This is a genomic window from Bdellovibrio sp., from assembly GCF_047637665.1.
Classification (GTDB): domain Bacteria; phylum Bdellovibrionota; class Bdellovibrionia; order Bdellovibrionales; family Bdellovibrionaceae; genus Bdellovibrio.
In genome coordinates this window covers 226,965-272,222 of record NZ_JBLJBT010000019.1, presented here as the reverse complement: position 1 = coordinate 272,222, position 45,258 = coordinate 226,965, and the positions used below count along the sequence as shown (strand labels likewise).

Genomic DNA, 45,258 nt, shown 5'->3' with positions numbered 1-45,258 from the left:
CTAAACTCAGGGTATTCCCTTTTATTTAAAAGTCCACTTTTTGGGGTACAGATCACGAAGCCTCTTTTTATATCTTTAAAAGTATTAGTAATTGGAACTCGGTTTACGAATCTTTTCCACTGTGCTGGTCTTTTCAGCGACGGGATTGTTGGGCGGTGTTTTTAGACAGAGCGGGCTCAAGTTGTAAGTCGCTGGGGGATCATAGGTCTTGTCGTTATAAGCATCAACGCCCATTCCGATGATTCCACCGAAGACGACATTTCCCAGGATGCCCGCAACTGCGTCGTATTTAGTTTGAATGACTCCATCGCGTGTTTCTTGATTACAGGTCACGGTGATAGGAATGTCCTCTTTCGAGCGTGAGACGAGAATCGTAGTTTGACCGTTCTTGAGATTGTATTGTCCATCAGGCAGATTGATATGGGTGTCTCCCTCTTGCAGGCCACCGACAAATCGAACGGGAATCTTTTCTGACTTTACGATCGTAGCACAGGCTCCCAGTGTCAGTGAGGAAAGGATCAGTAGAACGATTCGATAGTTTTTCACGCAGTCTCCTTAAACAAATATTGAGTTATATCTATTTCGGCGACCCTGATGTAAACTTAATTGTCTTTATTTGATAAATTGAATATTGTTTTTATATTTCAGCAGGTTAGGGCGGTACTTTTTTTAAATATATGATCCGAGTGGGGTCGTTTAATAATGCGGCGGCTTCTCGTTCGCCGCGCCCTCAACGCCAGTGAGGTTCTTCAGTTGATCTGTAACGACTTTAAGCGCCTTCTCAAGCTTTTCAATAGCCAGGTATTGGTTGTGCACCGTCTGCTGTAACTCTTCGATAGCCGCTTCTTGGTGGGAAAACTTAATTTCGAGGTCGATCAGTCTTGATTCATTCATAGTCATTTAAATCCCAAAATGTTGATTTGGAACCTAGTCGCTATTCAGGGGAAAATCAATATATGACAAAAAAATTACGGCACGGAAGAGCTGAACCTTATTCGCGTGCCGCCAAATTCATTATAGAGCTTAGAAGATGCCTGCGATACTTTGAGCAAGAGCTCGTTGCAGTTCGGGAGCCGCTTCCGTGAACTCCAAATTCACCTTATTTGCAGAACTCAAAATTCGAGTTTGATAAGTTTTCCAATTTGTTTTCTCTGAATATCTCGAAATGGTGCCGCTTGTTCCGGATTGATTAAAGTGCAACTCGGTGTTTTGCACTGTTGTTTTGTTTTCGACACGTTCTTTGATTTGCACGTCTGTGATAATGCTAAAGTGAACGTCTTTAACCAGAGAATCCGCAACAACGGCGGCAATTCCACCAAGAATGCCAGCGGCCACCATCGTTTTATCGCTGGCTCCTGCGACATAAGCCGTCCCCGCGCCGAGGGCCACCCCGTCGGTGCCGTAACCCTTGTAGATAGCTGCTTCGGCCGCATTGGGATCCATTTTTCCGACCTGCAGAACGTTAACATGAAGAACAAATTTGGCTTGATTTAAGTTGGAAACAATTTTGAATCCTTTAGAGCGAAGAGCGTTTTCTAAGTCTTGAGAAATTCGAAAGTCGGGTTTATCCGAAGAGTTTTTTGTCTGAATATAGATTCTTTTGGATTGTTCATTTTCAACGGGATCCAGGAAAAGACTGGAGCTCATTTTAGTCTGAACATCGAGCTTTCTTTTTGAAATGGCGACCTGAGTCGCCGCACAGCCCGAAAGAAGGGTTAGGGACATAATAATGGATACAGATTTAAATAAATTAAGACGCATAATGGACCTCCATAAGTGTGCCTATGGTATTTCAAACCTCAGGCCACTTGATTCGGTCTTAAAACGGCCCCTGCTTCTTTAAGAAGGCGGATTGTTTCCGTTTTGAGTATGAAGTCTAAGAATTGAGAATTATGAAGAAGCCCTCAGTGGTTATGGAAAATCAATAAGATGTTTTGCGATCAGGGCGGACGCGTTTTTGTAATGGGCGACCATCTTTTGTTCAAGATCGGTACAGTCATCTAACTTGGTAGTGCAGTCGATGACGGTGTCTTGTTGGGAGTCGTAAATAACGAAATATAAGTTAATGGACGGGACTCTTCCTGAGATGTACGTCGCCATCATGGGGGGGTAGGTATCTCTGATAAGAATAAATCTATTGGTGTCTTTTATATCACTTGAAAATATATATTTATTAATATCTCGGATGAGTCCTCTGAGGTTTGCCGTATGCCCGCTGTCCATTTCAAAAGCAGTTAATCTTTTTTGATAGGCGTCCATGGCTTCCTTTTGCAGATGGGTTGCTCCTCTTGGAAAGAGATCAATGAGGGTCATGGGGTGTGCTCCTTGTGTAAACAAATATTAAAGTACCCCTGATGACAGTAGGCAAGTTTTAATTGATTTCTGAGTGGAACCGTGGGGCCAAGACCTGAAATGAAAAGAAGATAAAAATTGGCGGAGAGAGTATTAAGGGTCCTAATGCCAAAATTTCCAATTGTTTGTCGATTGGAAAGCTACGATCTACGATAGACTCCGGTCAATCAAGGTGTCTCAAAATAGAACTCCTCAACCATGGTGGCAAAATTCCGATATGTTTAGTGGTATAGGAGCTTTAAGTGTCTACTTTCAAATGCTACTACCTAAATGCGTCGAAAATATTTTCCCTACGGACTCGTCCTGCCACACCAGGCAGACCTAACTTTTTCAATGTAGAATTTAAGATAGCGGAGAATGTAACCAAGCATTTGGACCCAAGGGGATCTGGAATATATGCAATTTTCTTTGATGAGATGTTGATATACGTAGGCAGCTTTCTTGGACAAGCTTCTGATAATGGTGGGGGAAACATTATTAAAACTCGCTGGGATAAACATCTGGGCACTATTTCTATGAGAGGTCACAAGGTAAGTATAGGTCCCAGAGCTTTTGAGAAACTTGAAAAGTCACGTCTAGAAAGTGAACTGTTGCATTCTCTTTCGAAGTATTCTTCTGACTCATTGGCATTACACCGTGGTTGTGTATCAAGTGTAAATCGCGTTTCTTTTGCAGCTGATAATTGGGCGACTTTCGAATCGTTTAACAATAGTACTTTGGAGCGGTTCTCATTCCTGTATGTTCGATGCATGAATCTACCAGTTAAATCATCTGAGTTTAAAAAGCGGATTTTAGAAGTGGAGAAAGGCGCAATTGCGTGGCTCAAACCTAGATGCAACAAGGAAATTCCTTCAGGTTTGCATTTATCTAAAGTTACCGTAAAGACCGCTAAGGAAAAGATATTGACTGATTTGATGGACGATCTCGATGTCAGCTTTAGGAAAGCAGCTTAGAAAGTGGTAGAAAAAATGACTTCGGTTAAGGGATAGAGCTGAGCAGAAGAATTAAAAGGCGCTGGCTTAAAAATCGCGCCTTTATTTTTTCGCTCTTGGAAAATCTTAAGAAGTACGCTGTTCTTTCAACACCACAAGTGATCCGACTTCACTTCCAATCAATCGCAAAGATCTCAACCTCAGCGCCTACGAGCATTAGCTCATGGAACTTTCATCCGTCGTTAATTGAGGGGGCTATCGCGGCTATTGAGATTTCCAAGTCTCAGAGAGCACAATCAAGGCTCGTGTCGAATATGCGATAGATATCTCAGCGAGGCGCCAAAGGAAAAACATCTTGAGCTATTTGAGAATGTTCTGCAGTTCGCAGCGATTCATCCCTCTAAGATTAAAATTGGTATTTATTGAGGTCACCCTATCGAGGTTTCGACTACTATCAAAAATGGCGGATTTGATGGGTGTCGAATGATTTCCGCAGGCGCATAGACGAATCTGCCGACGAATAGATAATCTCGCACTGAACAACCATTTTTCCTCCTTGGCACAAATCATTGTTGTCTAAACTTTAGTAGAGAGGCTTTAAGCCGACGAATAGCATATAGCTATCTGGAGGGATGCTCAGAATTTCAGGATTATTTATCGCGAGTAATTGTGGAGCGTTGGTGATGCCAACATTGAGTCCAGCCCTTATCAAGGTTGAATATATGGGATCGCCTTCAGCGTCCTTTGTAGATAGAGATGGTAATTTTGCCAGAGGGGGAGCAAACAAGATCAGCCCTTGAGAGGGTCCAAAGTTCGAATTCCCGTTAAGGCGAATCCAGCTGGCCCTGCCCCCATTGCCTTCGATAGCACCCAGTATTTTCTGAGCAAACTGTTCTGACTCTGGGTTATTCTCAAAGAGATAAGCTATTTGAAATTTTCCTCTCAGGGTGGCGAGTATTCTCTCTTCCTCTGGCGTCAAAGACCTCGGAGCTTGTTTCTTTCTGTCCTCTCCGATCTGAAATTCGAGTTGTGCGGTTTTCATTCGGGCTTCAGCGGCTTCCGCATTTAATCTGGCAATCTCTGATTTACGGTAACTAGAAAGGCTAGATTGAGTAGGACTTGAGACTAAGTGCCCTCCAACTTCTAAAAAAATTCCGATTAATACTATCGCTCCTCCAAGAGTTTGAACACTTTCCCAGAAATTGACCTTCCGTTCAGCATTTTGAGCGGCAACTTCGTTCATTATAGGACCTTCATTTCTAGCTTCCCAAAAGTAGTAGCCAAGTAGCATAAGAATGCATACTAGGATCGTGGACAATATCTGAGGCCTCGAGAGAGCTTTTGGCATATATATCTTAACTATTTAGCGCCATTTTGCATGAAAAACATCTGTGAATTGATTGACGCCATCAAAACTAAAGGAAGACCGTCGTATTTAAGCATTTATGTTAAATGCAACTTGGGTATTGGGACAAATGCCATCAGTAAAATCGGTCACTAACGCCAACTTCACGAGCCCTAAAACAAATCGACCGATTAGATTCATAAGAACCTCCGTTATGTGTGAGGCTCTTTCGACAAGAACAAGTGGGTGTGAACGCTCTTAAGAGACTGCGATTGACTAAGACCTCAGTAAGATTTTAGTAAGATCATGACCGAGATTATCTGTGATTGTCACTTTGACTTGACCTTGCTAACTCGTTGAAACCTTTGATTCGTGATTTTCATTCCTTAGGTTCTGACTGACGAACCCTAAAGACTTTAAATTGGCGGAGAGAGAGGGATTCGAACCCTCGTTAGGCTTTTGACCTAAACACGCTTTCCAAGCGTGCGCCTTCAGCCACTCGGCCATCTCTCCGCAAGCAGGAACGTAAAGAGAAGCCAAGATAGCATATCGCGTCGCGCCAAAGCAAGGACGGAGCTGAAAATTTAGGACCTATTCGCCGAAGTATTCATAAAGATCTTCCTGCTGAATGCGTGCGTAGGCTGCAGCCTGCTTGGCTTTCCGGGCGCGTGTTTCGACAAAGTTCCAGTAGACAATTTGATAGACCAAAAAAACGAAGATGCCCCCAGCGACCGCTAAAAAAAGCGGACGACTGTCCTCCCACTCCAGCATGGCCGAAAATAGCATGAGGGGATGGATGACAAAGAGAACCGCATGTAGCCACATTTCTGTGCCTGTGCAGAATTTGCGGTGAACCCACTCATCTTTGGTCACACATAAGGAGGAGGCGATGGCCATCGCAATATAGATTTTTTCGGTGGTGGGATTTCTCTCCATAAAGGTCAAGAAAAGGAGGCAGGCTAACACCGTCATGGTGTCGATGGGATGGCCGATCCTTTCCCAGCGAGGCAGACCCCGCTGACGATGAAAAAAGAATTCGTCAAATAATATGGCGGCCCCTTGTAGTCCTGAGATGATTAAAAACGTGCTCATAACTTCTCCATCAAACCCCCGCAGAGGGTCAGTCCCGGGCCAAAGGCATAACTCACAATCAACGTGCCCGACGGAATTGTGTCATCATTAAGAATTCGTTCCCACAGGTGAGGCAACGTCGCTGACGACATATTGCCGCGTTCTTTTAGCAGAAGCCGACTGCCCTGCACCTGTTCTTCTTTTAGCTCTAATTGTTGGGCCACCTGATCGATGATTTTGGGGCCCCCGGGATGAACAGCAAAGACGGCGTTTTTTATAATGTCGCTGATATCAAAATCTCGAGAGCTCAACCATTTTGTCGTGAAGTCTCTGATTTTTTTTCCTATCAGTGCAGGCACGTCTTTGGAAAGAGTCATCTTCATGCTCCAGTCCGCCACCATCCATTCCATAGCCTCGGAAGTGTTGGGAACCAGCTCCTCATAAAGTGAAATCAGACGAAATCCTTTAGCGGGCTCTTCTCGTGTCATTGAATAAGCAATCACTCCGTCGGCGAAAAGACTTTGAATCACCATTTGTTCCAAGCTGGGGTCTTGCGGGTTGAGGTGCAAACTGCAAAGTTCAGTATGGACAAGATCCACTGACTTCTTTTTTCCTAAGATTTCCGAGCCGCTTAGAAAGCCGGAGGCCATGCGCAAGGCCGGAAAGGCTCCATAACAGCCCATGTGATAGGAGTGAGTGACTGTGATGTTCTTCGGAGCATTCACGGCAATCATTTGGGCGGCACTTGGCGAAATATAGCCTGTGCAACTGACATGAATAATATCGTCCGGAAAGGGGCGGTTTTCATAAATTTTTTGAAAGGACTCAAGGGCCGTTTTGTGAAAAAACTCATGACGACGCTCCATCGTGGCGCCGCGAGAGCTGCGAGTGATTGGATAGATCGAGTGATCTTCCCAATGAGTGCTTTGAGTGTCAGGGATAAAGAAGCGACGTGTTTCTATTTGCGATTCGGGGCAAGCGACTCTCTGTAAAAGTTTATTGTATTCTTCTTCCGAGTAGGCTTGCCCTTGTTGTGCGGCCTTGTAGGCAGAGGCCAACCAGGTCAGGCCCTCAGCTTGTTTTTTTATGTAAGGTGGTTGGATAGAGAAAAAGTTATGAAGATACATGCTCTCAAGGCTAAGCGTCTCCAGAAATCTTGAATAGATCCAGTGTTACTATACAGAGCTCTTAGGTTGGGAGCGCCACTCCTTATCAACGATCAAGCGGGCACCTCGTTTTAGAGTCAGATAGGCATAGGCCCATTGCCAGATAACGAAGAATTTATTTTTAAAGCCAATCAAATAATAAACGTGAATGAAGAGCCACAAAATCCAGGCGAAAAACCCACTGAATTTAAGATTGTGAATCTGTGCGATGGCTTTTTTGCGCCCAATCGTAGCCATCTGTCCCTTATCCAAATAACGAAAGGGTCGTCGCGGTTGGCCCTTCACGTCCCGCAAGATTTGGTTTGCCGCATGCACTCCTTGTTGCATGGCTACGGAGGCAAGTCCAGGCAGGGGTGTGCCGTCCTCACCCATCAAACAAGCTTGATCGCCTAAGACAAAAACCTCTGGGTGGTCCTTCAAGCAGAGCTCCTTCTCAATAATCACACGCCCCGCTCGATCCAAAGGAGTGCCCAGAATTTTATTGAGACTGGAGGGCTGCACGCCTGCCGCCCATAAGATGGTGGATGCTTTGACGATCTCTTCCCCGAGAACGACAGAGGTGTTTTTTACATCAGTGACTCGGGTGTTAGTCCATATTTGTACGCCCAGATCTTCAAGGTCGCGAGCGGCTTTGCGCGAGAGTTCTGAATCAAACGCGGCTAAGATGCGCGGTCCGGCTTCGATCAAAAGGACGCGTGTGCGAGAGGGGTCAATACGTCGAAAGTTTTTCATCAAGGTATGGCGACTGATCTCAGCAATCGCTCCGGCCAATTCAACGCCGGTGGGGCCCGCGCCCACAATCACGAAGGTTAAATGCTGCTTTTGTTTTTCGGTGTCGCTTTCTTTCTCTGCCAATTCAAAGGCCATCAAAAGGCGACGACGAATTTCTGTGGCCTGTTCTAGAGTTTTTAAGCCGGGAGCATTTTCTTCCCACTCGGGATGATTAAAATAGCTGTGCTTGGCTCCACACGCCAAAATTAAATAGTCATAATCCAGAGACTGTCCTGGGACTTGCAGTTTTTTATTTTTTAAATCGACGGATTCAACATTGTCGAGGAAGACAGAAACATTTTTATATTGAGAAAGAATTCCCCGGATGGGTCCCGAGATCTCGGCGGGTGAAAGTCCCGCCGTGGCCACTTGATAAAGCAAAGGTTGGAAAAGGTGATAGTTACGACGATCAATCAGAGTGACGACGATGTCGCTCTTGTTCCCTAAGGCGCGAGCGGCCTTAAGACCTGCAAACCCTCCACCGACGATGATGACTTTCTTTGCTGGCATAAAAAAACCTCTTTGCCTTTTACCTTAGCACTCAGTGCGAAAGAGGAAAGATCAAAGAGGTCTTGTTGGCGTCGCGAAATACCGAGGGCCCCTTATTTGTTGAGGCACATTGCAGATATCTAAACAGTTTCTGCAGTTTGGTATTTTCTCATTCCAATTAACATAAAGAGTCCGGGAATTGCGATGAGGGCACAAACATAGAAGAAGGGGCCCCATCCCAAACTCTTCACCATGTCGCCTGTAAATCCTGAGAAAAAGTTTCTGCCCAGGGTCGCAATACTGGAAAGAATTGCGTATTGAGTGGCCGTATACTTTTTGTTGCTCAAAGCTCCAAGAAAGGCCACAAAAGCCGCTGAACCCATTCCCGAGCTGACATCTTCGAATACAACCACTGTGGCTAAGGCCCAAGCTTGAGGGCCTGTATGCGTAAGAAGGGCGAAGGCCGCTGTCGAAAGTCCTTGAAGAACTCCAAAAATCCACAGCGATCGGTAGATGCCGATATAATAAATAACCAAACCACCGAAGAAAAGACCGACCAGGCTCGACATCAAACCGAAAGTTTTAGCGATCAAACCAATGTCGGCATTGCTGAAGCCCATCTCTACATAGAATGGATTTAAAAGGGCGCCGGAAAGAGCATCCCCCAGCTTAAACATAAAAACGAAAAGAAGAATGAACCACGCACCCGGTCTTCTTAAAAATTCAGAGAAGGGATCGACGATGGCTTCCATGAGTGTACGTGGCGGAGGAGAATCGACCTTCGGCTCAGGAGCAAAGAGGGTTGTCAGTACACCGACGATCATACATCCAGCCATGATGTAATAAAGTTGTCCCCATGTGATCGGCCAGATCTCTGAACCGACCAGCCCGATGCCGGCACCACCGGACAAAAGCAAAGCGATACGATACCCGTAGATCCCTAGAGACGACCCCAGCCCCAGCTCTTCATTAGAAAGAAGTTCGCGGCGATAGGCATCAATGGCAATGTCTTGGGTCGCACTAAAGAAAGCAATCAACACAGCCATCGCGGCCATGGTTGTGAGATTTTGCAGGGGATTCAGTGTTCCCAAATAGTAGATGGAGGCCATGAGAAGAGCTTGAGTGACCAGCATCCAACTGCGACGACGTCCAATCTTGAAAAGCGTAAAGCGATCCAAAAGGGGAGACCACAAAAACTTCAGAGAATAAGCCATACCCACCCAGCTAAAGTAGCCGATGGTGCTGATGTCCACATGCTCACGCGCTAGCCAAGTCTTTAAGGTGCCTCCAGTTAAAAGTAGCGGGAGGCCGCTGGCAAAACCCAATAAAAAAACGATGAGCATTTGTTTGCTAAAAAGGTCCTTTAGAATATTTCTTTTTTCTGTCATTTCGTCGTTGTCTTTCTAAGCTGCTTTCGCATCTTCCACAGAAGATGACTGATGTATGGTCTGCGAGTTTCTCCGGTCGTCACCATCAAGAGTTTGGTGATCTTCAGGTTGACGGCGTCAGTATATAATAAAATAAGCATTTCGTAGATGAAATTGGTGTTCAGAGTGACATGGTTGTCGGTGCCCACTCCCAGTTGCACGCCCTTCTTTTCCCACCACGAAAAGGGGTGGTCCTTATAGTCTTCAAACTTTCCGGTCAATTTGTTGTTCGAAGAGGGGAGTGATACCAGTGTCACGCCTTTTTGAATCATACGATTTAAAACATCGTGCTGATAGTGTTCCACTTCGCGCGCGGTGTGGAACTTGGCTTTGACGAATAAAACATCTTCCTCAGGGCTGAGTTTTTGTCCTTGAAGAATTTTTTCAAGGACATGCCGATTGAAACCCCAATCCAGTTCGACCAGCTCGCGGTAAAGAGGATCTTTGTCGCTGATGGCGACCCCTTTTTGGTTTTTGGCATGGATGTCTTGGTAAATGCGATGAAAGTATTTATTGGGATTGATGCCCAGACTGATGCCGTGCTCAAGGGTGTCGATGTGCCAAATGTTCATGGCATTGTCGACGGCTTGAATTCCTTTTTTTAAGGTGTGCCAAGTTTCTCCGTGGTGAGAACGAATTTTGAAGCCGCGATATTGCAGTTTGCGGAAGCCCGCCTGCATTTCGTTGAAGTGCTCTTTGCGATAAAGTTCGCGTTCGTCACCCACGGTGTCCACGTCGGTCAGGTGGCGAACCAGAAAAGGATACTTGTCCAACATTCTGACGATCTCGTTGATCTGCTCCATGAAATGGGCTTGTCGATTTGGATACTTTTCGGCGTCAAAGTGATTGGCTTCTTTGCGGAACGAAGGCGATAAGATGAAATCAAAATGAGGATTTTCAACTTGAAACTTTCGAAAGCCATCATAAAGACCCAAGACGACGTCCTCGGAGGTGACATCGTCAATGCCGGGAATTTGTTCCGAAGAGCTGGCGGTGGATCGTGACAAAGAAAACTTAAGTCGGACGGTGCCCACGTTGTATTTGAAATAAAGTTCATGAGCCAAATGATAGGCCGCCTCTTCGTGGGCTTCGCGTGAAATAAAAATCAACTTGGGAAGATAAAGAATCTTCAGGTAGCGCGAGAAACCTTCATTTTCCTGAAGGCGGATCAGACGATCCACATCCTCGACAGTGCGAATCGGCAGGGCTTTTTCTCCGTAAACCTCTTTGATCTTCTCTTCATAGATTTCTTTGTGAGGCCCCTCGAGCAGTTTTTTTAGACGGGGAAAAATAAAGTCTGCGGTGATGGCTCCTGTCAGATGGATATGTTCTTCTTTGTATTTAAGGGGAAAGTTTTTGAAGAACTCAGCCAGGGCTTTTGAAAGAGGATGTTTAAGTAAAACACTGATGGTGATCTGATTAATCTGAAAACGATTCAGAAGTTCGCGAAACTCCGCCACTTGACTGTAGGCCTCGGGGGAGTTCTGTTGAAGATCAGAAGACAATAGCAAATCAATAGTGTCAGAAAGCGAGATGCCGTTGGTCTCGCTAATGATGGTGGTCAAGGCTGTGGTGAGTTGATTGTGAATGTCCGTATTCACTCGATCCTCCTCCCGAGAGGTTATCGAGGAATGAGGTGCTTGTACATGACTTTATGGGGCCCAATGTCTTTCATCTCAAAGAGAGGGCCATGATAAAGAAAACCAAGTTTTTCATAGAAGGGAAAAGCCTTAATCCGTGCATTGAACCAAATCAGATCGCATCGCTTTTGGCGAAGATGTTCAATGCCATGGCGTAAAAGTTTTTGTCCAAGACCCTGGCCCTGGTAAGAAACATCGGTTGCCATGCCTCGCAAACGATAGGGGAGGCCCGCCGCGAAATCAGGATGGGATTCTAATAAAAAAGTAGCGACAGAAACAAGCTTTCCATCGTGAAAAAGTCCAAAGTGGTGAGTGGTGATGAGGTCGTCGCCCGGGTTCACGCACTGATCTTCGCGCAGAAAAGGTTTTAAGACTCTTTGGCGAAGACTCAGAGTTTCTTGGGTGGTGATTTCGTGAATTTCGTCGCGCAAAACTTATCCCGTGTTCAATCGTAAGTAAGGACTCCAGTCTGGTGGTACATGGTCTTCACCAATTTCTAACTCGAGTGTTGGCAGCCATGATGGAGCGCGCGGTTCATTCAGTAAAGGCATATTTGCAGTGCGCGGAGTGCGGTTGGCTTTTTTCTGATTGCACTCTCGACAGGCGGAGACAACATTGGTCCAGTTTTTAGGTCCGTTATGAGAAGCCGGGATGACATGATCGAGAGTGAGCAGTTTAGCGGGGAGCTTGGTCGCGCAGTATTGGCAGGTGTAGTTATCGCGGATATAGACGTTTTCTCGGCAAAACCTGACGGCGTTGTGGGCCCTGGGTTTCACATAAGTTTTCAGCCGTAAGACACTTGGAAGCTGAAACCTTCGTTGTACCGATCGAGCAAACGCAGAGTGATATTCCAGTATCTCTACTTTACCCTGAAACCACAAAACCAAGGCCTTTTGCCAACTTACAACCCGCATGGGTTCGTAACTTGAGTTGAGCAATAAGGACCTCAGCGAGGACATGTGCATCATGCGTTCCCCCTCAGGTGCGATCCTAAACTTAATTATATCGAAATCTGTATGCAGATTTCAAGCCCCCTCTTAAATATTCGAAAGAACAGGGTGTTTTCGGTTGAAAAAGGCTAGTAATAATGGGATACCCGCCACCAAAGCCAATAAGGAGGCATTGAGATGAAAAGAGTTTTGGCGTTTAACTACGTTTTAAAAGGACCTGATGGAAATATTTTGGATGCCTCTGAAAAAGGACAACCACTTCCGTTCTTGGAAGGTGCAGGTCAAATCATTCCTAAACTTGAAGAAGAAATCAAAGACCTCAAAGAGGGCGACAAGAAAATTGTAAAGCTCGCGGCAGCAGATGCCTATGGCGAGATGAAAGAAAATATGTTCATGGATGTTCCCAAAGAGGAACTGGCTCATCTTCCGCAATTGGAAATCGGTAGCCACCTTCGTTTGGAGCTGGGTCAAGGCGCTCACATCGTGCGTGTTTCAAAAATCACAGACACCCATGTAACATTGGATGGAAATCATCCTTTGGCGGGGCAGGATTTGGAATTTAGTATTGAGATGGTTTTGATTCGCGATGCGACCACTGAAGAAGTTCTGCACGGGCATCCTCATGGATTGCACGGGAACGCCGGTCACTAGTCGGTTGTCAGGCTTTTTTGATCAACCTTGAGTTATAGGGAGCTTTTTTTAATGCCTTCTTTTGATATTGTTTCTGAGATTGATCTTCAGGAAGTTGATAATGCTATTAATCAGGCGCGCAAAGAAGTTGAAGGGCGCTATGATTTTAAAGGGAGCAAAGCTGAAATCCAATGGGACAAAAAAGAAGTCACTTTGCTGGCGGAAGACGATTACAAAATTGAAGCTATGGGGAGCATTCTGCAAACCAAGCTCCACCGCCGCGGCATAGACATCAAGGCGATTAAGTTCGAAAAAATGGAAGAAGCCGGGGGGCGTATGCTCCGCCAAAAGGTCACTTTGGTCCAAGGAATTGACCGCGAGGTTGCTAAGGACATTATTAAATTGATTAAGGATTCCAAACTGAAGGTTCAGCCGGCGATTGCGGAGGATAAGATTAAGGTTTCCTCCAAAAGTATTGATGATTTGCAGGAGTGTATCAGTCTGGTGCGCGGCGGAAACTTTCCTGTACCTTTACAATATAATAATATGCGTTCGTAAAATTGGGCTTGCACAGTTTTTAGGCTGTGCTAGCCTGAGTTTAGTTTTAGTTCCCCGTGTGAGTGTTCTCGATTTCAAACTGTTCGAAGGCTTCCTCGGGTTTAGCCAACCATAAGGAGGTCTTTGTGGCTAAGAAATTATATGTTGGAAACTTGCCTTACTCTGTAGACGATGAGGCACTTCACAATCACTTTGCACAATTCGGTGCAGTTGATTCCGCAAAAGTTATCATGGACAGAGAAACGGGCCGTTCAAAAGGTTTCGGTTTCGTGGAAATGGCTGATGATTCTGCTGCAGATCAAGCTATTGAAAAAGGCAACGGCATCGAGTTGAACGGTCGCGCGATCAACGTATCTGAGGCTCGTCCTCAAGCTCCTCGCGAGGGTGGCCCTCGTCGTGGTGGTGGCTTCGGCGGTGGTGGTCCACGTCGTGGCGGTGGCGGCTTTGGTGGCGGCGGACGCGGTCCTCGCAACTAAGCACTCCCAAGTTTGACGAACTCAGACTTGTCATAGTGACTAACAAAAGGTCTCATAGATACCCTATGAGACCTTTTTTATTTTGGATCATTCTTCTTTTTTCTTCTCTCTCTTTTGCTCAGAAAAAACTAATTGTGTTGGGGGATTCCCTCACAGAAGGCTATGGCGTTGCCAAAGAGGCGGCCTATCCTGCGCTGTTGGAAAAGAAACTTCACGAAGCGGGAAAAAAAGAGTGGACGGTTATCAATTCGGGCGTGAGTGGCTCTACCACGGCGTCTGCGGTGACGCGTATGAAGTGGCTTTTTAAATCAAAACCCGATGCGGTGTTGTTGGTCTTGGGAGCGAACGATGGCCTTCGCGGTCTTAAGATTGAAGACAGTCAAAAACATCTTGCTGCGGCTATTGAGTATGCGAACTCGCAAAAAGTGCGAGTGATCCTGGGGGGACTTTACATGCCTCCGAATTATGGCGCGGACTATACGGGGCAATTCAAAAAAATGTACGAAGCCTTGGCGAAGAAATACAAGGTCACATTTATTCCTTTTATTCTGGAGAAGGTCGGTGGAAATCCCAAATACAATTTGGCCGACGGCATTCATCCCAACGAAGAGGGGCATAAGATCATTGCGGAAAATATTTTTCAGATTCTGAAGGGGGCCTTGTGAGCTTAGTTTTAAATCAGGTCCGTAAAGGTTTTCACCAGGGCGAAACGGAGATTCAGGTTCTGAAGGGACTTAATGTTGCGATTGAACCAGGTCAGATTGTCGCGATCGTCGGTCAATCAGGAAGCGGCAAATCGACTTTACTTTCTCTTTTAGCGGGACTGGAGCGCGCGGATTCTGGAGAGATCCTGGTTGATAAAGTCAATTTGGCGCCCTTGTCGGAACAAGAAATCACTCTATTTCGGGCCCAAAATATTGCCATCGTTTTTCAGCAGTATCATTTGATCGCGCATTTGACGGCTTTAGAAAATGTGATGTTGTCGTTAGAGATACTCAAGATGGAAAACCCTCGCGAGCGTGCTGAGGAGGCTTTGCGAGAGCTGGGCTTGGGGCATCGCCTGAACCACTTTCCAAGTCAATTAAGCGGAGGCGAGTGCCAGCGTGTGGCGATCGCTCGCGCTTTGGTTGTGAAGCCAAAGATTCTTCTTGCCGATGAGCCTAGTGGAAACCTGGATATCCATACCGGAGACAAGGTGATGGACGTCTTTTTTGATGTTGTTCGTAAATACAAAATCACCACGATTCTGGTAACCCACAGTGAAGCCTTAGCGAAAAGATGTGAAAGAGTTCTGCGCCTTGAAGAAGGTCAGTTGAGGGAAATCTAATGTTGTGGCGATTGGCGTTTCGAGAACTTTTGCGCAGTTGGCGTTTTGGTCTCTTTTTTATTTTTAATCTCAGTTTAGGTTTGGCGGGTTTTGTTTCTCTTCAAGCTTTTAATACGGCCCTTGAAGATCAACTTCGCGCCAATGCAAAATTCATTTTATCTGCGGATTTGGCGGTATCGGCTCGTCGTGAAATCACGGATGAAGAACTGAAGAAAATGCAGGCGGTTCTGCCTGCCGGTGCGGACCAATCTAAGATCTACGAATTCTTTGCCATGCTGAGTTCTGCCAAGGGTTCGCGTTTGATTCTTATTAAGGCCATTGATCAGTCCTATCCCTTCTATGGGGAACTGGAGCTAAAGTCCGGAAAAGTCATTCGCCACGGAACCCCCAAAGAGATTTTAAATTCACCCACCGCGTGGATTTATCCCGAGATGAAATCCCAATTGGGTTTGGACGTGGGAGATGAAATTAAATTGGGGAATCTTAAGTTGAAGGTCGCCGATTTGATTGAAAAAGATGCGACGCAAACCTTCAGGGCGGCGACGTTGGCGCCTCGAGTTTTCATCAATCGAGAGCTTTTGCCACAATCGGGATTACTGCAATATGGAAGTACATTTTCCTTAGCCTATCTTTTAAAGCTGCCCGCTGGTAGCGATGAGAACGCCTTGCGGGAAAAACTTTATCAAGCGTTGCCGGATCCTCAAATTACCATCGAGACTCCATCGTCGGCGGGGGAAGATTCGGGCAGACAATTGGGGTATCTGTCTGACTATTTGGGGCTTGTGGCGATCGTTGCTCTTTTTATGTCGGCCTTGGGGGCTGCTTATATCTATCGACTGTTTCTTTCAACGCGTATGAAAGAAATCGCGATCTTGCGCACTTTGGGATTACAAAGTGGCGAAGCCGTGGGTGTCTATATCTTGCAAGCGTCGATGCTGGGCCTTTTGGCAACAGTTCCCACCTTGCTTTTCAGCTATCTTGTTTTACCGCTTCTCAGTCGATTGCTGGCAAGCTTTACTCCGTTTGACTTGCACCCTCATGTGAACCTGGAAGCCTTTTTGGTGTGCTTGGTGATGGCAGTGTTTGGCAGTTTTGTGGTCAGTCTCCCGTTCTTGGTTAAGATCTTTGACCTTAAGGCTGCGAAACTTTTCAGTGAAGAAAAGTTCTCTGTCGGTGAGGGGCCTCGTCGCTGGTGGCCCTTTTTACCTCCCTTGGTTCTGTTCTATTTCTTGGCAGTTTATCAGGCCCACTCGTGGATGACGGGAAGTCTTTTTGTGGGTTCGATGGTCGCTGTGATCTTGATGCTTCTGTTGATTGGTTTTTCTACTGTTAAGCTTGCGGGGCGGCTGAAGGGATTTCGTCGATGGTTTTTGAAATTCAGTTTCTTAAGCCTTTCGCGTCGAGCCGGGGCCAGTCTTGCGATCTTTGTGGCTTTGGGGCTGGGAGCTTTGTTAATAAATATTTTGCCGCAGCTTAAGAACTCTCTTCAGGCCGAATTTCAGGTCGAGGGACGCAGCAAGATTCCTTCCCTCTTTATGTTTGATATTCAGGACGAGCAGCTTCCGGGCGTCGAAAAGATTCTGGAGAAAAATAATGTCAAGCCACTCGGGTTGTCCCCGTTGGTGCGAGCTCGCATTTTAAAAGTGAATGGACAGGACTATGAAAGAAAGATTGAGGACCAAGGATTTAAAACCCGTGAAGAAGAGCGGGAGGCTCGTTTCCGAAACAGAGGTGTGAATCTTTCTTACCGTCATGACCTTTCTTCGTCCGAGAATATCATTGAGGGCCGCCCTTTTTCAGGTGAGTTTGATTCGGAAAAACAAAAATATGCTGAGCTGTCGGTGGAATATCGTTTTGCGGAGCGTATGGGTTTCCATCTGGGCGATGTTTTGGTTTTTGATGTTCAGGGCGTTGAGGTTGAAGGACAGATTATCAACCTGCGTAAGGTTAAGTGGACAAGCTTTCAACCCAACTTCTTTATTCTTGTGCAAAGGGGAGTGTTGAATGAGGCTCCGAAAACATTTATTGCCGCGATTCCCTTTTTGCCCGAAGAAAAACGATCTTTGCTGCAGAATGAGATGGCTCAAGAGTTTTCCAATGTCTCTGTTGTGGATGTGGTGCGCACAGTGGACGAGGTCCTCAAAACCGCTGAAAAAATGAGTTGGTCGTTGGAGTTGATGGCGGGGCTTGCTTTATTAACAGGTTATATTGTGCTGTTTTCCATTGTGCGAAGTCAGATCAAACTTCGTCGTTGGGAACTGAATATGCTTAAAATCCTGGGAGCTTCTTGGGGCGAGGTGGCGAGCTTTATTTTGGCGGAATTTGCCTTCTTGTCCTTCCTGGCTGCCTTGGCCGGGGCTCTGTTAAGCGTTTTAGTCAGCTTTTCTTTAAACGCGTTCCTTTTTGAAAGCGACTTTAAGCTTTCTTGGTTTCAGCCGCTGGTGTCTGTACTTATCATTACCTGCTTAAGTCTACTGATTTCTTTCCTTGCAAGCCTGGATATTGTAAAAGAAAGTGCTTTAAGCATCTTGCGCGAGGAAAAATAGATCATGATGTCGCCCACCGAGGCCTTGGCAAAGGCAAAGAATATCTTAGATGAAGGAGGAGTCATTGGCTTCCCCACGGAAACCGTCTATGGGTTGGCGGCACGAATTGATATTCCTTCTGCGGTGGAAAAGATCTTTACGACCAAAGAGCGTCCCTTCTTTGATCCTTTGATCGTTCATGTGGCCTCCATTGAGCAAGCCAAAAAAGTGACAGCCTATTGGGGACCGGCATCTCAGGCCTTGGCGGAAGTCTTCTGGCCCGGACCTCTAACTTTGGTTTTGCCTCGTGACCCTTCAGTGAATTTGATGATCACCTCTGGGCTTGAAACTGTGGGCATTCGTATGCCGAATCACCCCATGGCTTTAGAGCTTTTACAGCAAGTCGGGGTTCCTCTCGCGGCTCCGAGTGCTAATAAGTTTGGGCGGACTTCGCCAACCTCGGCCAGCCATGTGCGTGTTGAGTTTAAAAACGAAGATGTTTTCGTCGTTGATGGAGGCGATTGCCAGATTGGGATTGAATCGACGGTTCTTCTGGTTCGGCATCGGCCTGATAAGGTGGTTCTTTCCATCCTGCGCCGAGGCCATATTTTGAAATCTGATATTGCAAAGGTGCTCTCGGAAAAGGGTTTTGAATTTGAGTTTGTAGAACAACTTGATAAACGAGAATCCCCCGGTCACATGAAACATCACTATATGCCACCAGTGCCGCTGATTGTTTGTACTGATGTTCAGCGGGCGCCCGGTGATGTCGTTACGGAAGTGAATCAAAAGATGGGCGAGCTTCCTGATGAAATTGAAAGTATCAAGATTATAAAGCCAAAGGCGGGGATTCACACCTGGTCTGTTTTGAAGTTGTCCGAAGATCCTCTTTTGGCGACGCGAGAGTTGTATGGAAAGCTTCGTGAGGTCGCAGCCCAGGGGGCGGACTGTATTCTTTTTTATCGAGAGTCTCATCAGGCTGGAGAACGTTGGGAATCACTTTTTGATCGTTTGAACAAAGCGGCCTCCTTGATTCTTTAGATAGAACTAGGCCGCCGCAGCCTTGTGCTGACTTAATTCCAACACAATTCTAAAAGATTTCTGACAATTTGATTTTCAAAATATAGCTACACTGAAGTTGATCTAATCGGGAGGGGCCTTGATGATCAACTCACTTGCGTACGCCAGTCTTGAACGTGTGTCTTTGAATCTGCAATCTTTTTATCAATTAAGACTCAATCGTATTCATAAGTTCAAGGCAAAGGTAGAGCTTCGCACGGAAGTGGGTCCGTTTGAAATTAAGACAGTAACGGATGCCGAAGAGCTGAAGGAAGCCCTCACTCTTCGTTATGATGTTTTTCATAGGGAAATGTTAGGAAAAAAAGCCCCTCATGGCGTCGACGTCGACGAATTCGATTTTGACTGTGATCACCTGATCATTAAAGAAAAAAGAAGCAATAAAGTGATCGGGACCTATCGACTGAACTGTTCTTTGTTCACAGACAATTTTTATTCCGTCAAAGAATTTGTGATGTCACAGATCTTTCGACAGCCGGGAGTTAAGTTGGAGTTGGGCCGAGCCTGTATCCATAAAGACTATCGCCGTGGTGTTCTGATCTCTCTTTTGTGGAGGGGGATTGCGGAATATATGGCTGCGACGGAAGCGAAGGTTCTTTTTGGTTGCGCCACCGTCAAAACGGATGATCCTCGCGATGCAGCTCTTTTGACCCGCTATTTTGAAGAAGAAGGACGCATTTTGCCGGAGTTTCGAACCCGCCCGTCCTTGTCATTTACAATGCCAATGCTGAACTATTTTTTGGATGAAGTTCGCGGCCCTCTCACGGAGACTCAGAGAGCTCAGGCCGAGGAACTTCTTCCCCCTCTTTGTCGTGCGTATTTGAAAATTGGGGCTTCTATTGGCGGAGAGCCCGCTTGGGACCGCGAGTTTCAATGTATTGATTTTTTAACAATCCTACAAAGAGAAGACTTGAACCGCACGTTGTGGAAGAAGTTTAAGTTGGATGGAGCCCAGGCTTAGTCTTTTTTTACGTGGCCAGGGTTGCCAATGTTGTGAGCCTGCTTAATAGTGAAGTATGGCACAAACTTTAGCAAAAGAACTTACAAGTCTTGTTGATTGGTCGGTCACGGAACTCGGAAATGTTATTAAGTCCGAATTGGGTGCGGAGGGCTTTCATCGCATCGAATCCATTCGGCGTTTTGTGAAATCCGCGAGGGGACAAACGCGGGCTGGGCTTTTAGATCTTAAAAATGAACTGGCATCCTTGTCTTCCCAGGACCGCTTTTATATCGCTCATTCTTTTTCCTTGATGCTAGAGCTTATCAACTCTTGCGAGGCGGCGTATCGCACATCGCGGTTAAAACAGGAAAAACATGGGCCGTCTGCAGAGTCATCTCATCAGTATGGTCGAATCATTCATGTGCTGACAGCCCATCCGACGGAGTCGCGAAGCCCCGACATCATTTATTACTTTAAAAAGATTCAAGATCTTTTAGAAAAGCATTTAGATCACGCGGAAGAGGCGGACACACCGTCTTTGCAGACACTCTTAAAATGGGTGTGGCGTATTCCGATGTCCAAACAAAGAAAACCTTCAGTGATGGACGAGGCTGAATACATTTACTCGTTGGCTTTGCAAAAGGACATTCTCGAGATTTTCATTGCGCAAAGAAGGCAGATGTTACCTTTCTATATACGCTCTTGGGTTGGGGGAGATAAAGACGGGCATCCGGGAGTTGATGAAAAAACCATGTTGGGAAGTTTGCAGATGGCTCGGGACTTCCTGCTTCGTTTTGTCAGTGAGCGATTTCAAATATTTGTCGATGATTTAACTCCCCTGGCTCATTCCGCCTCACGTGATAAGAAGAAGTTGCAGCAGATGTTATTTGTCGCTAAAGGCGTCAAACGATCTTTGTTTCAATTGAGAAAGATTCAGGCCGGGGATTCTTTAAAAATCAAGACGTTGCAAAATCTTTTGGATCAACTTGCGAAGAGCTATCATGCGCTCTTTAAAGCGGAGTCGGTTCTTTTGATGGATATCCGTCACCTGATGAAGGCCTTTCCGGGGCTGGTCGTGCCGCTGGAGTTGCGCGAAGACAGTTCTTTGGTGCGAGAAGCGTTGGCGCATTCTTCGAACAAATTTGCCATTTCAAGAATGTTGAAAACTCTGGGGAAAATTTCTCCTGATCACGATCCACGATTTTATGTGAGAGGATTTGTTCTGAGTCAGACGGAATCGGCTCAGGATATCGCCGCAGGCCTCGCGTTGGTGGAAAAGTACCTGGGAACGGCTCGTTTGCCCGTGGTGCCACTTTTTGAAAGTGCTCATGCCTTGGAATCCTCTGTTGCTATTGTTGAAGAGTTTCTGGGAAATTCGCGACGTCGAAATCTGATTAAAAAACTTTGGTCGAAGAAATTTGAAGTGATGTTGGGTTATTCGGACTCTGCCAAAGAAAATGGTGCATTTCCGTCTCGATATTTAATTTCCTCAGCCATTCAGGGCTTAGAAAAAACCATTCGCTCTTATGAGCTGACTCCCATCTTCTTTCATGGTTCGGGAGGCAGTGTAGAGAGAGGTGGAGGTTCCATTCAGGAGCAAACCGAGTGGTGGCCTACATCCGCTTTAGAGACCATCAAGGTGACGGTCCAAGGTGAAATGATTTATAGAAGTTACGCTGCCCCCGAAATCTTAAAAAGACAAATCGAAAGATTCACCTTCGCGCGGGATGAGGGAGGTGAGCCTCGTGAGCTGGGGGGCCATGCACAAAAAGATCTTCTGCGAATGTCAGAGTTTGTACAAAAATCCTATCAGGGGATTTTGCATGAGCCAGAGTTTCTGACGTTGATTGAAAAAGCCACGCCCTATTCGTTCTTAAAAGATTTACGTTTGGGATCAAGACCTTCCAAAAGACAAGGACCGGTAAATCTGAAAAACCTACGCGCGATTCCTTGGGTTCTTTGTTGGACACAGACGCGAGCCTTGTTTCCCAGTTGGTGGGGTGTGGGTAGCTTCTGGAAGACGCTGTCTTCCCAGGAAAAAAAGAGATATCAGCATCTTTTTAAAACGTCTTCTTTATTTAGTTCTTATATCAAGGTACTGGGTTTCACCTTGGCCAAGATTGAATTGGAAGTTTTCGCTCTGTATTTACATTCTTCCCCTTTGCCGGAAGTTGTCGTGAAGGGATTCCTTAGAAAGTTTCAGGATGAGTACGAGTCCTGCCAAAAGGCAGTGTATGAAATTTCAGGTGAAAAGAGTTTATTGTGGTATCGCCCGTGGTTGGAAACCAGCATTCAACTGCGTTCACCTCTAATTCATCCTTTGAATGTGTTGCAGATTCTAGCTCTAGAAAAAAAAGACATTCCACTTCTGCGAGAAACAGTCACCGGTGTTGCCAGCGGCATGCTCACGACGGGATAAAATGACCTGGCACTTTATTTGAATAGTGTCTCTTAAGGTTCCGAGCTGGTGACAAAAGGTTTCCAGGGGACTTAAAGGAGGATGTGTGGGTAAGGGCGTTATATTTTTGGCAGCAAGTGTTCTCTTTGTTAGCCAGACTTATGCTTTGGGATTAGGTGCTGTAGAGATTGCCGGAAATTCCTGCGAAGTTCCTGTCGGAACTCATGAACTGATGGAAGTTGGTGAGGGACGTTTTGCGATTCCCACAGGACTTTACGTCAAGAAAGAGGAAGATAAGCGGGTGGCGCGTGGCGCCTGTACATTCGCACTGACTTTGCAAGCAACTCCAGGAAAGAAAATTGTCATATCAAATACCCATCAGCTAACTAGTCTTCGTGCTTACCCCTCCCAAACAAAAGCACGTGTTGATCTTGAAATTTTTAAGGCGGGCTCACAAGGCGTGAAGCAGGCCTTGGAGGTTGAAGCTCAAGAGCAAGTGGCAAAAGTGAGTCAGCCTCTAGGACAGCAGGGGCCTGTGCTTGAGACCGAATGTGGTGGTTCTGCAATTCTGCGCGGTAATTTAGCAGCGACTTTAATCGGGGCCGGCAAAGCTCGTGCCTTCACTCGCGCTCTATATGTGGACATAAACGAGGTCGACTGTCCTTAGATTCCTTGACCATTTCGAGCCAAGAAGATTTAAATAGAGCTCTGTGGAAGAGATTCAAAACGGGCTTCGCGGAGCCTACCGCTTTATACTTTTTGTTCTTATTATTATCGCCTTTTTAGCGTGGTCCTATGCTTGCCATCTTATCAGTCGTGATCCTGATAAGCGTTTGAAAATGTTTTCACGAAACACGGCGGCTTTTAGCGGATGGATTCTGCGGGTTTTTAATCTGGACTTAACCGTGATTAATAAACCTCAAGCTGATCAAAAGTATCTTTTGGTCAGCAATCACATGGGCTTTGTGGATATTCTGATGTTGGCGTCCTGCGCGCCGATGCTATTTGTGACTTCGAACGAAATGAAAGAGACTCCTTTTCTTGGTCTTCTGACTGAGATGGGAGGATGTATCTATGTCGAGCGTCGCAGTCGCACGCGTATTTTGGATGAAATGAAATCCATTGTTAAAGTATTGCGGGACGGGTATCGCGTGGTGCTTTATCCCGAGGCCACGTCCACCAACGGTGAACAGGTGTTGCCTTTTAAAAAGACGTTGATGATGGCTGCGGCTCATGCCGGAGTTCCTTTGCAACCAGTGGTCGTCAATTTTCGCCAAATCAATGGTGAGGAATTTTCTTTGAAGTGGCGAGACCATGTTTGTTGGTATGGAGACATTCCTTTTGTGACTTCGCTTTGGAAATCCTTAACCCTCAAATCCGTGAAAGCAGAGATTGAGTTCTTGGAACAGATTCATGTTTCTCCGGAAGAGGATCGAGGTTTGATTGCTGACAAAGCCCATGCGCTTATCTCTGCCAAGTTTTCTCCCGTAAAGGGCCTGCCTGTGGCAGAACAGACTCCCGTCGAGATGGAAGTAGATCCGACTTGATTTCTCCGTTCTGATATGTAAATAATGTGTAAATGAGAAAGATCATCCACATCGACATGGATTGTTTTTATGCGGCCGTTGAGGTGAAGTACCGACCGGAACTGAAGGGGAAACCTTTGGGAATCGGGGGGCCGCCCAATTCACGAAGTGTTTTATGTACCGCCAGTTATGAGGCGCGAAAGTTCGGTGTTCGTTCAGCCATGCCCTCGTCGCAGGCGGTGCGGTTGTGTCCGCAGCTTATTTTGATACCTCCTCATTTCGACTTATATAAAACTGAAAGTCGAAAAGTGCGTGAAATTCTTGAGAGATTCACAAACAAGATTGAACCTTTGTCTTTAGACGAGGCCTACCTCGATGTGACAGAGTGTGAACAGTTTGGGGGCAGTGCGACCTTGATTGCCCAAGAGATCCGCCGTTTGATTTTTACTGAACTTCATCTGACCGCTTCAGCGGGGGTGGCTCCGAATAAGTTTTTAGCGAAGATTGCCAGTGATTGGAAAAAGCCCAACGGTCAATTTGTGGTTCGTCCCCAAGATGTTGAAGCTTTTGTGAAGGAATTGCCGGTAGAAAAAATCTTCGGAGTTGGAAAGGTCACAGCACAGAAGATGCACGAGTTGGGTCTTCGTACTTGCGGTGATATCCAAAAGTACACGGTGTTTGAGTTGCATCATTGGTTTGGCTCCCGCGCGCAAGAGCTTTATGAGTTTGCTCGAGGTGAGGACCAGCGCCCGGTCATCACAGAGTGGGAAAGAAAGTCTTTGACCGTCGAAGAAACGTTCAGTCGCGACCTGCAATCCTTGGAAGAGTGTCGCAAGCAGATTCCGGGCCTCTATGAAGATTTCCGTCGTCGCCTTGAGAAGGGCGAGTATCAAGATCGCATCAAAGGTTTGGTTGTGAAATTAAAGTTTTTTGATTTCAAACAAACAACACACGAAGAGGTCACTCACGAGATACCGACCATTGCAGATTTCGAACGTCTTTTAGAAAAAGCTTGGAATCGACGGGCTTCTCCAGTTCGTCTTGTGGGTTTAGGAGTTCGCCTGGGCACTCAAAAGAAATCGGAGCCCGAAGATAACTCGCCGCAACTGAAATTCGCTATCTAAGATCCTTTCAAAGTGGTGCATTTTTTCCTGGCACTATCGTTGCTTCTTTGGGCCAGTGCTCAATCGGCAGTGTCAAAGAGGCATTGCTTTAAAAGAAAGGACCACTATGAAGAAGATTATTTTATCAGGGCTTCTGATCACCACCTTGTTTTGTAATACAGGCTGTGACTCTTCGGATATTGCAGCAGGAGCTATCGGGGTTGCCATCGGCATTGGCATTGGCTCCAACGGGGATGGCCATCATCACGGCCATGATCGTCGTCCTCCACGTTATCGTGAATGCGGAAGATATCGATGCTACGAAGGCTCCACTCAACTCAACCTGGAAACAGATCCAGCGGTGGTGGAGTTTGCGCAAAGACACCAAATCAGTCTTTCCGCGGCGGAACAAATTCAAACAGCTTTTGCGCAAGTTTCTAGCGAAGGATTGAACTCGTTTCAGCGTGTCGGTCTTTCTGAGAAAGACATTCGTGCGATCAGCAATCGAAGTCTTCCGAAGTCAGAATCAATCGCAGCGATGGCGACAAAGCTGGATATGTCGGAAGCTCAAGCGCGCGATCTATTGAAAGAAATGATTTCTGATTTTGATGCTCAAGCCTCAGATATCGAAAGTGTTTATTGGCAGTCTTGTATGGCTAAAGGTCAGTGGAAAACTCCGCAGAATGCGTCATGCAAAAAGACATTCTGGAATGGCTGTAGCCCTGAAACCGGCGCCACTCTTTGTTTCTAACTAAGAGGTGCAGCCTTGCTTTGGGCTGTACCTGATTTCTGACAATCCAGGATTATGGGTAACCTTATTTTGTGGCAATATAAGACTGCTAAAGGAGGTTTTTATGATCAGCCTATGGATTGTGATCTTATCTTTAGCGATTATTTTTGTGGGGCTCTATTTTATCTTCAAGATGAATAAGGATGAATCTTTACCGAAGCCTCCACACAATCGTCGCCACCCTAAGACCTAAAAAAACCCCAGGGAAGACTTCTTCGCTGGGGTTTTTATAGTTTAAGAGCTGGAGGTCGTTAGAAGACTTTCTTCCACTCGTCCTCTTTGAATCCGACAAGATAAGTGTCGTCGCCAATGACGAAGGGGCGCTTTACCAGTTTGCCGTTTTCAGACAATAACTTTAAAGCCTCAGCTTCCGACAAAGTGGGAAGCTTTTCGCTCATCTTCATTTCCTTATACATCACGCCGGAAGTATTAAAGAGATGTTTAAGGTTGCCACCCTTTTCTTTAAGAGCGGCCAGCATTTCTTTGAGCTCTTTCTGTGTGGGCGCTTTATCCACAATGGGCAGTTTCTCATAACGAACCTTTTTTCCATCGAGGAACTTAAGAGCCTTTACGCAAGTGGAGCACTTAGCGTATTCATAGACCTTAAGCATGGCTTTTCACCAACCAACCGCACATTTTATAGAGAATGCGGGCGCCAACATTGCCGTCCCATTCCACTTCGTGCTCTTCCAATCCGCCTGTCGAAACTTCGTTCAAATCAAATGCGATGATTTTTCTTCCAGAGTTATGCACTTCACGGAACAAGAAGAAAACCTGATCAACACTTAAGCCGCCAGGGACGGGAGTTCCTGTGTGAGGGCAGAACGCCGGATCAAGCCCGTCGATATCAAAAGAGATGTAAACATTTTGTGGCAACTCTTTGATAATATCTTGGCAGACTTTTTCCCAGCTTTCGCCTTTAAGAAGACGGCGCTTCAGTTCAAGATCATAAAACGTGTGGATGTCTTCGCGAGAATTGCTGAAGTCATATTCTTCTTCGCAGAAATCACGAATGCCCACTTGGACCAGCTTCTTGGGCTTCTTTGCATCCGTCATCACGTTGTACATGATGGAGGCGTGGGATTGTTTAAAACCCTGATAAGCTTTACGAAGATCCGCGTGGGCATCAATATGAAGAACACCAAAGTCCCCCTTGTATTGGTCACTCACGGCCCGAATCGCCCCGAGAGGAGTGGAGTGGTCTCCACCGACCAAGCCTAAAAGCTTCCCTTTTTTTAGGACATCAGAACATTGGTCATAAACCCATTGGGTCATCTCTTCGCAGGCCTCGTTTACTTGGGAAGCCAGAGAGTTCATTTTGGCCTCATCCTCGCTGAGGTTTGTTCGCATTTCGATCAATTCTTGGGCGACACTTTTGTATTTATCGTTCATTTTGCAGAGGTCTTCGGGGAACTCGCGCATAAAGTACCCGACTTCATAAGCCTTGCCGACCTCGATGTCGAAAAGGTCAATCTGTTCACTGGCTTGGCGAATGATCTGAGGGCCTCGCGAAGCGCCCTCGCCATAAGAGGTTGTGACCTCCCAAGGGGCGGGGACTAAAACGACCTTGGACTCCTCCTCGGTCATAGGAATGCCGAAGATTCCGAACTCGGCAGAAATGGTGGTGGTGGGATCGAATTTCACCGTCTTTTCCGACATTATTTTCTCCTTAAGAATGACTAGGGTATATAACATTTAAGCGCGGCGTCAATCGAGCAATAACTTGATTATTTTTCTCGCATAACCCATTTTAAGCCCACTTTGGGAACTACTTAAATTCCCTACGAAATTCTTTGGAGGAAACACAATGAATATGAAGGGTCTCCTAGCTCTACTTTTGAGCTCAGCTTTGACAGCTCCCGCTCTTGCAACTGCACCAAATGCAGCAGCACCTAAAGGCGGTAATTTCGTTATTAACTTGGGCGGAGAACCACCGACAGTTCACCCCATCACTAGCACAGACGCTTACAGCCGTGATGTTCAAAATTACGTTTGCGAAGGTTTGTTGACTCGTGACTCTGAGACCTACGATTGGAAGCCTCGTTTGGCTGAAAAGTGGGAAGTTTCTAAAGACAACAAAACATTTACTTTCTTCCTTCGTAAAAACGCTGTTTTCCATGACGGTAAACCCGTGACAGCTGAAGACGTGAAGTTCTCTTTTGATGCGATCTTTGAACCTAAGTATGAAGCCGCTCATCTTCGTCCATACTACGAAGGTTTGGCAAAGGCAGAGGTTGTTGATGCTCATACCATCAAGTTCACTGCAAAAGATATGTACTTCAAAAATTTCGAGTCGGCGGCGACTTTGACTGTGATTCCAAAGCATATCTACAGCGATGTTGAAAAATCTAAAAAAATGAACAGACAGCTTATCTGTTCTGGTCCTTACTCTTTGGCGAAATTTGATCGTGGTCAGTTGATCACTTTGAAAAAGAACGACAAATGGTGGGGCGTGAATGACCCTGTTTATAAGGGCACTTACAACTTTGACTCTATCACGATGCGTTTCTACAAAGATGAGAACGTTCAACTTGAGCGCGCTAAAAAAGGTGAGTTGGACTATATCGATCTTCGTATCGAAGCCTTCATGAAGAAAACAGAAGGCGCTCCTTGGGGCAAAACTGTTATCAAACACAAAGTTGAAAACAGCGCTCCGAAATCTTACGGTTTCGTAGGTTGGAATTTCCGTAAAGAGCTTTTCCAAGACAAGAACGTTCGTATTGCCTTGGCTCACCTTCTGAATCGTGAAGAGATGAATAAAAAGTTCCGTTACGGAATGTCTGATTTGGCGAACGGTGCGGTTTACATCCGTTCTGAGTTCAATCCTGGCAACAAAGCTATTGAGTTCAACCCGAAGAAAGCTCAAGAGTTATTGTCTAAAGCAGGCTGGACGGATCTCGATAAAAACGGTGTCCTTGAGAAGAACGCGAATGGCAAGAAATCTGAATTTAAGTTCACATTGATCTATCCAAATAAAGATGTTGAGAAATACTGGACTTTGTACCGCGAAGACCTCAAAAAAGCGGGCATCGACATGGAGTTGAAATATCTTGAGTGGAACTCATTCTTGAAATTGGTTGATGAAGGAAACTTCGATGCTGTGACGATGGCTTGGGGCGGCGGTTCTGTAGAACCAGATCCTAAACAAATCTGGCACTCTTCAGGTGCGGTTCCTGGTGGATCTAACTTTATCGCCTACAAAAACCCTGAAGTTGATAAGTTGATCGACGAAGCTCGCGTTGAGCCAAACAAAGCAAAACGTGTTGTTAAGTTGAAGGAAGTTTACAAGAAGATCGCTGAAGATGCTCCCTACGCTTTCTTGTTCAACGATAAGTTTGTGTTCTATGCAAATTCTTCACGCATAGGCACTCCTGGCGAGACATTTAAGTACGAAATTGGTACAGACTACTGGTGGATGAAGCCTCAATAGGCTTCTCCTCTTTTTCGTTAATCCGTCTGATGTAAGTTTGGGAGTAGGGCTTTGATCATCTACCTGATTCGCCGATTGCTGTTGATGATCCCGACATTCTTCGGGATCACGCTCGTTACCTTTGTGCTAATTAACTTAGCTCCTGGAAGCCCCATTGAGCAGAAGCTGCAAGCCATCCGCTTTGGTGCGGCTGGCGGTGGCGGGGGCGGCGGAGGAGCTGCTAGCGTCAACAGTCGTGGTGACACGTCGGTGAACGAAGAGGTTATTGAAGCTCTTAAGAAGCAATATGGCTTCGATAAGCCCATTCATGAGCGTTATTTCATTTGGTTAAAAAATCTCAGCCGCTTGGATTTTGGCGAAAGCTTCACTTACCAAGAACCTGTGATTGATGTGATCAAAAGTAAGTTCCCGGTTTCTTTGCAATTTGGTATTGCTTCTTTGATCCTCACATACATTGTTTGTATTCCTCTCGGCGTGAGAAAGGCAATCAAAGCGGGGTCGGGTTTTGACCGTATCACCACTTTAATTCTGAATTTCACGTATTCGATCCCACCACTGATTTTAGGTATTTTCTTGATTGTGGTTTTGGCGGGTAAGCTGAATTTGTTTCCCTTGGGCGGTTTGCAGTCTGATGACTACGAATCTTTTACGACCTGGGGAAAAATCACGGATCGTTTGCACCACTTTGTTCTGCCTTTGATCTGTTACATGATCGGTGGGTTCACTGAGCTTTCTGTTCTTATGAGAAACTCGATGTTGGACGTTGTAAAGTCGGACTATGTTCGTACGGCACGTGCTAAGGGTTTGTCTGAAAAAGTTGTCATCTTTAAACACGCCCTTCGAAATGCACTTATTCCGATTGCGACGGGCCTGGGTGGCTTCTTTGGTGCCTTCCTTGCGGGATCTCTGATTATTGAGCAGATGTTCAATCTGGATGGTATCGGCCTTTTGGGATATCAATCCGTATTGTCTCGTGACTATAACGTGATCATGGGGTTGACCTTCATCTCTTCAATGCTTTTGATGATGGGTCGTATTTTCAGCGATATCATTTACGTTCTTATCGATCCAAGGATTGACTTCAAATGATGGATCCAATTCAGAAATATTTTATTCGAAATGAACTCACACTTAAGCGCTACAAACGCTTTAAAAGAGACCGCGTTGCCGTTATTTCGGTGTGGGTTCTTCTTGTTATGTTCTTCTTCAGCTTTACGGCAGAGCTTTGGGCTAACAATCATCCCCACATTTTAAGTTATCAGGGGAAATTGTATTTCCCTCTGGTTAAAGACTATCACCCGACGGATTTTGGCCGTGAAGATATCTACGTCATGGACTACCGAAGTCTAGAGCTTGGAGAGAATGACTGGGCTGTATGGCCAATCATTCAGTGGGATGCCTACGAAAGCAATAAAACCGTCGAGACTTACCCGTCGCCTCCAACCAAGCAAAATTGGATTGGAACGGATGAAAGTGGGCGGGATGTGATGACTCGTCTGTTGTATGGTTTCCGCTATACAATGTTGTTTGCGATCGGTGCTTGGATTTTGGCTTATTTGATTGGTATTACCCTTGGTTCTTTGATGGGATACTTGGGCGGTAAGACGGATCTTATTGGTCAGCGTATTGTGGAGATCGTGGAAAGTACTCCGATCATGTTCGTCTTGATCACCATGATTTCGATCTTTACCCCGTCTTTACCCATGCTGGTTGCGTTTTATGCGTGTTTTGCGTGGACGGGAATTTCGGCTTACATGCGCGCGCAGTTCTTATCTTTGCGTAAGCGTGAATATGTTGAAGCGGCGAAAGCCATTGGGGCTGATCACAAAAGAATCATCTCAAAACACATTCTTCCGAATGGTTTGACTCCGATCATTACGTTCTCTCCCTTTGTAATTTCTGGAAACGTGTACACTCTTTCCATGCTTGATTATTTGGGCCTTGGTTTGACGCCTCCGACTCCTTCCTGGGGAGAACTTATGGCGCAAGCTCAGAAGTGGTTTACCATTGCTGAGTGGTTGGTGTGGGGACCGTTGACGGCTCTTTTCATCACCTTGATCCTTTTGATCAACATCGGTATCGCCGTCCGCGACGCCTTCGACGCCAAGATGTAGGTATCTGCTTATAGACTTGTTTTAATCTCGGCATAATTCGATATAAAAAAAAGAGGCCCCCATCTGGGAGCCTCTTTTTTTTGATCACTTTTGAATGTGTCCGAGAAATGCCGGTACCTTCTACTCAGCCTCTTCGAGGTAGGTGTAGCCGGAGAGGCCTTCTTCGTAATGTTTGATCAGAAGTTTGGCTTCCTGTTTTGTGATTGTGCCCTTTTGGATACTTTCTTCTGTAGCTTGGCGAACATTGTCGACCATCTCAGAGCGACCGTACTGAACGTAAGAAAGAACTTCCGTTACAGTGTCGCCGGGGACGTAGTGATCAATTGTATAACCCACGCCGTTCAAAGAAATGTGAACCGCATCGGTGTCGCCAAAGAGGTTGTGCAAGTCTCCAAGAATCTCTTGGTAGGCTCCCGTTAGGAACACACCTAGATAGTACTGCTGACCATCTGTAAATTGGTGCAAACGCACGGTCTCTTTAGGTTCGCCGGACTCGGTATCGATGAATTTTTCAATCACGCCATCCGAGTCGCAAGTCAAATCCGCCAAGGTCGCTTCGCGAGTGGGCTCTTCACCCAAACGATGAATAGGAATCAGCGGGAAAAGCTGTCCAACGGCCCAAGAGTCGGGAACGGACTGGAACACCGAGAAGTTCGAGAAATAGGTGTCGCAGAGTTCTTTAGAAAGAGCGGCAATGATGTCTTCGGTGTCGGCCACGGTCTTGGCAAGTTTCACCATCTTTGTGGCGATCGCGAAGTACATGCTTTCACACCAAGCGCGTTGTTCAAGAGTCAATACGCCATAGGTGAAAAGCTGCAAAGTTTCTTGCTTGGCTTGTTCAAGGTCGTTGAAACATTCGTTGATGTTATCCTTATTCACCTTTTCATAGATGTACTGCATGTCTTGCATGATCGAAGGATCTGTCTTCGATGCAGGACGAGGTGGTTCATGGCGGTGAAGGTCGTTCACGCCCATGACGTTAAAAACAAGGACCGAGTGATGGGCCACCAAAAAGCGGCCAGACTCTGTCACGATGTTTGGATGAGGAATTTCTTTTTCGTCACAAAGGGTTTGCAAGACAGACACGATGTCGTTGGCGTATTCCTGCTCAGAATAGTTCACCGAGCTGTCAGAGTGGCCGGAGCCATCGTAATCGATTCCAAGTCCGCCACCGACGTCGATGTATTTAAGGCCCGCACCCATTTTGTAAAGCTCTGTGTAAAAGCGTGCGCCCTCTTTCAAAGAGGACTTAATGCTTTGGATGGCAGGAACTTGAGAGCCAATGTGGTAGTGAAGAAGTTCAAGGCAATCCAACATGCCTTCCTTTTTAAGAACTTCGACGCCTTCGACGATTTCAACGGCGGTGAGGCCGAACTTCGAGCGGGCTCCTGAAGAGTCCACCCATTTGCCGGCGCCTTGGGTGTTGAGTTTTGCGCGGAAGCCGATCTTAGGGCGAGCGTTAAACTTCTTCGCCGCATCGATGATCATTTTAAGCTCTTCCTTGCGATCTACCACGATGATGGTATTTCGTCCCAGCTTCTGAGATAAAATGGCCGTCTCGATGTATTCGGCATCCTTAAAACCATTGCAAATGATGAGGGCGTTTTCGGTGTTCATCAAAGCCAAAACCACAAGAAGTTCTGGCTTTGAACCGCACTCAAGGCCCATGCGGAAACCTTTTCCGTATTTTACGAGTTCTTGGACAAGGTGGCGTTGCTGGTTCACCTTAATCGGATAAACTCCGCAGTACTGGCCTTTATAACCATGATCGGCGAAGGCTTTTTGGAAGCAGCCGTTTAGAAGTTCTACGCGAGATTTAATGATTTCAGGGAAGCGGATCATGATGGGGACGCGAATACCGCGGTCCAAAAGATCCTGAGTCAGCTCAAACAAATCCACGGAGGGACCGTTGGCTCCCATGGGAGTGACAGAGACATTGCCGGCTCCGTTGATTCTGAAATAACCGTTGCCCCAGTTGTTGATCCCGTACAGCTCGGCGCTCTTTTCAGGACTCCAATTAGACATCTCTTTTGGCCCTCACTCCAGGTTGTTGAAAAAGGCTCTGCGCTTTGTGGCTGAACCTTTTTGAGCAACCCTTTTTAGTTAGGGTCCCGGTGAAGGACCCCTAGTTCTTTGTTCGGGGTCCTTTTCGGTAAAAGAACCCAATTATTTAACGATCAAATTCAAAATTCTTCCGGCTTTATAAATCACCTTGTCGGGATTCTTTCCGTCCAAAACTGAGGAAACCGTGGAAACGGCTTTCGCCGCAGCCAGAGCCTCTTCTTCAGAAGCATTGGCCCCAATTTCGATCGTGCCGCGCATTTTTCCGTTCACCTGCACGCCGATTGTTACAGTGTCATCAGCGACGAGGGTACTATCATATTTTGGCCATGGAGCCAAAGAGCAAAGTCCCTCTCCGCCCATTTTTTCCCACAATTCTTCAGCTAAGTGGGGAGCAAAAGGAGCTAGGATTTGAACCAGGGGTTTTAAGGCCTCTTCCGAGCGGCATTCGGCTCGGTAAAGCTCGTTGACGAGAATCATCATGGCACTAATGGCTGTATTAAAGCTCATCGACTCGATGTCCTCTGTGACTTTTTTAATCGTTTTGTGAACTAATTTCTTAATGTCTTCGGGGGCGGCAGCCTGAGTCGCGACATACTGTCCCTCGTCGGTGACGATCAGTCGGGAAATGCGATCCAAGAAGCGCTTCACCCCGTCAATTCCCGTCGGCGCCCAAGGTTTGTCTTTATCCACGGGCCCCATAAAGCTGATAAAGGTTCTAAGAGCGTCGGCGCCATGGGATTTTGCAATATCCTCAGGGGAGATCACATTGCCTCGGGATTTCGACATCTTTTCGCCATCGGGTCCCAAGATCATCCCTTGGTGGGCCAATTTTTTAAACGGCTCATCGTGAGTGACAAGTCCACAGTCAAAAAGAACCTTCATCCAGAAGCGAGAGTAAAGCAAATGCCCTACTGTGTGCTCAGGACCACCGACATAGAGGTCCACCGGCATCCAATATTTTTCAGCTTCAGGGCTGAAGGGGGCCTGGTCATTGTGAGGATCAATGTATCTCAAGAAATACCAAGAAGATCCTGCGGCTCCAGGCATTGTGTCAGTTTCACGGCGGCCCTCTTTGCCCTCTTGGGATTTGTAGTGAACCCATTCGGCATTACGAGCCAAAGGAGCTTCGCCTGTATCTGCCGGTTCATAGTCCGCGACTTCGGGAAGAACCACGGGAAGTTCGTTGACGGGCACACCACGGGATCCGTCGGCAAAGTGCACGATCGGGAACGGTTCGCCCCAATAGCGCTGACGGCTAAACAACCAGTCGCGCAGTTTGTATTGAACTTCGCGCACACCTAATTTTTGTGCTTCTAGGTGAGCCAGCATTTTTTTGATGGCATCAGCTTTGGAAAGACCATTGAGGAAATCAGAATTGATTAAAGTTCCGTCACCCTCAAAAGGAAGAGCCTCTCCCCCTTCTAGGACGCGTTTTATAGGGATGTTAAACTTCGTCGCAAATTCGAAATCGCGAGAGTCGTGCCCCGGAACTGCCATAATGGCTCCGGTGCCGTAATCCATCAAAACATAGTCGGCAATCCAGATTTCAATTTTATCCCCGGTGATCGGGTGAAGGGCGTGGGCTCCGGTAAAGACTCCAGTCTTTTCGGTGGTGGCTTTGCGATCCACTTCGGATTTTTTCGATGTTTCAAAAATATACTCTTCCACCGCCGAGTGCTGGGGCTGAGAAGTGATTTTTTTAACCAAAGGGTGTTCGGGTGCCATCACCATGAAAGTGACGCCGAACAACGTATCAGGACGAGTGGTGAAAACCTCGAAGCTATCGGAATTTCCCGCCACTTTGAAAGTGACACGAGCCCCTTCGCTTTTTCCGATCCAGTTTCTTTGTGCTTCTTTGGTTCTTTCGGGCCAATCGACTTTGTCGAGATCATTTAACAAGCGCTCTGCATAGTCTGTGATCTTCAGCATCCACTGTTTCATGGGAACACGAATCACAGGATGACCGCCGCGCTCGGATTTTCCATCAATGACTTCGTCGTTTGCTAGAACCGTCTTCAGGGCCGGGCACCAGTTCACGGGGACTTCTTTTTGGTAAGCAAGACCGCGCTCATAGAGCTTCAAGAAGATAAATTGGGTCCATTTGTAGTAGTTCGGTTCACATGTGGAGATTTCACGGCTCCAATCAAAGCTAAACCCAAAAGACTGCAATGTTTTGCGAAAGCTTTCGATCGCTTTTTGGGTGGTGATCGCGGGGTGAATTCCCGTTTGAATGGCGAATTGTTCTGCGGGTAAACCAAAAGCGTCGTAACCCATGGGATGAAGAACGTTAAAACCATTCACGCGCTTGTAGCGAGAGACAATGTCTCCAGGAGTGTAGGACGCCATGTGGCCGATGTGCAGCCCCGATCCCGAAGGGTAGGGAAACATATCCAGGGCGTAGTACTTCGGCTTCGAGCTTTTTGTCTCAGCTTGAAACGCCTTTTGCTCGGCCCATTTTTTCTGCCACTTTGCTTCAATTTCGGTGAAGTTTAAACTCATACAACAACATCCTTCTTAGAACAAAAAACACCAGCTCTTTTAATAACGAACTTCCTCTTGAAGTTCAACGTCTATGAACCCCCCAACGCGGCTTCTCTGGCTGGAGCAAAGCCTAGTCCAGCAGAAGGTGGCTTGGCAGTGCGACTTTCCCTTAGGGCGAGGTCTAGCAAGGCCATAGGTTAGAAATCAGCCTAAATAAATTCCACAAATTAACCGATGAGAAAGGCTGAAGTTACACTGGTATGTAAGATGAATTTTGAAGTCAGCACTAAACAACCCAAAAGTCGTCGAATTCTAGTAATTGACGATGATAAAGACAGCTTAGAGATTCTATTAGAACCTCTGCGCTGGGAAGGCTATGATGCCCGAGGGGTGACCTCGGACACGGAAGCCCATAAGCTGATCGACTCTTGGATTCCTCATGTGGTCATTCTTGATTGGATGGCGCCTTCGATGGCAGGCCTGCGCATTCTTAAGGCCATTCGCGAAAGATTGGCTCATGTTTCTTGTGTGTTTGTTTCTGAAAACTCCAGTACAGAAGCCATTATTGAAGCCTTGGATGCCGGGGCTGACGACTATATCGTCAAGCCGTTCGTGCCTTTGGAGTTGTTGGCGCGCATTCGCACTCAGCTGCGTATTCGCGATCTGCATGAGCAGCTTCTTTTTGCCAATGAAAAGCTCAAAGAGCTTGTGGATACCGACGACCTGACCGGTCTTTACAATATGCGGTCCTTGTATCAGCGTCTAGATTTTGAGATGGAGCGGGGACGTCGCTTCCACCGTGACGTGTGTGTTGTCATGATGGATATGGATTATTTCAAAACCGTGAATGACGGTCATGACCATCTTTTTGGAAGTTATGTTCTTTCCGAAGTGGGCAAGATCATTCGTGCGAACACTCGTAATATTGACATTCCTGCGCGCTACGGTGGGGATGAGTTCTTAGTTGTTTTGACGGAAACGAATCACGAAGGAGCCACCTATTTCTGTGAGCGTTTGCGTGAGAACATTCAAAAGACGACTTTTAAAAATGGCGACGATCAAATCAAGCTGACGGCTTCTGTCGGCTTTGCCATCACGATTCCTGGAGAGAATATCAGCGCCAGGGAACTTGTGCGCCGGGCAGACCATGCTCTTTACGATGCTAAGCGGGGTGGGCGTAATAAGGTATGCCACTACAAACCTGAAGCCGCTCCGGTTGTGGAGCTTAAGACGGCGGCACAGAATCGCCGCAAGGCCGCAGGATAACTATTGACGAAATTGAGGGGATCAACGAAAACCCTCTTATATGGCAGATTCAATCACAAATTTATCTGATAAGACGCGCAACCGAGCCGCATGGATTTCGGCTGTTGCTAGTTTTCTGATTTTCGTTTTGAAAATTGGGGCCTACAAACTGACGGGTTCCACGGCGGTTTTGTCGGATGCTTTAGAAAGTATTGTTAATGTTATTGCCGCAGCCGTGGCTCTTTTTGTGATTCGTTTTGCGTCTCAACCTGCAGATTCTGAACACCCCTATGGACATGGGAAAGCGGAAAACTTCTCTTCGGCTTTTGAAGGGGGAATGATTTTTTTCGCCGCGATCATGATTATTGGCGAAAGTTTGAAAGCTTTGATTTACCGCGAACCCACCCAACAGCTTGAGATAGGTCTTTTGGTTGTGGGCGGAGCGGCGTTGCTGAATATGGCCCTGGGTTTTTATTTAAAACATGTTGGAACGACTCATCACTCGGAGGCCTTAAAGGCCAGTGGTGCTCACGTGATGTCGGATGTCTTGACGACGGCGGGCGTGATGGTGGGGCTGGGTTTGGTTTTGCTGACTGGAATTCAGTGGCTTGATCCGGTGATTGCGATTTTGGTGGGTCTTCAGTTGGCCTATTCAGGGTATAAGATTGTGCGTGAGTCTTTGGGTATCTTGATGGACGAACAAGATGAAGAGGTCTTGGAGGACTTGGCGGAGTCCTTAAATAAAAATCGCCATCCTGGAATTATCGATATTCATCACTTACGCACGATTCGCTCAGGTCGTTTTCACCATGTGGATGCGCATTTGGTGGTGCCAGAATATTGGGATATTTCTCACGTTCATGAGGTCGAGCATGCTTTTGAGGATGGCGTGGTTCGCGACTATAACTTTGATGGGGAATTGGCGTTTCATTTAGACCCCTGTAAAAAATCCTACTGCTCAATCTGCGACGTGGAGAATTGTCCTATTCGTGTGTCCCCCTTTCAGGAAGCTCGCCCCTTTACGGTGAAAAGCTTGACCGAAGGCCCTCGTCCGACTAATCAAGAAGCCTATGACAATTCCGGTTCCTCGCAGACAAATTAATATCACTAAAGATTTACCTCATCAAAATGCCTACACCTTGGCTTTAAACGGGGAGTATTCCCATATTGCTTTTGATGAGCTTCGTGCGCCTCACAATAAGGGAAAGTGGCGTTCTGATGTTTTCAAGGTGGAATCCTCTTGGCCTATGGATGTCGAGGTCGGAACTGGTAACGGAACTTATTTTGCTCATCATGCGCAAACGCACTCTCAGCGGTTGTTGGTCGGTCTGGAGCTTAAATATAAACCTTTGATTCAATCAATTCGTCGTGCGGAAAAAGCGGGATGCAAGAATGCGGCGATAGCCCGCTATCATGCCTTCAACATTGATGAGCTGTTTTCCGAAGGCGAAATTGACAATGTTTATATTCATTTCCCAGATCCTTGGACGTCGCCCAAGAAACCGAAAAACCGTTTTGTTTGTAAGCAAAATCTTGAGATCTTGCATCGTCTGCAAAAGCCGGGATCCTTTATCAACTTTAAGACAGATTCACTAGAGTATTTCTTATGGGCTATGGATGAAATTCGCCAGTCGCCCTACAAGATTTTATTTGAGACTCAAGATCTGCACAATTCAGAGATGAAAACGCAGAACTTTGAAACGGCCTTCGAAAAGATCTTTCTTCGCGAAGGCATTAAAATCAATATGGTCCGCTTGCAGAAAGCTTAAGTTTTCTGCTTATTTCATAAAAAGAGGAACCACTTCGATAGCGATCAAAGCAATGATGATGATCTCTAAAAGCTGGTTCCTTTTTTCGTTGGATTCACTCACATACAATCGCGAAATTTGTGCTAAGTTTGCCAGCTTCTGGTCCACACTGTCGCGCCAATCTGTAAAACGAAGGCGCTGTGAGGCCGCTCGGAAGATCTTGGCAAGATAGAAATCCCCCACGACCTTCATGCTATTTTCAACACTTTCCACGGTATCTGAAATATCCAAATAGATTCGCGCCGCCTCTTTGGACAAGCGAGTGTAGTGGTTTTGGAAGATATTTGAGCTTTTCTCTTCCAGGGAGGTATAAAGATAGGTCAGCTTTTCATCTAACAAGTCATCGTAGTAGCGCATTTCTAAAAGCTGACACAGTGAGAACTCAATCACGTCGACAATATCTAGAGACCCCGAGGGTTCGATGATGAGGGCCGAGTTCCAGTCAATCACCGCCAGGTCATCTTGGCTGTATTGGAAGGTGCTGTCGTAGATGGTCTTTTTGATTTGTTCAGACAAGGTCGCATTGTTTTCAGAAAGAATCAGGCGAAAGACATCATGAAGTTCGAACACCTTCATCGCATTTTTTTCGCAGCCGTCAATTTTGCGGAAGAAATAGCAGGCATAGTCTTCGTAGGTTTCCCAATCGATGCTTTTCATACGTTCAGGTCCCATGCCGATCACGATTTGTTCGACTCGTTTTTTGGCAAGAGCGTGAAGATTGGCGTCGTTCTCCAAGAAGTTTCCCAACTCCACCAATCTATTCCAGTCCATTTTTTCGGGAATCTCAAAGGATAGGGTCAGGGAAAGGGCGCCGAAGTGCCAGATCTTGACCGTGACTTCAAGATCAAGAGGATGTCCAAGAGCATCGTATTTCGAGTTTTCTATGGTTAACGACAAGGGCGCATTATTGATGATCATGGCTTTGGAGCTGCGATTCAGGCGGAATCGTTGTGCGGAGGTGGAGGCCTCAAAAAGTCCCTGAACTTTTTCAAGGTCCACGTCTTTACCAATATCAAAAACACGATAGATGAGAATACGTCCGTTCATTAGTAAATCCTTATTTTTATAAGGATACTCTCGATTGAAGGGGCTTGTCAGGGGATGGTTGTCGAAGGTCCAGCGTCAAAAGGCATCCATGCAGAAGGGGGGATCGGTTTATAATGAAAGTCAGGAGGTCGTTATGTTGATGGCAATTCTCATCTCATGGGGAGCTTTTGCGGCACTACCCTCCGAACGCGGAACCTCGGAATATCTGGCTCCGACAGAAACTTTGACTGTGCTCAGAGGGCAGGTTTCTCTTTGCACAAGGGAAAGTCCTCAAGGAGGGCATCGAGGTTTGTCTTTTATCCAACTGGGAAAAGGGCCTTGTCCACAGGCGGTTCGAACACCCGTGGGATGGGATCGACCGGAAGACGAGCCGGTGTCTCCAGGAATTCCCTTTCGGGGACGAGGTCTTTGATTGATGAGGGGTGTGCGATTACCAGTAGGTTGCGTCGACGGTCACGTCACCTAAAACTTGGGTCTGACAGCTGATGCGCATCTCAGCAGGGATCTGATTTTTTTCCTTTAGAAAGACTTCTGTTTCATTTTCTCTGGATAGATTTTCTGGCCCCTTGATGATCACAATCTTGCACTTGCCGCACACACCGTCCCCGTCGCAACTTGAAGCAACAGGAAGACCTTTATCAAGGAGAGATTTCATCAAATTTGCCCCCATGGGGACTTCAAAGGGTGGGTGATTTTTTTTAAATGAGATCCAAGGCATGACCTATTGTAGCTGACGCAGTCCAAAACGTGCAAAGAAGTAATGAAAACAGCCCTGTTTGTTGATAGCCTTGGTTTCGTATATCCGTCCCTATTTATGAGGTAATCTATGACTCAAGATCAAAAAGTAGAAAATGTGATTATCATTGGTTCTGGTCCTGCCGGTTTGACTTCTGCAATTTACACGTCTCGGGCAAATTTAGAGCCTTTGATGATCGAGGGTGAAGAAGCCGGTGGCCAGTTGATGACAACGACTGAGGTGGAAAACTTTCCTGGATTTGAACATGGGATCACCGGCCCAGATCTTATCGCTGTGATGAGAAAGCAGGCCGAGAGATTTGGAACACGTTTCATCACACGCAATGTGACGAAAGTGGATTTTTCTCAACGTCCTTTCAAAGTGTGGGTGAGCGATAAACTTTATTTGGCAAAATCTATTATTATTTCTACAGGGGCGAGTGCGAAGTATCTTGGACTGCCTTCAGAAAAGACCTATTCCAATCGCGGGGTTTCTGCTTGTGCAACTTGTGATGGAGCCTTCTTCCGCAACCAGGAAATCGGGGTTGTCGGGGGTGGTGATACGGCGATGGAAGAAGCTCAATTCCTGACTCGTTTTGCTAGCAAAGTTTATTTGATTCACCGACGCGATTCATTCCGTGCTTCTAAAATCATGGTTGAACGTGCTTTGAAAAATCCGAAAATCGAAGTTCTTTGGAATACAGAAGTTCAAGAGGTTTTGGGTGATGGAAAAAGCATGACCGGAGCAAAACTTAAGAACCTCGTCGAGGGCTCTGTCAAAGAACTTCCTATCACGGGCCTATTCCTAGCCATTGGCCATAAGCCGAATACAGACCTGTTTAAAGGAATGTTGGATATGAATGAGACAGGCTATTTGATCACTCAGCCAAATACCACATATACTAATATTCCTGGGGTGTTCGCAGCGGGTGACGTGCAAGACCACGTTTATCGTCAGGCGATCACTGCGGCAGGAACTGGTTGTATGGCGGCGATCGACGCCGAAAGATGGCTTGAGGCGCAAGCTTCTCACTAAGGAATGTATGAAGGATAAAAGAATCAACACCAAGGATTTGGTCGACAAAATTGAAAAGATGACTAAGGCGCGCATCGCGAGTCAGGACGTTGTCTCGTTGGATCAATTTCGAGAAGCAAAAAAGAAGCTCGATCCCAAGATGATTCTTGTCATTGAAGATGATGAGACAATGAGATTGGCGATGAAGAGAATTCTTGAGAGTGAAGGTTACGTGACGAAGCTTGCGGCTGATGGCACGGAACTTTCGACAGCCTTAGATGATCATCCCGTGGATTTGATTTTGATGGATGTGGGGCTGCCTTGGGTGAATGGTTTTGAATTGGCGCAACTTCTTAAAGAGCACAAAGATTTAAAGAAGATTCCTTTGGTCTTTGTTTCAGGAAAAGCTTCTGAAGAAGATATGAAAAAGGCCTTTGAGATCGGGGCTGATGATTACATTAAGAAGCCTTTTGATGTTGAGAAGCTTAAAAAAACTGTTCAGACCCTTTTGAAGTTGAACGAGTAGATTTCTTTTTTGCTTAAAAAGTATCGCCCCTACAGGTTTCTGTGGGGGCTTTTTTATGGACCAAGGTAGTGTTCCATATCGAGATTCAAGACCACTTCCATACTTTCCCAATACTTCTCAAAGAAAATCAGAGCTGACTCCGATTTTATTGAGTAAAATGGGAAACTCATGGCACGTCGATTTGCGATAATTTTATTCTTTATTTTGGGCACCTTTGTCGCCTTGTATGTCGTTAATTCTCGAGACAGGGCCTCGGTATTTAAGCCTGCAGAGTCTTCGACTGTCTTATCCACGAAAAATGATTCTCAAGATCGCGAAGAGGTTCAGGAGACACAAGTCACGGAAGTGGCGTCGTCGGGGCCCGAGAAAGCCATGAGAGCGCGCGATCCGCGCCGTCGCAAGTCTGCCGCAGAAGGAAGCCCTCTCATTGACGTCAAGGCGACTCCACTTGAAAGTGTTTCTTTGTTCGCGGGAACCAACTGGAAAGTTTGGCCAGGAGTGCTGGCGATATCTCTTAAAGAGGGAAGTTCTTTGACAGGAGTCTCGGGCAAGGTGAGTGGTTATTATCTTGTTAAAGATGAAGAGGTGAATGACGTCAGAAGTTTTTCATCTCATCGTCCCCTGGTTGTTGTCGATTCCAGACTTGAGATTGCGGGCGTGGTGACGGGGGTGTTCTCGGTTGTGTTGAAGGAGGGCGTTTCGTCAGACTTCTTAAAGAATGCATCCGGGCTTAAGATCGTTCATGAGTTCCCGGAAATTCGTACTTACTATGTGACGTCCTTGCACGAGCCTTTTGATCTGCCAGCTTTTCAGGAGTCTTTAAAGGCCCAGCCCGAGATTGAAAAAGTGCAAATAGAGATTTTGAGTCGGCAATATGAAAAGTATTAGTGGAACCCACCGAGCTCTGATTGTCCTTTTTGTGATGAGCCTCATCACAGGGATCTTCTTTACCAATTGTGCTAAGAATGGGTTTACAGCATCAAATCCGGAACAATATGGGGAAGGGGCCGATCCCTTTTTAGCGATGGCCTGGCACATCAACAACACCGCTCAAAAAGTTTTTGCCTTGGATGCGGGAGTGGCGGGAGTTGATTTGAATCTTTTGAAAACGTGGCAAAGTGAGATCTTCGGAGACGGAATTAAAATTCTTATTTCTGACGATGGCGTTGAAAACACTCACGAGGACCTGCAGGCCAACCATCTAAAAACGGCTGTTTCCAAAGACTACTCAATTCCATCGTATTCAATAACAAGCGCTGCACCGATAGCGTCTGATGATAACCATGGAACGGCTGTGGCGGGTTTGATTGCCGCAGCAGCCTCTAATGGTGTGGGTACTAAGGGGGTTGCGCCGAAATCTTCCATTGGATCTGCTAACTTTCTTTCTTCGACGGTCAAACAAATGGAATCCTTCTTGGTAGATCAGGCGGGAGGCGATTTCGATATCTTTAATATGAGTTGGGGTTCGACTCAAAATAGTTTGATTGCGGCCGTACCTGCGTTTCATGCGAAAATGCGTACGGGCGTACTTAATTTGCGTTCCGGAAAGGGCGCCATCTACGTTAAATCAGCCGGCAATGACTATTCTGTTTATTGTCGAGGCTCGAAATCGACTTACTGTGTGGGAAATTCGAACTTTGACTCTGACAACACCACTCCTTACACGATTATGACGGCGGCCTTGAATGCATCGGGATACGCAGCTTCCTATTCCTCCATGGGGTCGAATCTTTGGATATCGTCTTTTGGTGGAGAGTTCGGTGATGATTCTCCGGCGATGGTTACGACAGATCGTATGGGCTGTAGCAAAGGATTTTCCAATTCCTCTGTGGGAGGCAGCTTGGTCTTTGAGCGGGGCGGATTAGGTAATACGGGATGCAACTATAGCGCGACCTTCAATGGAACTTCCGCCGCAGCGCCGGTTTTGAGTGGTGCGATTGCTTTGATTTTGCAGGCCAATCCCAGCTTAACCTGGCGAGATGTAAAATACATATTAGCAAAGACAGCAGTGCCCATTGACTATACGACATCAGGGTCGCTGACCCACCCAGAAGGCGAAGCGATTCCTACAGGCGCCATTTGGGAGCGAGTCTGGATTGAAAACAGTGCAGGTTTCAAATTTCATAATTGGTATGGTTTTGGAAGAATTGACGTTGATGCGGCCGTGGCCTTAGCGAAGGACTATCACTTTGTTTTCGGAAACTACATTGAAACTAATTGGGCCGATGAGCGCAGTGGTTTGAATCTTGCGATACCCGACAATAGTGCCACGGGGGTCTCGGATGTTATGGCGATTGGGACGAATGTTAAAATTGAGTCCGTGCAGCTTAAGGTGTGGATCACCCATACGAATGTGGCGAATTTGAGCCTGGAGCTGACGTCTCCATCAGGAACAAAAAATATTCTTATCAATATGAATAACTCGCTCAGCGGCTTGGCAAACTATCAGGGCGAAGTTTTCTTAAGTAATGCTTTTTATCAGGAAAGCTCTCAAGGAGCTTGGACTTTAAAAGTAGTGGATGGCAAAGAATCTCACACGGGCACTTTGACCCGCTGGAGTTTAAGTTTTACCGGTAGTGACTAGTCTTTATTGCGTCAAAGAGACGGATTCAGTTCCGACCACCATCGAAGAGATGCACTTTGTATCAGCTCCATAATTATAGAATGGCAAACCACCAGATCGAGTCAGAACCTCTGAATTCGTCACACCAATTTTCGCCGCATTGTAGGCGAGCTTTTCAATGGCATAGTTGATTGTGGTGGTGGCATTGGAAATAGCCGTTGCGACATACAAGGAGTTGGTTTCCTCATCAAGAGTCATCGCAGAGATTCCAAAAAGCAGATACGGATAGACGGTGGGGTATTGATTAGCATCATAGATGATCTGATCATTGCTAATGACTCCAGTGGTTTCATCAAAGTCATAGGCATGGATGCTGTTAACATTGGCTGAAGCAATGGTATTACCGGCATAGGCAACAATGAGTTTGCCGTGAGTACGATCAAAGACCAAAGCTGTAGCATGAGTTGTTGTGGCGGGGGCGGCCACTCCCGAGGAGCAACTGCCATTCGCACCAGCGCCAGGAACGCTGATCAGTCGATTGTTAGGCGACGCTGCCGCATTGGCAGTGATGATATGACCACTATTCGAGACAGCGATATTGGTATAAAGAGCATTGGAAGTTCCACAAGTGGCGCCGAGGTTATTATTGACGTGTGGAGACGCTTGTCGAATTCCCGAAGCATTGAGTTTTTCAATAAACCCGGTGCGAATCAGAAGAAGGCCCCCATCAGAACTTT

The 45,258-nt window shown here is 46.4% G+C and carries 45 protein-coding genes and 1 tRNA gene (1 of these 46 cut by a window edge); 26 read left to right on the top strand and 20 right to left on the bottom strand.

The window, feature by feature from the left end:
* Positions 1-84: 84 nt before the first annotated feature.
* From ACM64D_RS06765 to ACM64D_RS06750, 4 genes are all read right to left on the bottom strand, one after another.
* A complete protein-coding gene (locus ACM64D_RS06765; RefSeq protein ID WP_415062434.1) occupies positions 85-546 on the bottom strand; it encodes a hypothetical protein in 462 nt (153 codons plus the stop codon).
* A gap of 150 nt (positions 547-696) precedes the next feature.
* Positions 697-900 carry a SlyX family protein gene (locus tag ACM64D_RS06760; RefSeq protein ID WP_415062433.1) on the bottom strand — a complete coding sequence of 68 codons (204 nt, stop codon included), beginning with the start codon at positions 898-900 and terminating at the stop codon, positions 697-699.
* Positions 901-1,023: 123 nt separating this feature from the next.
* A complete protein-coding gene (locus tag ACM64D_RS06755; protein WP_415062432.1) occupies positions 1,024-1,761 on the bottom strand; it encodes a complement resistance protein TraT in 738 nt (245 codons plus the stop codon).
* A 150-nt stretch (positions 1,762-1,911) separates the two neighbouring features.
* A complete protein-coding gene (locus ACM64D_RS06750) occupies positions 1,912-2,313 on the bottom strand; it encodes a hypothetical protein (RefSeq protein WP_415062431.1) in 402 nt (133 codons plus the stop codon).
* A gap of 281 nt (positions 2,314-2,594) precedes the next feature.
* Between ACM64D_RS06750 and ACM64D_RS06745 the strand changes: the two genes are divergently transcribed.
* On the top strand, positions 2,595-3,305 hold the full coding sequence (locus ACM64D_RS06745; RefSeq protein WP_415062430.1) for a hypothetical protein: 711 nt from the start codon (positions 2,595-2,597) through the stop codon (positions 3,303-3,305).
* A gap of 562 nt (positions 3,306-3,867) precedes the next feature.
* On the opposite strand, the gene ACM64D_RS06740 is transcribed toward ACM64D_RS06745, so the two are convergent.
* The 9 genes from ACM64D_RS06740 to ACM64D_RS06700 all read right to left on the bottom strand — a co-directional run bounded on the left by ACM64D_RS06740 (position 3,868) and on the right by ACM64D_RS06700 (position 12,161).
* A complete protein-coding gene (locus ACM64D_RS06740; RefSeq protein ID WP_415062429.1) occupies positions 3,868-4,527 on the bottom strand; it encodes a hypothetical protein in 660 nt (219 codons plus the stop codon).
* 524 nt (positions 4,528-5,051) lie between these two features.
* A tRNA-Ser gene (locus ACM64D_RS06735) sits at positions 5,052-5,142 on the bottom strand.
* Between the two features lie 78 nt (positions 5,143-5,220).
* Positions 5,221-5,721, bottom strand: coding sequence for a hypothetical protein (locus tag ACM64D_RS06730; RefSeq protein ID WP_415062428.1), 501 nt, complete (start codon positions 5,719-5,721; stop codon positions 5,221-5,223).
* Entirely contained in the window at positions 5,718-6,827 is a 1,110-nt protein-coding gene (locus ACM64D_RS06725; RefSeq protein ID WP_415062427.1) for a 3-oxoacyl-[acyl-carrier-protein] synthase III C-terminal domain-containing protein, read from the bottom strand. The genes ACM64D_RS06730 and ACM64D_RS06725 overlap by 4 nt, the downstream gene beginning before the upstream one ends.
* Before the next feature lie 48 nt (positions 6,828-6,875).
* A complete protein-coding gene (locus tag ACM64D_RS06720) occupies positions 6,876-8,147 on the bottom strand; it encodes an NAD(P)/FAD-dependent oxidoreductase (RefSeq protein WP_415062426.1) in 1,272 nt (423 codons plus the stop codon).
* Between the two features lie 119 nt (positions 8,148-8,266).
* Positions 8,267-9,514 carry an AmpG family muropeptide MFS transporter gene (locus tag ACM64D_RS06715; RefSeq protein ID WP_415062425.1) on the bottom strand — a complete coding sequence of 416 codons (1,248 nt, stop codon included), beginning with the start codon at positions 9,512-9,514 and terminating at the stop codon, positions 8,267-8,269.
* Positions 9,511-11,154 carry a hypothetical protein gene (locus ACM64D_RS06710; RefSeq protein WP_415062424.1) on the bottom strand — a complete coding sequence of 548 codons (1,644 nt, stop codon included), beginning with the start codon at positions 11,152-11,154 and terminating at the stop codon, positions 9,511-9,513. Before ACM64D_RS06710 ends, ACM64D_RS06715 begins: the two co-directional genes overlap by 4 nt.
* A 20-nt stretch (positions 11,155-11,174) precedes the next feature.
* Complete coding sequence (locus ACM64D_RS06705) at positions 11,175-11,624, bottom strand: GNAT family N-acetyltransferase (RefSeq protein ID WP_415062423.1); 450 nt, start codon at positions 11,622-11,624, stop codon at positions 11,175-11,177.
* 3 nt (positions 11,625-11,627) lie between these two features.
* Complete coding sequence (locus ACM64D_RS06700) at positions 11,628-12,161, bottom strand: HNH endonuclease (protein ID WP_415062422.1); 534 nt, start codon at positions 12,159-12,161, stop codon at positions 11,628-11,630.
* Between the two features lie 159 nt (positions 12,162-12,320).
* Between ACM64D_RS06700 and ACM64D_RS06695 the strand changes: the two genes are divergently transcribed.
* The 14 genes from ACM64D_RS06695 to ACM64D_RS06630 all read left to right on the top strand — a co-directional run bounded on the left by ACM64D_RS06695 (position 12,321) and on the right by ACM64D_RS06630 (position 25,686).
* Positions 12,321-12,794 (top strand): FKBP-type peptidyl-prolyl cis-trans isomerase, encoded by a 474-nt coding sequence (locus ACM64D_RS06695; RefSeq protein ID WP_415062421.1) that lies wholly within the window; start codon positions 12,321-12,323, stop codon positions 12,792-12,794.
* A 51-nt stretch (positions 12,795-12,845) separates the two neighbouring features.
* Positions 12,846-13,331, top strand: a complete 486-nt coding sequence (locus ACM64D_RS06690; protein ID WP_415062420.1) for a YajQ family cyclic di-GMP-binding protein — start codon at positions 12,846-12,848, stop codon at positions 13,329-13,331.
* 125 nt (positions 13,332-13,456) lie between these two features.
* Complete coding sequence (locus ACM64D_RS06685; protein ID WP_415062419.1) at positions 13,457-13,807, top strand: RNA recognition motif domain-containing protein; 351 nt, start codon at positions 13,457-13,459, stop codon at positions 13,805-13,807.
* Between the two features lie 65 nt (positions 13,808-13,872).
* Positions 13,873-14,472 (top strand): arylesterase, encoded by a 600-nt coding sequence (locus ACM64D_RS06680; RefSeq protein ID WP_415062418.1) that lies wholly within the window; start codon positions 13,873-13,875, stop codon positions 14,470-14,472.
* Positions 14,469-15,134, top strand: a complete 666-nt coding sequence (locus ACM64D_RS06675; protein ID WP_415062417.1) for an ABC transporter ATP-binding protein — start codon at positions 14,469-14,471, stop codon at positions 15,132-15,134. The genes ACM64D_RS06680 and ACM64D_RS06675 overlap by 4 nt, the downstream gene beginning before the upstream one ends.
* Entirely contained in the window at positions 15,134-17,680 is a 2,547-nt protein-coding gene (locus ACM64D_RS06670) for an ABC transporter permease (RefSeq protein WP_415062416.1), read from the top strand. The genes ACM64D_RS06675 and ACM64D_RS06670 overlap by 1 nt, the downstream gene beginning before the upstream one ends.
* A gap of 3 nt (positions 17,681-17,683) precedes the next feature.
* Positions 17,684-18,700 carry an L-threonylcarbamoyladenylate synthase gene (locus ACM64D_RS06665; protein ID WP_415062415.1) on the top strand — a complete coding sequence of 339 codons (1,017 nt, stop codon included), beginning with the start codon at positions 17,684-17,686 and terminating at the stop codon, positions 18,698-18,700.
* Between the two features lie 121 nt (positions 18,701-18,821).
* Positions 18,822-19,697 carry a GNAT family N-acetyltransferase gene (locus tag ACM64D_RS06660; protein ID WP_415062414.1) on the top strand — a complete coding sequence of 292 codons (876 nt, stop codon included), beginning with the start codon at positions 18,822-18,824 and terminating at the stop codon, positions 19,695-19,697.
* 55 nt (positions 19,698-19,752) lie between these two features.
* Entirely contained in the window at positions 19,753-22,095 is a 2,343-nt protein-coding gene (locus ACM64D_RS06655) for a phosphoenolpyruvate carboxylase (RefSeq protein ID WP_415062413.1), read from the top strand.
* Between the two features lie 85 nt (positions 22,096-22,180).
* The gene (locus ACM64D_RS06650) at positions 22,181-22,741 is read left to right on the top strand and encodes a hypothetical protein (RefSeq protein WP_415062412.1); all 561 of its coding nucleotides are present in this window, start codon (positions 22,181-22,183) and stop codon (positions 22,739-22,741) included.
* 43 nt (positions 22,742-22,784) lie between these two features.
* On the top strand, positions 22,785-23,621 hold the full coding sequence (locus ACM64D_RS06645) for a lysophospholipid acyltransferase family protein (protein WP_415062411.1): 837 nt from the start codon (positions 22,785-22,787) through the stop codon (positions 23,619-23,621).
* A 32-nt stretch (positions 23,622-23,653) separates the two neighbouring features.
* Entirely contained in the window at positions 23,654-24,724 is a 1,071-nt protein-coding gene (dinB, locus tag ACM64D_RS06640; protein ID WP_415062410.1) for a DNA polymerase IV, read from the top strand.
* Between the two features lie 106 nt (positions 24,725-24,830).
* Entirely contained in the window at positions 24,831-25,454 is a 624-nt protein-coding gene (locus tag ACM64D_RS06635) for a hypothetical protein (RefSeq protein WP_415062409.1), read from the top strand.
* A gap of 103 nt (positions 25,455-25,557) precedes the next feature.
* Positions 25,558-25,686 carry a hypothetical protein gene (locus ACM64D_RS06630; protein ID WP_415062408.1) on the top strand — a complete coding sequence of 43 codons (129 nt, stop codon included), beginning with the start codon at positions 25,558-25,560 and terminating at the stop codon, positions 25,684-25,686.
* A 58-nt stretch (positions 25,687-25,744) separates the two neighbouring features.
* On the opposite strand, the gene ACM64D_RS06625 is transcribed toward ACM64D_RS06630, so the two are convergent.
* Together ACM64D_RS06625 and ACM64D_RS06620 are read right to left on the bottom strand one after the other, a co-directional pair.
* A complete protein-coding gene (locus ACM64D_RS06625) occupies positions 25,745-26,104 on the bottom strand; it encodes an arsenate reductase family protein (protein ID WP_415062407.1) in 360 nt (119 codons plus the stop codon).
* Positions 26,097-27,152 carry an agmatinase family protein gene (locus ACM64D_RS06620; RefSeq protein ID WP_415062406.1) on the bottom strand — a complete coding sequence of 352 codons (1,056 nt, stop codon included), beginning with the start codon at positions 27,150-27,152 and terminating at the stop codon, positions 26,097-26,099. The genes ACM64D_RS06625 and ACM64D_RS06620 overlap by 8 nt, the downstream gene beginning before the upstream one ends.
* 148 nt (positions 27,153-27,300) lie before the next feature.
* On the opposite strand from ACM64D_RS06620, the gene ACM64D_RS06615 reads away from it, so the two are divergent.
* The 3 genes from ACM64D_RS06615 to ACM64D_RS06605 are packed head-to-tail and all read left to right on the top strand — an operon-like array spanning position 27,301 to position 31,037.
* On the top strand, positions 27,301-28,923 hold the full coding sequence (locus ACM64D_RS06615; protein WP_415062405.1) for a peptide-binding protein: 1,623 nt from the start codon (positions 27,301-27,303) through the stop codon (positions 28,921-28,923).
* A gap of 51 nt (positions 28,924-28,974) precedes the next feature.
* Positions 28,975-30,012, top strand: coding sequence for an ABC transporter permease subunit (locus ACM64D_RS06610; RefSeq protein WP_415062404.1), 1,038 nt, complete (start codon positions 28,975-28,977; stop codon positions 30,010-30,012).
* Positions 30,009-31,037, top strand: a complete 1,029-nt coding sequence (locus ACM64D_RS06605; protein ID WP_415062403.1) for an ABC transporter permease subunit — start codon at positions 30,009-30,011, stop codon at positions 31,035-31,037. Before ACM64D_RS06610 ends, ACM64D_RS06605 begins: the two co-directional genes overlap by 4 nt.
* A 120-nt stretch (positions 31,038-31,157) precedes the next feature.
* Here the strand turns inward: ACM64D_RS06605 and speA are convergent, their stop codons facing one another.
* Both speA and leuS read right to left on the bottom strand, forming a co-directional pair.
* Positions 31,158-33,062 carry a biosynthetic arginine decarboxylase gene (speA, locus tag ACM64D_RS06600; RefSeq protein WP_415062402.1) on the bottom strand — a complete coding sequence of 635 codons (1,905 nt, stop codon included), beginning with the start codon at positions 33,060-33,062 and terminating at the stop codon, positions 31,158-31,160.
* Positions 33,063-33,203: 141 nt separating this feature from the next.
* Positions 33,204-35,600 carry a leucine--tRNA ligase gene (leuS, locus tag ACM64D_RS06595; protein WP_415062401.1) on the bottom strand — a complete coding sequence of 799 codons (2,397 nt, stop codon included), beginning with the start codon at positions 35,598-35,600 and terminating at the stop codon, positions 33,204-33,206.
* Positions 35,601-35,816: 216 nt separating this feature from the next.
* Between leuS and ACM64D_RS06590 the strand changes: the two genes are divergently transcribed.
* From ACM64D_RS06590 to trmB, 3 genes are read left to right on the top strand one after another with little or no spacing between them, the layout of a single operon-like run.
* Positions 35,817-36,848: a diguanylate cyclase gene (locus ACM64D_RS06590; protein WP_415062400.1), complete on the top strand. Its 1,032-nt coding sequence runs from the start codon at positions 35,817-35,819 to the stop codon at positions 36,846-36,848.
* Between the two features lie 40 nt (positions 36,849-36,888).
* Entirely contained in the window at positions 36,889-37,929 is a 1,041-nt protein-coding gene (locus tag ACM64D_RS06585) for a cation diffusion facilitator family transporter (RefSeq protein ID WP_415062399.1), read from the top strand.
* On the top strand, positions 37,898-38,596 hold the full coding sequence (gene trmB / locus ACM64D_RS06580; RefSeq protein WP_415062398.1) for a tRNA (guanine(46)-N(7))-methyltransferase TrmB: 699 nt from the start codon (positions 37,898-37,900) through the stop codon (positions 38,594-38,596). Before ACM64D_RS06585 ends, trmB begins: the two co-directional genes overlap by 32 nt.
* Before the next feature lie 9 nt (positions 38,597-38,605).
* Here the strand turns inward: trmB and ACM64D_RS06575 are convergent, their stop codons facing one another.
* Positions 38,606-39,682, bottom strand: coding sequence for a hypothetical protein (locus ACM64D_RS06575; RefSeq protein WP_415062397.1), 1,077 nt, complete (start codon positions 39,680-39,682; stop codon positions 38,606-38,608).
* Between the two features lie 133 nt (positions 39,683-39,815).
* Between ACM64D_RS06575 and ACM64D_RS06570 the strand changes: the two genes are divergently transcribed.
* Positions 39,816-40,094, top strand: coding sequence for a hypothetical protein (locus ACM64D_RS06570; protein WP_415062396.1), 279 nt, complete (start codon positions 39,816-39,818; stop codon positions 40,092-40,094).
* A gap of 18 nt (positions 40,095-40,112) precedes the next feature.
* Here ACM64D_RS06570 and ACM64D_RS06565 read toward each other — a convergent pair whose 3' ends face one another.
* The gene (locus ACM64D_RS06565; RefSeq protein ID WP_415062439.1) at positions 40,113-40,352 is read right to left on the bottom strand and encodes a 2Fe-2S iron-sulfur cluster-binding protein; all 240 of its coding nucleotides are present in this window, start codon (positions 40,350-40,352) and stop codon (positions 40,113-40,115) included.
* Between the two features lie 156 nt (positions 40,353-40,508).
* Between ACM64D_RS06565 and trxB the strand changes: the two genes are divergently transcribed.
* From trxB to ACM64D_RS06545, 4 genes are all read left to right on the top strand, one after another.
* Entirely contained in the window at positions 40,509-41,453 is a 945-nt protein-coding gene (trxB, locus tag ACM64D_RS06560) for a thioredoxin-disulfide reductase (RefSeq protein ID WP_415062395.1), read from the top strand.
* Between the two features lie 7 nt (positions 41,454-41,460).
* Complete coding sequence (locus ACM64D_RS06555) at positions 41,461-41,958, top strand: response regulator (protein WP_415062394.1); 498 nt, start codon at positions 41,461-41,463, stop codon at positions 41,956-41,958.
* Positions 41,959-42,126: 168 nt separating this feature from the next.
* Complete coding sequence (locus ACM64D_RS06550) at positions 42,127-42,846, top strand: hypothetical protein (RefSeq protein ID WP_415062393.1); 720 nt, start codon at positions 42,127-42,129, stop codon at positions 42,844-42,846.
* Positions 42,833-44,542: a S8 family serine peptidase gene (locus tag ACM64D_RS06545; RefSeq protein WP_415062392.1), complete on the top strand. Its 1,710-nt coding sequence runs from the start codon at positions 42,833-42,835 to the stop codon at positions 44,540-44,542. Before ACM64D_RS06550 ends, ACM64D_RS06545 begins: the two co-directional genes overlap by 14 nt.
* Before the next feature lie 3 nt (positions 44,543-44,545).
* On the opposite strand, the gene ACM64D_RS06540 is transcribed toward ACM64D_RS06545, so the two are convergent.
* Positions 44,546-45,258 carry the 3' portion of a hypothetical protein gene (locus ACM64D_RS06540; RefSeq protein ID WP_415062391.1) on the bottom strand. Its footprint extends 481 nt past the window's final position, so the window shows 713 of its 1,194 coding nt (coding positions 482-1,194); its start codon lies beyond the right edge, outside the window — the gene reads right to left on this strand; it ends in the stop codon at positions 44,546-44,548.

Coding starts and splice junctions, on each gene's coding strand:
- ACM64D_RS06655 (WP_415062413.1), top strand. CDS start 19,753: ATGGCACAAACTTTAGCAAAAGAACTTACAAGTCTTGTTGATTGGTCG.
- ACM64D_RS06690 (WP_415062420.1), top strand. CDS start 12,846: ATGCCTTCTTTTGATATTGTTTCTGAGATTGATCTTCAGGAAGTTGAT.
- ACM64D_RS06755 (WP_415062432.1), bottom strand. CDS start 1,761: ATGCGTCTTAATTTATTTAAATCTGTATCCATTATTATGTCCCTAACC.
- ACM64D_RS06635 (WP_415062409.1), top strand. CDS start 24,831: ATGAAGAAGATTATTTTATCAGGGCTTCTGATCACCACCTTGTTTTGT.
- ACM64D_RS06620 (WP_415062406.1), bottom strand. CDS start 27,152: ATGTCGGAAAAGACGGTGAAATTCGATCCCACCACCACCATTTCTGCC.
- trxB (WP_415062395.1), top strand. CDS start 40,509: ATGACTCAAGATCAAAAAGTAGAAAATGTGATTATCATTGGTTCTGGT.
- ACM64D_RS06630 (WP_415062408.1), top strand. CDS start 25,558: ATGATCAGCCTATGGATTGTGATCTTATCTTTAGCGATTATTTTTGTG.
- ACM64D_RS06605 (WP_415062403.1), top strand. CDS start 30,009: ATGATGGATCCAATTCAGAAATATTTTATTCGAAATGAACTCACACTT.
- ACM64D_RS06715 (WP_415062425.1), bottom strand. CDS start 9,514: ATGACAGAAAAAAGAAATATTCTAAAGGACCTTTTTAGCAAACAAATG.
- ACM64D_RS06545 (WP_415062392.1), top strand. CDS start 42,833: ATGAAAAGTATTAGTGGAACCCACCGAGCTCTGATTGTCCTTTTTGTG.
- ACM64D_RS06760 (WP_415062433.1), bottom strand. CDS start 900: ATGACTATGAATGAATCAAGACTGATCGACCTCGAAATTAAGTTTTCC.
- ACM64D_RS06615 (WP_415062405.1), top strand. CDS start 27,301: ATGAATATGAAGGGTCTCCTAGCTCTACTTTTGAGCTCAGCTTTGACA.
- speA (WP_415062402.1), bottom strand. CDS start 33,062: ATGTCTAATTGGAGTCCTGAAAAGAGCGCCGAGCTGTACGGGATCAAC.
- ACM64D_RS06660 (WP_415062414.1), top strand. CDS start 18,822: ATGATCAACTCACTTGCGTACGCCAGTCTTGAACGTGTGTCTTTGAAT.
- ACM64D_RS06590 (WP_415062400.1), top strand. CDS start 35,817: ATGAGAAAGGCTGAAGTTACACTGGTATGTAAGATGAATTTTGAAGTC.
- ACM64D_RS06740 (WP_415062429.1), bottom strand. CDS start 4,527: ATGAACGAAGTTGCCGCTCAAAATGCTGAACGGAAGGTCAATTTCTGG.
- leuS (WP_415062401.1), bottom strand. CDS start 35,600: ATGAGTTTAAACTTCACCGAAATTGAAGCAAAGTGGCAGAAAAAATGG.
- ACM64D_RS06670 (WP_415062416.1), top strand. CDS start 15,134: ATGTTGTGGCGATTGGCGTTTCGAGAACTTTTGCGCAGTTGGCGTTTT.
- ACM64D_RS06725 (WP_415062427.1), bottom strand. CDS start 6,827: ATGTATCTTCATAACTTTTTCTCTATCCAACCACCTTACATAAAAAAA.
- trmB (WP_415062398.1), top strand. CDS start 37,898: ATGACAATTCCGGTTCCTCGCAGACAAATTAATATCACTAAAGATTTA.
- ACM64D_RS06665 (WP_415062415.1), top strand. CDS start 17,684: ATGATGTCGCCCACCGAGGCCTTGGCAAAGGCAAAGAATATCTTAGAT.
- ACM64D_RS06570 (WP_415062396.1), top strand. CDS start 39,816: ATGTTGATGGCAATTCTCATCTCATGGGGAGCTTTTGCGGCACTACCC.
- ACM64D_RS06720 (WP_415062426.1), bottom strand. CDS start 8,147: ATGCCAGCAAAGAAAGTCATCATCGTCGGTGGAGGGTTTGCAGGTCTT.
- ACM64D_RS06680 (WP_415062418.1), top strand. CDS start 13,873: ATGAGACCTTTTTTATTTTGGATCATTCTTCTTTTTTCTTCTCTCTCT.
- dinB (WP_415062410.1), top strand. CDS start 23,654: ATGAGAAAGATCATCCACATCGACATGGATTGTTTTTATGCGGCCGTT.
- ACM64D_RS06700 (WP_415062422.1), bottom strand. CDS start 12,161: ATGATGCACATGTCCTCGCTGAGGTCCTTATTGCTCAACTCAAGTTAC.
- ACM64D_RS06730 (WP_415062428.1), bottom strand. CDS start 5,721: ATGAGCACGTTTTTAATCATCTCAGGACTACAAGGGGCCGCCATATTA.
- ACM64D_RS06550 (WP_415062393.1), top strand. CDS start 42,127: ATGGCACGTCGATTTGCGATAATTTTATTCTTTATTTTGGGCACCTTT.
- ACM64D_RS06625 (WP_415062407.1), bottom strand. CDS start 26,104: ATGCTTAAGGTCTATGAATACGCTAAGTGCTCCACTTGCGTAAAGGCT.
- ACM64D_RS06585 (WP_415062399.1), top strand. CDS start 36,889: ATGGCAGATTCAATCACAAATTTATCTGATAAGACGCGCAACCGAGCC.
- ACM64D_RS06565 (WP_415062439.1), bottom strand. CDS start 40,352: ATGGGGGCAAATTTGATGAAATCTCTCCTTGATAAAGGTCTTCCTGTT.
- ACM64D_RS06575 (WP_415062397.1), bottom strand. CDS start 39,682: ATGAACGGACGTATTCTCATCTATCGTGTTTTTGATATTGGTAAAGAC.
- ACM64D_RS06695 (WP_415062421.1), top strand. CDS start 12,321: ATGAAAAGAGTTTTGGCGTTTAACTACGTTTTAAAAGGACCTGATGGA.
- ACM64D_RS06555 (WP_415062394.1), top strand. CDS start 41,461: ATGAAGGATAAAAGAATCAACACCAAGGATTTGGTCGACAAAATTGAA.
- ACM64D_RS06750 (WP_415062431.1), bottom strand. CDS start 2,313: ATGACCCTCATTGATCTCTTTCCAAGAGGAGCAACCCATCTGCAAAAG.